Source organism: Streptomyces albidoflavus, assembly GCF_000719955.1.
In the GTDB taxonomy this organism is placed as follows: domain Bacteria; phylum Actinomycetota; class Actinomycetes; order Streptomycetales; family Streptomycetaceae; genus Streptomyces; species Streptomyces albidoflavus.
Genome location: NZ_JOII01000003.1, coordinates 227,079 through 282,071, shown reverse-complemented (window position 1 = coordinate 282,071; position 54,993 = coordinate 227,079). Strand labels below are relative to the sequence as shown.

General features: G+C 73.3%; 53 protein-coding genes (2 of these 53 running past the window's edge). 25 read left to right on the top strand and 28 right to left on the bottom strand.

Annotation, left to right across the window (positions count from 1 at the left end):
• From IF45_RS0104645 to pssA, 13 genes are all read left to right on the top strand, one after another.
• Positions 1-127, top strand: partial view of an iron-siderophore ABC transporter substrate-binding protein gene (locus IF45_RS0104645; protein WP_030305641.1) — the end only. It extends 926 nt beyond the left edge of the window; the window shows 127 of its 1,053 coding nt (coding positions 927-1,053); its start codon lies off the left edge, out of view; it ends in the stop codon at positions 125-127.
• Positions 124-1,164 (top strand): FecCD family ABC transporter permease, encoded by a 1,041-nt coding sequence (locus IF45_RS0104640; RefSeq protein ID WP_003951901.1) that lies wholly within the window; start codon positions 124-126, stop codon positions 1,162-1,164. Before IF45_RS0104645 ends, IF45_RS0104640 begins: the two co-directional genes overlap by 4 nt.
• Complete coding sequence (locus tag IF45_RS0104635; RefSeq protein ID WP_008410576.1) at positions 1,161-2,231, top strand: FecCD family ABC transporter permease; 1,071 nt, start codon at positions 1,161-1,163, stop codon at positions 2,229-2,231. The genes IF45_RS0104640 and IF45_RS0104635 overlap by 4 nt, the downstream gene beginning before the upstream one ends.
• Entirely contained in the window at positions 2,228-3,079 is an 852-nt protein-coding gene (locus IF45_RS0104630) for an ABC transporter ATP-binding protein (protein WP_008410574.1), read from the top strand. The genes IF45_RS0104635 and IF45_RS0104630 overlap by 4 nt, the downstream gene beginning before the upstream one ends.
• A 301-nt stretch (positions 3,080-3,380) precedes the next feature.
• Positions 3,381-5,201: a 3-hydroxyacyl-CoA dehydrogenase family protein gene (locus IF45_RS0104625; protein WP_030305639.1), complete on the top strand. Its 1,821-nt coding sequence runs from the start codon at positions 3,381-3,383 to the stop codon at positions 5,199-5,201.
• Between the two features lie 97 nt (positions 5,202-5,298).
• Positions 5,299-6,144 (top strand): TetR family transcriptional regulator, encoded by an 846-nt coding sequence (locus IF45_RS0104620; RefSeq protein ID WP_061405451.1) that lies wholly within the window; start codon positions 5,299-5,301, stop codon positions 6,142-6,144.
• A 500-nt stretch (positions 6,145-6,644) separates the two neighbouring features.
• Positions 6,645-7,982: a crotonyl-CoA carboxylase/reductase gene (gene ccrA / locus IF45_RS0104615; protein ID WP_003951896.1), complete on the top strand. Its 1,338-nt coding sequence runs from the start codon at positions 6,645-6,647 to the stop codon at positions 7,980-7,982.
• Between the two features lie 10 nt (positions 7,983-7,992).
• Entirely contained in the window at positions 7,993-10,005 is a 2,013-nt protein-coding gene (locus tag IF45_RS0104610) for a protein meaA (RefSeq protein WP_026235110.1), read from the top strand.
• The gene (locus tag IF45_RS0104605; RefSeq protein WP_008410564.1) at positions 10,002-10,964 is read left to right on the top strand and encodes an HpcH/HpaI aldolase/citrate lyase family protein; all 963 of its coding nucleotides are present in this window, start codon (positions 10,002-10,004) and stop codon (positions 10,962-10,964) included. The genes IF45_RS0104610 and IF45_RS0104605 overlap by 4 nt, the downstream gene beginning before the upstream one ends.
• A gap of 3 nt (positions 10,965-10,967) precedes the next feature.
• The gene (locus tag IF45_RS0104600) at positions 10,968-11,480 is read left to right on the top strand and encodes a MaoC family dehydratase (protein ID WP_008410562.1); all 513 of its coding nucleotides are present in this window, start codon (positions 10,968-10,970) and stop codon (positions 11,478-11,480) included.
• A 2-nt stretch (positions 11,481-11,482) separates the two neighbouring features.
• Positions 11,483-12,688 carry an acyl-CoA dehydrogenase family protein gene (locus tag IF45_RS0104595; protein WP_008410560.1) on the top strand — a complete coding sequence of 402 codons (1,206 nt, stop codon included), beginning with the start codon at positions 11,483-11,485 and terminating at the stop codon, positions 12,686-12,688.
• A gap of 168 nt (positions 12,689-12,856) precedes the next feature.
• Complete coding sequence (locus IF45_RS0104590) at positions 12,857-13,504, top strand: phosphatidylserine decarboxylase (protein ID WP_008410558.1); 648 nt, start codon at positions 12,857-12,859, stop codon at positions 13,502-13,504.
• Positions 13,491-14,348, top strand: coding sequence for a CDP-diacylglycerol--serine O-phosphatidyltransferase (gene pssA / locus IF45_RS0104585; RefSeq protein ID WP_075985947.1), 858 nt, complete (start codon positions 13,491-13,493; stop codon positions 14,346-14,348). Before IF45_RS0104590 ends, pssA begins: the two co-directional genes overlap by 14 nt.
• Before the next feature lie 90 nt (positions 14,349-14,438).
• Here pssA and IF45_RS0104580 read toward each other — a convergent pair whose 3' ends face one another.
• Together IF45_RS0104580 and IF45_RS0104575 are read right to left on the bottom strand one after the other, a co-directional pair.
• A complete protein-coding gene (locus IF45_RS0104580; protein ID WP_030305636.1) occupies positions 14,439-15,560 on the bottom strand; it encodes a glycerate kinase in 1,122 nt (373 codons plus the stop codon).
• Positions 15,561-15,729: 169 nt separating this feature from the next.
• Positions 15,730-17,349 (bottom strand): ABC-F family ATP-binding cassette domain-containing protein, encoded by a 1,620-nt coding sequence (locus tag IF45_RS0104575; protein ID WP_030305634.1) that lies wholly within the window; start codon positions 17,347-17,349, stop codon positions 15,730-15,732.
• Between the two features lie 206 nt (positions 17,350-17,555).
• Here IF45_RS0104575 and IF45_RS0104570 point away from each other — a divergent pair, with 206 nt between their 5' ends.
• Both IF45_RS0104570 and IF45_RS0104565 read left to right on the top strand, forming a co-directional pair.
• Positions 17,556-18,473, top strand: coding sequence for a DUF6891 domain-containing protein (locus IF45_RS0104570; RefSeq protein ID WP_003951887.1), 918 nt, complete (start codon positions 17,556-17,558; stop codon positions 18,471-18,473).
• A 251-nt stretch (positions 18,474-18,724) separates the two neighbouring features.
• On the top strand, positions 18,725-19,474 hold the full coding sequence (locus tag IF45_RS0104565) for an SIR2 family NAD-dependent protein deacylase (protein WP_018469024.1): 750 nt from the start codon (positions 18,725-18,727) through the stop codon (positions 19,472-19,474).
• Positions 19,475-19,489: 15 nt separating this feature from the next.
• On the opposite strand, the gene IF45_RS0104560 is transcribed toward IF45_RS0104565, so the two are convergent.
• Together IF45_RS0104560 and IF45_RS0104555 are read right to left on the bottom strand one after the other, a co-directional pair.
• Positions 19,490-20,350, bottom strand: a complete 861-nt coding sequence (locus tag IF45_RS0104560) for an NAD(P)H-binding protein (protein ID WP_030305632.1) — start codon at positions 20,348-20,350, stop codon at positions 19,490-19,492.
• A 34-nt stretch (positions 20,351-20,384) separates the two neighbouring features.
• Positions 20,385-21,080 carry an SDR family NAD(P)-dependent oxidoreductase gene (locus tag IF45_RS0104555; protein ID WP_030305629.1) on the bottom strand — a complete coding sequence of 232 codons (696 nt, stop codon included), beginning with the start codon at positions 21,078-21,080 and terminating at the stop codon, positions 20,385-20,387.
• A 102-nt stretch (positions 21,081-21,182) separates the two neighbouring features.
• On the opposite strand from IF45_RS0104555, the gene IF45_RS0104550 reads away from it, so the two are divergent.
• The 4 genes from IF45_RS0104550 (at position 21,183) to IF45_RS0104535 (ending at position 24,541) form a co-directional block, all read left to right on the top strand.
• Positions 21,183-22,034 (top strand): helix-turn-helix transcriptional regulator, encoded by an 852-nt coding sequence (locus tag IF45_RS0104550; protein WP_030305628.1) that lies wholly within the window; start codon positions 21,183-21,185, stop codon positions 22,032-22,034.
• Positions 22,035-22,186: 152 nt separating this feature from the next.
• Positions 22,187-23,125, top strand: coding sequence for an ABC transporter ATP-binding protein (locus IF45_RS0104545; RefSeq protein ID WP_003951881.1), 939 nt, complete (start codon positions 22,187-22,189; stop codon positions 23,123-23,125).
• Entirely contained in the window at positions 23,122-24,093 is a 972-nt protein-coding gene (locus IF45_RS0104540; protein ID WP_030305626.1) for an ABC-2 membrane transporter-related protein, read from the top strand. Before IF45_RS0104545 ends, IF45_RS0104540 begins: the two co-directional genes overlap by 4 nt.
• Positions 24,094-24,148: 55 nt before the next feature.
• The gene (locus tag IF45_RS0104535; protein ID WP_008406338.1) at positions 24,149-24,541 is read left to right on the top strand and encodes a GntR family transcriptional regulator; all 393 of its coding nucleotides are present in this window, start codon (positions 24,149-24,151) and stop codon (positions 24,539-24,541) included.
• A 7-nt stretch (positions 24,542-24,548) separates the two neighbouring features.
• Here the strand turns inward: IF45_RS0104535 and IF45_RS0104530 are convergent, their stop codons facing one another.
• Together IF45_RS0104530 and IF45_RS0104525 are read right to left on the bottom strand one after the other, a co-directional pair.
• Positions 24,549-25,073: a methylated-DNA--[protein]-cysteine S-methyltransferase gene (locus IF45_RS0104530; protein WP_030305623.1), complete on the bottom strand. Its 525-nt coding sequence runs from the start codon at positions 25,071-25,073 to the stop codon at positions 24,549-24,551.
• A 29-nt stretch (positions 25,074-25,102) separates the two neighbouring features.
• Positions 25,103-26,581 carry an AlkA N-terminal domain-containing protein gene (locus tag IF45_RS0104525; RefSeq protein ID WP_030305621.1) on the bottom strand — a complete coding sequence of 493 codons (1,479 nt, stop codon included), beginning with the start codon at positions 26,579-26,581 and terminating at the stop codon, positions 25,103-25,105.
• Positions 26,582-26,865: 284 nt separating this feature from the next.
• Here IF45_RS0104525 and IF45_RS0104520 point away from each other — a divergent pair, with 284 nt between their 5' ends.
• Positions 26,866-27,684, top strand: a complete 819-nt coding sequence (locus IF45_RS0104520; RefSeq protein WP_008406335.1) for a tryptophan synthase subunit alpha — start codon at positions 26,866-26,868, stop codon at positions 27,682-27,684.
• 28 nt (positions 27,685-27,712) lie between these two features.
• Here the strand turns inward: IF45_RS0104520 and IF45_RS0104515 are convergent, their stop codons facing one another.
• The 4 genes from IF45_RS0104515 to IF45_RS0104500 all read right to left on the bottom strand — a co-directional run bounded on the left by IF45_RS0104515 (position 27,713) and on the right by IF45_RS0104500 (position 32,285).
• Positions 27,713-29,086, bottom strand: coding sequence for a cation:dicarboxylate symporter family transporter (locus tag IF45_RS0104515; protein ID WP_051720666.1), 1,374 nt, complete (start codon positions 29,084-29,086; stop codon positions 27,713-27,715).
• Positions 29,087-29,418: 332 nt separating this feature from the next.
• The gene (locus tag IF45_RS0104510) at positions 29,419-29,979 is read right to left on the bottom strand and encodes an RICIN domain-containing protein (protein ID WP_008406333.1); all 561 of its coding nucleotides are present in this window, start codon (positions 29,977-29,979) and stop codon (positions 29,419-29,421) included.
• 351 nt (positions 29,980-30,330) lie between these two features.
• A complete protein-coding gene (locus tag IF45_RS0104505; RefSeq protein ID WP_003951873.1) occupies positions 30,331-30,840 on the bottom strand; it encodes an O-acetyl-ADP-ribose deacetylase in 510 nt (169 codons plus the stop codon).
• Between the two features lie 23 nt (positions 30,841-30,863).
• Entirely contained in the window at positions 30,864-32,285 is a 1,422-nt protein-coding gene (locus IF45_RS0104500; protein WP_030305616.1) for a phytoene desaturase family protein, read from the bottom strand.
• A gap of 149 nt (positions 32,286-32,434) precedes the next feature.
• Between IF45_RS0104500 and IF45_RS0104495 the strand changes: the two genes are divergently transcribed.
• Positions 32,435-33,280, top strand: coding sequence for a nucleotidyltransferase domain-containing protein (locus IF45_RS0104495; RefSeq protein WP_030305614.1), 846 nt, complete (start codon positions 32,435-32,437; stop codon positions 33,278-33,280).
• Positions 33,281-33,310: 30 nt separating this feature from the next.
• Here IF45_RS0104495 and IF45_RS0104490 read toward each other — a convergent pair whose 3' ends face one another.
• From IF45_RS0104490 to IF45_RS0104470, 5 genes are all read right to left on the bottom strand, one after another.
• Positions 33,311-34,150: an inositol monophosphatase family protein gene (locus IF45_RS0104490; RefSeq protein WP_030305613.1), complete on the bottom strand. Its 840-nt coding sequence runs from the start codon at positions 34,148-34,150 to the stop codon at positions 33,311-33,313.
• Between the two features lie 94 nt (positions 34,151-34,244).
• Complete coding sequence (locus IF45_RS0104485) at positions 34,245-36,047, bottom strand: gamma-glutamyltransferase family protein (RefSeq protein WP_030305611.1); 1,803 nt, start codon at positions 36,045-36,047, stop codon at positions 34,245-34,247.
• 78 nt (positions 36,048-36,125) lie between these two features.
• The gene (lplAB, locus tag IF45_RS0104480; protein WP_030305608.1) at positions 36,126-37,181 is read right to left on the bottom strand and encodes a lipoate-protein ligase LplAB; all 1,056 of its coding nucleotides are present in this window, start codon (positions 37,179-37,181) and stop codon (positions 36,126-36,128) included.
• 64 nt (positions 37,182-37,245) lie between these two features.
• Positions 37,246-37,923, bottom strand: a complete 678-nt coding sequence (locus IF45_RS0104475; protein WP_165397659.1) for a DUF4232 domain-containing protein — start codon at positions 37,921-37,923, stop codon at positions 37,246-37,248.
• An 89-nt stretch (positions 37,924-38,012) separates the two neighbouring features.
• Positions 38,013-39,011, bottom strand: a complete 999-nt coding sequence (locus IF45_RS0104470; protein WP_010640940.1) for a TIGR03842 family LLM class F420-dependent oxidoreductase — start codon at positions 39,009-39,011, stop codon at positions 38,013-38,015.
• Between the two features lie 312 nt (positions 39,012-39,323).
• On the opposite strand from IF45_RS0104470, the gene IF45_RS0104465 reads away from it, so the two are divergent.
• Positions 39,324-39,743 carry a hypothetical protein gene (locus IF45_RS0104465; protein WP_003951864.1) on the top strand — a complete coding sequence of 140 codons (420 nt, stop codon included), beginning with the start codon at positions 39,324-39,326 and terminating at the stop codon, positions 39,741-39,743.
• An 88-nt stretch (positions 39,744-39,831) separates the two neighbouring features.
• Here the strand turns inward: IF45_RS0104465 and hydA are convergent, their stop codons facing one another.
• The 4 genes from hydA to IF45_RS0104445 form a co-directional block, all read right to left on the bottom strand.
• Complete coding sequence (gene hydA, locus IF45_RS0104460; RefSeq protein ID WP_010640943.1) at positions 39,832-41,232, bottom strand: dihydropyrimidinase; 1,401 nt, start codon at positions 41,230-41,232, stop codon at positions 39,832-39,834.
• Between the two features lie 77 nt (positions 41,233-41,309).
• On the bottom strand, positions 41,310-42,152 hold the full coding sequence (locus IF45_RS0104455) for a nitrilase-related carbon-nitrogen hydrolase (protein WP_003951862.1): 843 nt from the start codon (positions 42,150-42,152) through the stop codon (positions 41,310-41,312).
• A gap of 168 nt (positions 42,153-42,320) precedes the next feature.
• Positions 42,321-43,574, bottom strand: a complete 1,254-nt coding sequence (locus IF45_RS0104450) for a hypothetical protein (protein ID WP_037637587.1) — start codon at positions 43,572-43,574, stop codon at positions 42,321-42,323.
• Between the two features lie 130 nt (positions 43,575-43,704).
• Entirely contained in the window at positions 43,705-44,100 is a 396-nt protein-coding gene (locus tag IF45_RS0104445) for a PPOX class F420-dependent oxidoreductase (RefSeq protein WP_003951860.1), read from the bottom strand.
• Between the two features lie 134 nt (positions 44,101-44,234).
• On the opposite strand from IF45_RS0104445, the gene IF45_RS0104440 reads away from it, so the two are divergent.
• Positions 44,235-44,924 (top strand): PepSY domain-containing protein, encoded by a 690-nt coding sequence (locus IF45_RS0104440; protein WP_030305601.1) that lies wholly within the window; start codon positions 44,235-44,237, stop codon positions 44,922-44,924.
• 35 nt (positions 44,925-44,959) lie between these two features.
• On the opposite strand, the gene ggt is transcribed toward IF45_RS0104440, so the two are convergent.
• From ggt to IF45_RS0104420, 4 genes are all read right to left on the bottom strand, one after another.
• On the bottom strand, positions 44,960-46,768 hold the full coding sequence (gene ggt, locus IF45_RS0104435) for a gamma-glutamyltransferase (RefSeq protein WP_030305599.1): 1,809 nt from the start codon (positions 46,766-46,768) through the stop codon (positions 44,960-44,962).
• Positions 46,769-46,865: 97 nt separating this feature from the next.
• Positions 46,866-47,585, bottom strand: a complete 720-nt coding sequence (locus tag IF45_RS0104430; RefSeq protein ID WP_030305597.1) for an SGNH/GDSL hydrolase family protein — start codon at positions 47,583-47,585, stop codon at positions 46,866-46,868.
• Positions 47,582-48,052 carry a cupin domain-containing protein gene (locus IF45_RS0104425; RefSeq protein WP_030305595.1) on the bottom strand — a complete coding sequence of 157 codons (471 nt, stop codon included), beginning with the start codon at positions 48,050-48,052 and terminating at the stop codon, positions 47,582-47,584. Before IF45_RS0104425 ends, IF45_RS0104430 begins: the two co-directional genes overlap by 4 nt.
• 82 nt (positions 48,053-48,134) lie before the next feature.
• A complete protein-coding gene (locus tag IF45_RS0104420) occupies positions 48,135-48,974 on the bottom strand; it encodes a helix-turn-helix domain-containing protein (RefSeq protein WP_030305593.1) in 840 nt (279 codons plus the stop codon).
• 62 nt (positions 48,975-49,036) lie between these two features.
• Between IF45_RS0104420 and IF45_RS0104415 the strand changes: the two genes are divergently transcribed.
• Positions 49,037-49,786: a hypothetical protein gene (locus IF45_RS0104415; RefSeq protein ID WP_008415966.1), complete on the top strand. Its 750-nt coding sequence runs from the start codon at positions 49,037-49,039 to the stop codon at positions 49,784-49,786.
• A gap of 119 nt (positions 49,787-49,905) precedes the next feature.
• Positions 49,906-51,501 (top strand): CocE/NonD family hydrolase, encoded by a 1,596-nt coding sequence (locus IF45_RS0104410; protein WP_030305592.1) that lies wholly within the window; start codon positions 49,906-49,908, stop codon positions 51,499-51,501.
• 51 nt (positions 51,502-51,552) lie between these two features.
• Here IF45_RS0104410 and IF45_RS0104405 read toward each other — a convergent pair whose 3' ends face one another.
• From IF45_RS0104405 to IF45_RS0104385, 5 genes are all read right to left on the bottom strand, one after another.
• The gene (locus IF45_RS0104405) at positions 51,553-52,425 is read right to left on the bottom strand and encodes an amino acid ABC transporter permease (protein WP_015506817.1); all 873 of its coding nucleotides are present in this window, start codon (positions 52,423-52,425) and stop codon (positions 51,553-51,555) included.
• Positions 52,422-53,066, bottom strand: a complete 645-nt coding sequence (locus IF45_RS0104400) for an amino acid ABC transporter permease (RefSeq protein WP_008415972.1) — start codon at positions 53,064-53,066, stop codon at positions 52,422-52,424. Before IF45_RS0104400 ends, IF45_RS0104405 begins: the two co-directional genes overlap by 4 nt.
• Before the next feature lie 14 nt (positions 53,067-53,080).
• The gene (locus IF45_RS0104395; RefSeq protein WP_008415974.1) at positions 53,081-54,019 is read right to left on the bottom strand and encodes a glutamate ABC transporter substrate-binding protein; all 939 of its coding nucleotides are present in this window, start codon (positions 54,017-54,019) and stop codon (positions 53,081-53,083) included.
• Positions 54,020-54,031: 12 nt separating this feature from the next.
• Entirely contained in the window at positions 54,032-54,775 is a 744-nt protein-coding gene (locus tag IF45_RS0104390) for an amino acid ABC transporter ATP-binding protein (RefSeq protein WP_003951850.1), read from the bottom strand.
• A 159-nt stretch (positions 54,776-54,934) separates the two neighbouring features.
• On the bottom strand, positions 54,935-54,993 hold the 3' portion of the coding sequence (locus tag IF45_RS0104385) for a DUF6278 family protein (RefSeq protein WP_003951849.1). The gene runs 379 nt beyond the window's last position; the window shows 59 of its 438 coding nt (coding positions 380-438); its start codon lies beyond the right edge, outside the window; the stop codon is at positions 54,935-54,937.

The window sequence follows — 54,993 nt, the reverse complement described above, 5'->3', positions numbered from 1 at the left end:
GGCCTACCTGCTGCCCGGCAGCTCCTCGCCGCTGGCCACCGCCGCCAACCCGACCCCGCTGTCGATCTCGTACGTGCTCGACGACTACGCCGCCGCGCTCGCCAAGGCCGCGGACAAGGTCAAGTGACGACGCTCGACACCCGGCGCGCGCCGGACGCCGCACCCCGGCGTCCGGCGGGCGTCCGCACCCTCTGGCTCCTCGCCGCCCTGCTGGTCCTGGCCGCCGTCATGGTCGCCTCCCTCGCCTACGGTTCGCGCGACGTGCCCTGGGCGGACGTCCAGGCCGCGATCGGCGGCGCCGACGGCACACTGGGCGAGGCCGCCGCCGCCAAACGCATCCCGCGCACCCTGCTGGCGGTGGTGATCGGGGCGGCGCTCGCGCTCTCGGGCGCGGTGATGCAGGGCGTGACCCGCAACCCGCTGGCCGACCCGGGCATCCTCGGCGTCAACATGGGCGCCTCGCTCGCCGTGGTGACCGGCGTCGCCTTCTTCGGGCTGACCTCCCCGACCTCGTACATCTGGGTGGCCATCGTGGGGGCGGCGGCCTCGGCGCTCTTCGTCTACACGGTCGGCACCCTCGGCCGCGGCGGCGCCACCCCGCTGAAGCTGGCGCTGGCCGGCGCGGCCACCTCGGCGGCGTTCGCCTCGCTGGTCAGCGCGGTGGTCCTGCCGCGCAACGACATCGCGGGCAGCTTCCGGCTCTGGCAGATCGGCGGCGTGGGCGGTGCCTCCTACGAGCGCATCGGCCAGGTGCTGCCCTTCCTGGCCGCCGGGTTCCTGCTCTGCCTGCTCTCCGCGCGGGCCCTGAACTCGCTGGCACTCGGCGACGAACTGGCGGCCGGGCTCGGCGAACGCGTCGCCCTCGTCCGGGCGGTGGCGGCGCTCGGCGCCGTCCTGCTCTGCGGGGCGGCCACCGCCGTCGCCGGGCCGATCGCCTTCGTCGGCCTCGTCGTGCCGCACACCTGCCGGCTGCTGGTCGGCGTCGACCACCGCTGGCTGCTGCCGCTCTCCATGCTGCTGGGCGCAGTCCTGCTGACCGCCGCCGACGTGGTCGGGCGGGTCGTGGCGCGGCCCTCCGAGATCGACGTGGGCATCGTGACGGCGCTGATCGGCGCGCCCTTCTTCATCTACATCGTCCGCCGACAGAAGGTGCGTGCCCTGTGAGCGCCCCCGTCCTCACCCGGCCCGGCGCCGCACCGGCCCCCGCCTCCGTCGCGGCCGCCACCCGGCGCCGCGTCCGGGGCGCCTCCCGCCGCCGCCTCGTCGTCCTGGTGCTGGCCGTCCTCGTGGTCGCCGCCTTCGCCGTGACGCTGGTGGCCGGGCGCACCTACTACCCGCCGGCCGACGTGCTGCGGGTGATCCTCGGCGAGCAGGTGCCGGGCGCCTCCTTCACCGTGGGCGAGCTGCGGCTGCCGCGTGCGGTCCTCGCCCTGGTGGCCGGGTTCAGCTTCGGCCTGGCGGGTGTCACCTTCCAGACCATGCTGCGCAACCCGCTGGCCAGCCCGGACATCATCGGGATCAGCTCCGGGGCGAGCGCGGCCGCCGCCATCGCCATCGTCACCCTCCACCTCGGCGAGGTGCAGGTCTCGGTGGTCGCCATCGCGGCCGGCCTCGGTGTCGCCCTGCTGGTGTACTCGCTGGCGTTCAAGGGCGGGGTCGCGGGCACCCGGCTCATCCTGATCGGCATCGGCATCTCCGCCATGCTCGACAGCGTCACCTCCTACGTGCTGTCCCAGGCCGCCGAGTGGGACCTCCAGGAGGCGATGCGGTGGCTGACCGGCAGCCTCAACGGCGCGACCTGGGACGAGGTCGTCCCGGCGGCGGTCGCGGCGGCCGTCCTCACCCCGCTGCTCCTCGGGCAGGGCCGCAACCTGGCCGCGCTGCGACTGGGCGACGACACCGCCTCGGCGCTCGGCGTCCGCGTCGAGCGGACCCGGATCACCGTGATCGTCGCCGCCGTCGGGCTGATCGCCTTCGCGACGGCGGCGGCCGGGCCGATCGCCTTCGTGGCCTTCCTCTCCGGCCCGATCGCCGCCCGGATCGTCGGCGCGGGCGGCTCGCTGCTCGTCCCGGCCGGTCTCGTCGGGGCCCTGCTGGTCCTCGTCGCCGACTTCTGCGGCCAGTTCGCCTTCGGCGAGCGCTACCCGGTCGGCATCGTCACCGGTGTGCTCGGCGCCCCCTACCTCGTCTACCTGATCGTCCGCACCAACCGGGCGGGAGGCTCCCTGTGACCACCGAACACTCCCTGACCGCCGAGGAACTGACCCTCGGCTACGCCGACCGCACCGTCATCGACTCGCTCGACCTGGCGGTTCCGCCGGGCCGCATCACGGTGATCGTCGGCGCCAACGCCTGCGGCAAGTCGACGCTGCTGAGGTCGATGTCGCGGCTGCTGGCGCCCCGGGCGGGCCGCGTCCTGTTGGACGGGCGCCAGGTGCACCGCTTCCCGGCGAAGGAACTGGCCCGCACCATGGGCCTGTTGCCGCAGTCGCCGCTCGCGCCCGAGGGGATCACCGTCTCGGACCTGGTCGGCCGGGGCCGCCACCCGCACCAGGGCGTCTTCTCGCGCTGGAGCCGGGAGGACGACGCGGCCGTGGCCTCGGCGCTGGAGGCGACGCAGACCGAGGAGCTGGCGGAGCGCGCCGTGGACGAACTCTCCGGCGGCCAGCGGCAGCGGGCCTGGATCGCCATGGCGCTGGCCCAGCAGACCGACCTGCTCCTCCTGGACGAGCCGACCACCTTCCTCGACGTGAGCCACCAGGTCGAGGTCCTGGACCTGCTGACCGACCTGAACGCCGGCCGCGGCACCACGATCGTCATGGTCCTGCACGACCTCAACCTCGCCGCCCGTTACGCCGACCACCTGATCGCGCTGGCCGACGGCCGGCTGCACGCCCAGGGCACCCCGTCCGAGGTGCTGACCGAGGAGACCGTCCGCGCCGTCTTCGGCCTGGACAGCCGCATCATCGAGGACCCGGTCTCGGGCCGCCCCCTGATGCTCCCGATCGGCCGCCACCACGCGGCGGGCGCCGCCGGCGAGGCCGGGAAGGCCGTACCGGCCCGGGCTGCGAGGGGCTGAACCACGCGCCGGTGTGCGGGCCCGTGGACGCGGCCCGCACACCGGACGGCGCGCGAGAGCGAGGAACAAGGGACTGGCGCGCTCATTACCCACTGGTTATGCTCACAGGAGCGCGGGCCGGACACCCGCGCATCCACTCCCCGCGGTGGCCTGGTGACGCAGCCACCGCCCACGGGGACCTGCCGGTCGGTCCGGCAGCAGTACGTACGACGGTGTGGCCCGGGACAGGCCCGCCGCTCTCCCCTCATCCGGGTGCGCCAGGCGCCCCGGCCGTCGTCACCCCTCATCCCAGGAGTCCTCGATGGACCGTCCTTCCCTGTCCCCTTCCGCGTCCTCCCCCGCTCCCGCCTTCGGCACCGTCGCCGTGGTGGGCCTCGGCACCATGGGCACGGGCATCGCCGAGGTGCTGGCCCGCGCCGGGCGCGAGGTCGTCGGCATCGACGTCAGCGAGGCACAGGCGGCCCTCGCCGTGACCGCGCTGGAGAACTCCACCGCCCGCGCCGTCACCAAGGGCCGCCTGAGCGAGAGCGAGCGGACCGACGCGCTCGCCCGGTTCCGCGTCTTCACCGACCTCCAGGCCGCCGCCGACGCCGACCTGGTCGTCGAGGTCGTCCCGGAGTCGTACGAGATCAAGCAGCAGCTCTTCCGCGACCTGGACGAGGTGGTCCGCCCGGACGCGATCCTGGCCACCGGCACCAACGCCCTGTCGGTGACCCGCCTCGCCGCCGAGTCGCGGTTCCCCGAGCGGGTGCTGGGGCTGCACTTCTTCAACCCGGCCCCGGCGATGAAGCTGGTCGAGGTGGTCTCCTCGGTGCTGACCTCGCCCGACGCGGTCGCCCGGGTCACCGAACTCGCCCTCGAACTGGGCAAGGAGCCGGTGGCCGTCGGCGACCGGCCGGGCTTCGTGGCGGACGGCCTGCTCTTCGGCTACCTCAACCAGGCGGCCGCGATGTACGAGGCCAAGTACGCCTCGCGGGAGGACATCGACGCCGCCATGCGGCTGGGCTGCGGCCTGCCGATGGGGCCGCTGGCGCTGCTCGACCTGATCGGCGTGGACACCGCCCGTACCGTGCTGGACGCGATGTACGCCGAGTCCCACGACCGGCTGCACGCCCCCGCGCCGATCCTGCGCCAGCTCAGCGAGGCCGGGCTGACCGGCCGCAAGTCGGGCCGGGGCTTCTACACGTACGAGAGCCCCGGTTCGGCCACCGTCGTGCGGGACGCGCTGACCCCGCTCGCCGGCGAGGCGGGTCCGGCGAAGGGCCGCCCGGTCGGCTCGGTCGGTGTGGCCGGGTCCGGGACGATGGCCTCGGGCATCGCGGAGGTCTTCGCCAAGGCGGGGTACTCCGTGGTGATCGCCGCCCGCGGCGAGGAGAAGGCGGAGAAGGCCAAGGCGCGGATCGGCAAGTCGCTGGCCCGCTCGGTCGACCGCGGCCGGATGACCGCCGAGGCGGCCGCCGCCACCCTGGAGCTGATCACCCCGGCGGGCACCCTGGACGCCTTCGCCGACGTGGACCTCGCCGTGGAGGCGGTCGCCGAGGACCTGGAGGTCAAGCGGCAGCTCTTCACCACGCTCGACAAGGTCTGCAAGCCGGGCGCGGTGCTCGCCACCACCACCTCCTCGCTGCCGGTGGTGGCCTGCGCGACGGCCACCAGCCGTCCCGAGGACGTCGTCGGGATGCATTTCTTCAACCCTGCCCCGGCGATGAAGCTGGTCGAGGTGGTCCGCACCGTGCTGACCGCCGACGACGTGCACGCCACCGTCCGCGAGGTCTGCGCCAAGATCCGCAAGCACCCGGTGGACTGCGGCGACCGGGCCGGCTTCATCGTCAACGCGCTGCTCTTCCCGTACCTGAACAACGCGGTGAAGATGGTCGAGGAGCACTACGCCTCGCTGGACGACATCGACGCGGCGATGAAGCTCGGCGGCGGCTACCCGATGGGGCCCTTCGAACTCCTCGACGTGGTCGGCCTCGACGTCTCGCTCGCCATCGAGCAGGTGCTGCACCGGGAGTTCCGCGACCCGGGGCTGGCCCCCGCCCCGCTCCTCGAACACCTGGTGGCCGCGGGCTGCCTCGGCCGCAAGTCGGGCCGGGGTTTCCGCGAACATGCCCGCCGCTGAGCCGGCAGGTCAGTGGGGCGGGCTGCTCGGGCGGCCCGCCCGGGAGCGGGGCGCACGGAGCGCCCCGCTCCCGGGCGGGGCGCGGGCCGACGCGCCGATGGAGTACGTTCAGTCCATGGCCCAGCCCGCTGACTCCGTACGACGGACCACCCGAACCGCCACTCCCGCCGAGACCCCGGAGAGCTCCGCCGGGAGCCGCGCGGCGGCGCAGCGCCTCAAGATGCGGCGCGAACTGTCGGCGGCGGCGATGGAACTCTTCGCCACCAAGGGGTACGAGGCGACGACGGTCGACGAGATCGCCGCGGCCGCCGGGGTGGCCCGCCGGACCTTCTTCCGCCACTTCCGCTCCAAGGAAGAGGCGATCTTCGCGGACCACGACGACACGCTGACCCGCGTGGAGGCGGTGCTCAACGCGGCACCCGCGCACGAGCATCCGCTGGACACGGTCTGCCGGGGCATCAAGGAAGTCATGAAGATGTACGCGGGCCATCCGGAGATCTCGGTGGCGCGCTACAAGCTGACCCGCGAGGTGCCGACGCTGCGGGAGGCGGAGATCGCCTCGGTGGCCCGGTACGAGCGGCTCTTCACCCGGTATCTGCTGGGCCATTTCGACGAGCACGCCCACATGGACGGCAGCGACGACCCGCTGCTCGCCGAGGTGGCCGCCTCGGCGGTGGTGACCGCCCACAACCACGTGCTGCGGCGCTGGCTGCGGGCGGACGGCCAGGGCGACGTGGAGAGCCAGCTCGACCACGCCTTCGGCATCGTCCGGAACACCTTCGGCAGCGGCATAGGAGCCGGCCGCAAGTCCACCGAGGACGCCGGGCAGGCCCCGGCGGCGACCACCACCCGGCAGGACGAGGTGCTGGTGACGGTGGCGCGTACGGACGCCCCGCTCGACGAGGTGATGCGGACCATCCGCGAGGCGCTGCGGCAGCCGTAGCGGAGCGCGTGGGCCCCAGCCGGGGCCGCGAGGGACGAGCCCGGTGGGCCGTGGCACACGATGCCGCGCCCCACCGGGCTCGTCCGCGTTCCGGGACCCGGCGGGGCTGTCGGCCGCCGGGGTGAACCTCGGCGGCCGAAAGGGGTCATAACCGGCGTTGTGGGACCCCCCTGATCGATCATCGCTCATATGTGACCAACAGATTTCAAACGAGAGAAATTCTTGGCACTCGGTGCCTTGTGTGCTGTCACGCAGTGCCATACGTTGAGGGAGTCCGGGCGGCCGGCGCACACGCATCCCGCGTACGCCGGCTGTCCCCGCGGTTCCCTCACCGTGCGCCCGGACGCCTGCGTCACAGGCACTCGCGCTCACCGGCGCGGCCGCACCACCGCACGACCCGCACCACCGCCGGACCGACGGCACCACAGCAGTCCAACGCCCCTCGCTCAGGGGTCCCTCACCCCTCAGCCCTCACTACGCCCTTCGCCGGAGGCACCACCGTGAAGGAAATCCTCGAAGCGATCCAGTCGCAGGACGCCACCTCGCAGGACTTCGCCGCACTGAAGCTCCCCGAGTCCTACCGGGGCGTCACCGTGCACAAGGACGAGACGGAGATGTTCGCCGGTCTCGAGACCCGCGAGAAGGACCCGCGCAAGTCGCTCCACCTCGACGACGTGCCGCTCCCCGAACTCGGCCCGGGCGAGGCCCTGGTGGCCGTCATGGCCTCCTCGGTCAACTACAACTCCGTGTGGACCTCGATCTTCGAGCCGCTCTCCACCTTCGGCTTCCTGGAGCGGTACGGCCGTGTCTCGGAGCTGACCAAGCGCCACGACCTGCCGTACCACGTCATCGGCTCCGACCTCGCGGGCGTCGTCCTGCGGACCGGCCCCGGCGTCAACGCCTGGAACCCGGGCGACGAGGTCGTCGCGCACTGCCTCTCGGTCGAGCTGGAGTCGAGCGACGGCCACAACGACACGATGCTCGACCCCGAGCAGCGGATCTGGGGCTTCGAGACCAACTTCGGCGGCCTCGCCGAGATCGCCCTGGTCAAGTCGAACCAGCTGATGCCGAAGCCGGACCACCTCAGCTGGGAGGAGGCGGCCGCACCGGGCCTGGTCAACTCCACCGCCTACCGGCAGCTCGTCTCCCGCAACGGCGCCGGCATGAAGCAGGGCGACAACGTGCTGATCTGGGGCGCCAGCGGCGGCCTCGGCTCCTACGCCACCCAGTTCGCGCTGGCCGGCGGCGCCACCCCGATCTGTGTCGTCTCCTCCCCCGAGAAGGCGGAGATCTGCCGGAACATGGGCGCCGAGGCGGTCATCGACCGCAACGCCGAGGGCTACAAGTTCTGGAAGGACGAGCGGACCCAGGACCCGAAGGAGTGGAAGCGCTTCGGCAAGCGCATCCGCGAGTTCACCGGCGGCGAGGACATCGACATCGTCTTCGAGCACCCCGGCCGCGAGACCTTCGGCGCCTCCGTCTTCGTCACCCGCAAGGGCGGCACCATCACCACCTGCGCCTCCACCTCGGGCTACATGCACGAGTACGACAACCGCTACCTGTGGATGTCGCTGAAGCGCATCATCGGCTCCCACTTCGCCAACTACCGCGAGGCGTGGGAGGCCAACCGCCTCATCGCCAAGGGCAAGATCCACCCGACCCTGTCGAAGGTCTACTCCCTGGAGGAGACCGGGCAGGCCGCCTACGACGTGCACCGCAACCTCCACCAGGGCAAGGTCGGCGTGCTCGCGCTGGCCCCCGAGGAGGGTCTCGGTGTGCGGAACCACGAGATGCGTGCCCAGCACCTCGACGCCATCAACCGCTTCCGGAACATCTGAGGTTCCCTCCATGACAGAGCGCCAGAAGGACCGGCCGTGGCTCATGCGGACGTACGCGGGTCACTCGACGGCCGAAGCGTCCAACGCGCTGTACCGGTCCAACCTCGCCAAGGGGCAGACCGGACTCTCGGTCGCGTTCGACCTGCCGACCCAGACCGGCTACGACCCGGACCACATCCTCGCCCGCGGCGAGGTCGGCCGGGTCGGGGTCCCCGTCTCGCACCTCGGTGACATGCGGCGGCTGTTCCAGGACATCCCCCTGGACCAGATGAACACGTCCATGACCATCAACGCCACGGCCATGTGGCTGCTGGCGCTCTACCAGGTGGTGGCCGAGGAGCAGGGAGCCGACATCACGCGGCTCTCCGGCACCACCCAGAACGACATCGTCAAGGAGTACCTCTCGCGCGGGACGCACGTCTTCCCGCCCGGCCCGAGCCTCAGGCTCACCACGGACATGATCACGTACACCGTGGCGAACATCCCCAAGTGGAACCCGATCAACATCTGCAGCTACCACCTGCAGGAGGCGGGAGCCACCCCGGTCCAGGAGATCGCGTACGCCATGTCCACGGCCATCGCCGTGCTGGACGCCGTACGCGACTCCGGGCAGGTCCCCGAGGAGGAGTTCGGGTCGGTCGTCGCCCGGATCTCCTTCTTCGTCAACGCCGGCGTGCGGTTCGTCGAGGAGATGTGCAAGATGCGCGCCTTCGGCCGCATCTGGGACCGCGTCACCCGCGAGCGGTACGGCATCGAGAACCCCAAGCAGCGCCGGTTCCGCTACGGCGTCCAGGTCAACTCCCTCGGCCTGACCGAGGCGCAGCCGGAGAACAACGTCCAGCGGATCGTCCTGGAGATGCTGGCCGTCACCCTCTCCAAGGACGCCCGCGCCCGCGCCGTGCAGCTGCCCGCCTGGAACGAGGCGCTGGGCCTGCCCAGGCCCTGGGACCAGCAGTGGTCGCTCCGTATCCAGCAGGTGCTGGCGCACGAGTCGGACCTGCTGGAGTACGAGGACATCTTCGAGGGCTCGCACGTCATCGAGGCCAAGGTCTCCGCCCTGGTCGACGCGTGCTTCGCCGAGATGGACCGCATCCAGGAGATGGGCGGCGCGATGGCGGCCGTCGAGTCCGGCTACCTCAAGTCGCAGCTGGTCTCCTCGCACGCCGAGCGCCGCGCCCGGATCGAGGCCGGCGAGGAGAAGATCATCGGCGTCAACTGCTACGAGACGACCGAGCCCAACCCCCTCACCGCCGACCTCGGCACGGCGATCATGACCGTCGACCCGGCCAACGAGGCCCGCGTCGTCTCCGCCCTGCACGCCTGGCGGGCCGAGCGCGACGAGGCCCGTGCCCAGCAGGCCCTGGAGGGGCTGAAGCGGGCGGCGGCCGGCACCGCCAACCTCATGCCGGCCACCCTGGAGTGCGCCCGCGCCGGGGTGACCACCGGCGAGTGGTCCTGGGCGCTGCGGGACGTCTTCGGCGAGTTCCGCGCCCCCACCGGGGTGTCCGGGGCGCCGGTGGCGGTCGCCGCCGAGGAGGGCTCACCGCTGGCGGCGGTGCGCGCCAAGGTCGACCGGACCGCCGCCGACCTCGGGGTGGGCAAGCTCCGCCTGCTGGTCGGCAAGCCCGGTCTGGACGGCCACTCCAACGGCGCGGAGCAGATCGCGGTCCGCGCCCGCGACGCCGGGTTCGAGGTGGTCTACCAGGGCATCCGCCTCACGCCCGAACAGATCGTGTCCGCCGCCGTGGCCGAGGACGTGCACTGCGTCGGCCTGTCGATCCTCTCCGGGTCGCACGCCGAACTGGTGCCGGACGTCCTGGTCAGGCTCCGGGAGTCGGGGGCCGCCGACATCCCGGTGATCGTCGGCGGCATCATTCCGCACAGCGACGCCGAGGACCTGAAGGCGGCCGGTGTGGCCGCCGTCTTCACGCCCAAGGACTTCGGCATCACGGAGATCATCGGCCGTATCGTCGACGAGATCCGCCTCGTGAACAAGCTCGACCCTCTGGAGGTCCCCGCATGACGACCGTCAACCGGCTCCGGCCGCGCCGCTCCTGCCTCGCCGTCCCCGGCTCCAACCCGCGCTTCCTGGAGAAGGCCCAGGGGCTCGCCGCCGACCAGGTCTTCCTCGACCTGGAGGACGCCTGCGCGCCGCTGGCCAAGGAGGGCGCCCGGCACACCATCGTCGACGCGCTCAACAACGGCGACTGGACCGGCAAGACCCGCGTCGTGCGCGTCAACGACTGGACCACCCACTGGACCTACCGCGACGTGGTGACGGTCGTGGAGGGCGCCGGCGCCAACCTCGACTGCATCATGCTGCCGAAGGTGCAGGACGCCCAGCAGGTCGTCGCGCTGGACCTGCTCCTCACCCAGATCGAGAAGACGATGGGGTACGAGGTCGGCCGGATCGGCATCGAGGCGCAGATCGAGAACGCCAAGGGCCTGGTCAACGTCGACGAGATCGCCGGCTCCTCGCCGCGCCTGGAGACCATCGTCTTCGGCCCGGCCGACTTCATGGCCTCGATCAACATGAAGACCCTGGTCGTGGGCCAGCAGCCGCCCGGCTACCCGGCCGACGCCTACCACTACATCCTGATGCGCATCCTGATGGCCGCCCGCCACCACGACCTCCAGGCGATCGACGGGCCCTTCCTCCAGATCCGCGACGTGGACGCGTTCCGCGAGGTCGCCGGGCGCTCGGCCGCGCTCGGCTTCGACGGCAAGTGGGTGCTGCACCCCGGCCAGGTCGACGCGGCCAACGAGATCTTCTCGCCCTCGCAGGAGGACTACGACCACGCCGAGCTGATCCTCGACGCCTACGACTGGTGCACCTCCGAGGAGGGCGGCAAGAAGGGCTCGGCGATGCTCGGCGACGAGATGATCGACGAGGCCAGCCGCAAGATGGCGCTGGTGATCGCGGGCAAGGGGCGCGCCGCCGGCATGACCCGTACCTCCAAGTTCGAAGCGCCGGAGGGCTGAGCCGTGCAGTTCGGACGCACCTTCGAGGAGTTCGAGGTCGGCGCGGTCTACAAGCACTGGCCCGGAAAGACGGTCACCGAGTACGACGACCACCTCTTCTGCCTGCTGACCATGAACCACCACCCGCTCCACATGGACACCAACTACGCGGAGTCCACGACCGACTTCGGCAAGAACGTGGTGGTCGGCAACTACATCTACTCGCTGCTGCTCGGCATGTCGGTGCCGGACGTCTCCGGCAAGGCCATCGCCAACCTGGAGATCGAGTCGCTGCGCCACGTGGCACCGACCTTCCACGGGGACACGATCTACGGCGAGACGACGGTGCTGGACAAGACCCCGTCCCGCTCCAAGAACGACCGCGGCATCGTCTACGTGGAGACCAAGGGCTACAAGCAGGACGGCACCCTGGTCTGCGTCTTCCGCCGCAAGGTGATGGTCCCCACCGAGACGTACATCAAGGAGCGCGGCGGCGAGCAGCCCGGCCGCCCGGAGCTGAAGGCACAGGAGAAGTAGTCATGAGCCGACTCGCCCAGACCCACGGCCTCACCGACATCCAGCAGGAGATCCTCTCCACCGTCCGCGACTTCGTGGACAAGGAGATCATCCCGGTCGCCACCGAGCTGGAGCACCGTGACGAGTACCCCACGCAGATCGTGGAGGGACTGAAGGAGCTCGGCCTGTTCGGGCTGATGATCCCCGAGGAGTACGGGGGGCTGGGCGAGTCCCTGCTCACGTACGCGCTGTGCGTGGAGGAGATCGCCCGCGGCTGGATGTCGGTCTCCGGCATCATCAACACGCACTTCATCGTCGCGTACATGCTCAAGCAGCACGGTACGCAGGAGCAGCGCGAGTACTTCCTGCCGCGGATGGCCACCGGCGAGGTGCGGGGCGCCTTCTCGATGTCGGAGCCGGCGCTCGGCTCGGACGTCTCGGCGATCTCCACCAAGGGCGTCAAGGTGGGCGACGAGTACGCGCTCACCGGTCAGAAGATGTGGCTCACCAACGGTGGCTCCTCGACCCTGGTGGCGGTGCTCTGCCGGACCGACGAGGGGCACCCCGAGGGCACCGCGCCGCACAAGTCGATGACGACCTTCCTGGTGGAGAAGGAGCCCGGATTCGGCGAGGTCCGGCCGGGGCTCACCATCCCCGGCAAGATCGAGAAAATGGGTTACAAGGGTGTCGACACCACCGAGATGATTTTGGACGGACTGCGCATTCCGGCCAATCGTGTGCTCGGCGGCACCACCGGCCGCGGGTTTTACCAAATGATGGACGGCGTCGAGGTCGGGCGCGTCAACGTGGCCGCCCGCGGCTGCGGCGTCGCCCAGCGCGCCTTCGAGCTGGGCGTCTCCTACGCGCAGCAGCGGCACACCTTCGGCAAGCCGATCGCGCAGCACCAGGCGATCCAGTTCAAGCTCGCCGAGATGGCCACCAAGGTCGAGGCGGCCCATGCGATGATGGTGAACGCGGCCCGCAAAAAGGACTCCGGGGAACGAAACGACCTGGAGGCGGGTATGGCGAAGTACCTCGCGTCGGAATACTGCAAGGAAGTCGTGGAGGACGCCTTCCGCATCCACGGCGGGTACGGCTTCTCGAAGGAGTACGAGATCGAGCGGCTGTACCGCGAGGCCCCGATGCTGCTGATCGGCGAGGGGACCGCCGAGATCCAGAAAATGATCATTGGCAGGAGGCTCCTGGAGGAGTACCGTTTCCAGGGCTGATTGTCCTCTTTGAGGGATTTTTTCGAGAAGAAGATCACACCTGACCGGCGCTCTTCAGCCGTCGACTACGGTTTCTGGCTTGGCCAGTTGTGGTCGCCACCCGATACCATCCCCGGAAAGCCGCCGTCCCCCGTTGCAGCGCGGCATCATCCGCTACGAAGGTCATCCATGCCCCACAGCCAAAACACTGCACCGCGCGGCTCGGTCCGCATCGCCCGCGGCGCATCGCCGTGGCTCCTGCCGACCGTCGCCACCGCAGCCGTCAGCCTGGTCCGCTCGCGTCGCTCCAAGCGCGCGGCGGCCCTGGCGGTGCCCGCCACCGCTCTGGCGGCGGGCATGCTGTGGTTCTTCCGCGACCCGGAGCGCGAGATCGCTCCGGGCCGGGTCATCTCCCCGGCCGACGGCGTGGTGCAGAGCATCATGCCGTGGAAGGACGGGCGCACCCGTGTCGCCATCTTCATGAGCCCGCTGAACGTCCACGTCAACCGCGCGCCGCTGGCCGGCACGGTGACCTCCGTCGAGCACGTGCCCGGCGGCTTCGTTCCGGCGTTCAACAAGGAGAGCGAGAACAACGAGCGCGTCGTCTGGCACTTCGACACCGAGCTCGGCGACATCGAGATGGTGCAGATCGCCGGCGCGGTCGCACGGCGCATCGTGCCGTACGTCCCGCAGGGCAGCAAGGTGGAGCAGGGTGAGCGCATCGGGCTGATCCGTTTCGGGTCCCGCGTCGACATCTACCTCCCCGAGGGTGTGGAGGTCGACGTGGAGGTCGGCCAACCGACAACTGCGGGGGTGACTCGCATTGACCGTGTCTGACTCAGATACCCAGACGGGCTGGGTGCCCGAGGCCGACGAGGACGAGGACAGCGGCGAGGAGATGCCGCTGTCGATGCGCCTGTCGATAGCGGACACCCTGACCCTGGGCAACGCCACGTGCGGGTTCATGGCGGTGTACTTCACCACCACGGGCATCCTCATCCCGCACCTGACCGGCAGCGACGAGAGCGGCATGGCGCGGCACTCCGCCGCCACCGCCGTGATCCTGATGCTCTGCGCGGCGGTCTTCGACCTCTTCGACGGGCTGGTGGCGCGCAAGCTCCGCTCCTCGCCGATGGGCGCCGAGCTGGACAACCTCTCGGACCTGATCAGCTTCGGCCTGGCACCGGCGTACTTCGTCCTGGTGTACGGCATGGTGGCGGACGACGCCCACCAGCGGGTGGCGGCGCTCGGCGCGGTCGTGGTGCTGCTGGCGGTGGTGCTGAGACTGGCCCGGTTCTCCTGCGTGACCTTGAAGGACGGCATGTTCCAGGGCATGCCGAGCCCCTTCGGGGCGCTCACGGTGGTCTCCATCGTGCTCCTGGAGCTGCCCTTCGTGGCGACGCTGCTGGCGATCCTCGGTACGGCCTGGCTGATGGTGAGCCGCGTCGAGTACCCGAAGCCGCGGGGTCCGCTCGCGGTGGCCATGCTCAGCTGGATCGTGGCCGCGATGGGCCTGCTGGCCGCCTGGGCGTTCGACGCCCCCGGCGGGCAGCTCCTCCTCCAGACGGGCTGCGCGCTCCAGCTGGTGCTGGGCGCGGTCATCCCGCTCTTCGCCACGGCGCGCCGGGTGAACAACTTCCGCGACAACCGCCGCGAGGCACGGGCGGCCCAGCTGCCCTGACGGGCAACGCGGGACAGGACGTACGAGAGGGGCCCCGGACCGGGATGACCGGTCCGGGGCCCCTCTCGCGTGCGCGGTACGCGCCGGTGCTCAGGCCAGCCACTCCTCGCCCAGGGTCCGGGCGATCTTCTCCAGCAGCGGTCCCGCCTCGCTGAAGCAGCGCTCGGGGTCGGGCTCGATCTCCGCGAGGGCGTAGGCACGGCGGATGCCGGCCTTCTCCAGGGCCTCGGCGTCGAGGGCCAGGCGGCCGCAGACGGCCACCGTGTCCACGCCCCGGGCCCGGGCCGCCGCGGCGACCCCGGCGGGGGCCTTGCCGTGCAGGGTCTGGGTGTCGAGCGAGCCCTCGCCGGTGATGACCAGGTCGACGCGGTCCAGGGCGTCGGCGAAGCCGAGGACGTCGAGCATCACCTCGATGCCGGGACGGAAGCGGGCGCCGAGGCCGACCAGGGCGCCGAAGCCGATACCGCCGGCGGCTCCGGCGCCGGGCGCCTCGGCCGCCTCGGCGACGCGGTCGCCCAGCGCCTCGGTGAGGACGCGGGCGTAGTGGGTGAGGGCGGCGTCCAGGGTGCGGACGTCGTCCTCGTCGGCGCCCTTCTGCGGGCCGTAGACGGCCGCGGCGCCGGTGGGGCCGGTCAGCGGGTTGTCGACGTCGCTGGCGAGGACCAGGTCGACCTCGGCCAGGCGCGGGTCGAGGCCGCTCAGGTCGGCGCGGGCCAGCTCCGCGAGGGCGGCGCCGCCGGGCCCGACCGGGGTGCCTTCGGCGGTGAGCAGACGGGCGCCGAGGGCGGTCAGCATGCCGGCGCCGCCGTCGGTGGTGGCGCTGCCGCCGACCCCGAAGACCAGGGTGCGGGCGCCCGCGTCCAGGGCGGCGGCGATCAGCTCGCCGGAGCCGTGCGTGGTGGCGGTCAGCGGCGCGGGGACGCCGCCGGGGAGGTGCTGGAGCCCGGACGCCTCGGCCATCTCCACGACGGCCGTGGTGCCGCGCAGGGCCCAGGCGGCGGTCACCGGCTCGCCGGTGGGGCCGGTCACCTCCCGGGTGTGCCGGGCGAAGCCGGCGGCGACGGCGGCGGCGACCGTGCCGTCCCCGCCGTCGGCGACCGGGAGGGCCTCGACCTCGGTACCGGGGCGGGCGCGGCGCAGCCCCGCGGCCACGTGCCCGGCCACCTCGACGGCGGTCAGCGACCCTTTGAACTTGTCCGCGGCGATCAGCACACGTGCGTGTGTCGTACGGCGAGTGTCAGCCACCCGTTGCATCCCCTTGTTCCTCGGGCCCTGCCCGGGGGCAGGGCGGTCGCGCCGCTGCGACACTAACCTCCCGGCGGGGCCGCTGCCCAGGCCACCTGGGGATTCCTCCGGTGGCGGGCGGTGGCGCGGTCCCGGCTCAGCGGGCCCGTTCCACCCGGCGCTCGTCCCAGACCGGCTCGCTCGTCTCCCGCAGGCGGCCGTCGGAGCCGAAGACCAGGAAGCGGTCGAAGGAGCGGGCGAACCAGCGGTCGTGGGTGACGGCGAGGACCGTGCCGTCGTACGCCTCCAGGCCGTCCTGGAGGGCGTCGGCGCTCTCCAGGTCGAGGTTGTCGGTGGGCTCGTCCAGGAGGAGGGCGGTGGTCCCGGCCAGTTCCAGCAGGAGGATCTGGAAGCGGGCCTGCTGGCCGCCGGAGAGGCGGTCGAAGCGCTGCTCGGCCTGGAGGGTCAGTTCGTAGCGGCGGAGGACCGAGTGGGCGGCGCCCCGGTCGTGGGCGTACTCGGTCCACAGGATGTCGAGCAGGGTCCGCCCGTGCAGCTCGGGGTGGGCGTGGGTCTGCGCGAAGTGGCCGGGGACGACGCGGGCGCCGAGCCGCCACTCGCCGGTGTGGGCGACGTCCTCCCCCGCGAGCAGCCGCAGGAAGTGGGACTTGCCGGAGCCGTTGGAGCCGAGCACGGCGACCCGCTCGCCGTAGAAGACCTCCAGGTCGAACGGTCGCATGAGGCCGGTCAGCTCCAGCTGCTCGCAGGTGAGCGCCCGGACCCCGGTGCGGCCGCCGCGCAGCCGCATCCGGATGTCCTGCTCGCGGGGCGGCTCGGGCGGGGGCCCGGCCTCCTCGAACTTGCGCAGCCGGGTCTGGGCGGCGGCGTACCGGGAGGCCATCTCGTGGGAGACGGCGGCGGCCTGGCGGAGGTTGACCACCAGCTTCTTGAGCTGGGCGTGCTTCTCGTCCCAGCGGCGGCGCAGCTCCTCGAAGCGGGCGAACCGCTGCTTGCGCGCCTCGTGGTACGTGCCGAAGCCGGCGCCGTGCACCCAGACGTCGGCCCCGGCGGGCCCCGGCTCGACGCTGACGATCTTCTCGGCGGAGCGGGCGAGGAGTTCGCGGTCGTGGGAGATGAAGAGCACCGTCTTGCGGGTCTGGCGGATCTGCTCCTCCAGCCAGCGCTTGCCGGGCACGTCGAGGTAGTTGTCCGGCTCGTCGAGGAGGAGGACCTCGTCCTGGCCGCGCAGCAGGTACTCCAGGACGAGGCGCTTCTGCTCGCCGCCGGAGAGGGTGCGGACCTCGCGCCACTGGGCCCGCTCGTAGGGGACGCCGAGGGCGGCGGTGGTGCACATGTCCCAGAGCGTCTCGGCCTCGTACCCCTGGACCTCCGCCCAGTCGGCGAGGGCCTGCGCGTACGCCATCTGCGCCGCCTCGTCGTCCACGGTCATGACGGCGTGCTCGGCGCGGTCGACGGCGGCCGCGGCCTCGCGCAGGCGGGGCGGGGCCACGGAGACCAGCAGGTCGCGGACGGTGCGCTCGTCGCGGACGCTGCCGACGAACTGGGGCATCACGCCGAGGCCGCCGCTGACGGTGACGGTGCCGCCGTGCGGCTTCAGCTCACCGGAGACGATCCGCAGCAGCGTGGTCTTGCCGGCGCCGTTCGGCCCGACCAGGGCGTAGGCGGCGCCCTCGGGCACCCGGAACGACACGTCGCCCAGCAGAGTGCGCCCGTCGGGCAGGTCGTACTCCAGGTGCGCCACTTCGAGATGTCCCATGCGGGCATCCCATCAGCAGCGACGGCCCGGGGGCAAACGAGTTGCGGCGGGCCGGACAGCCCCAGGGGCTGTCGTCGAAGCCCGGCCGTCGACCACGAGCAGCAGGGTCTGATCGAGCTGTCGCAGCGGCAGTCGTGTCGCGGGCCCCGGGGGGGGGCCGCGGGCAGAGGCAGTCTGCCGTCAGAGGGGTGTGTCAGAGTCTGCGCATGCTCGAGATCGTGGTGAATACGGAGAACTGGGAGCGGCACGTGCGTGTGTCCGCCGAGGAGCTGGCTGGACTGGTCCGGCGAATCGGTGGTGCCGGTGACCTGTTCCTGTCGGTCCAGCGGATACCCGACCTGCCTGACGTCTTCGCCCAGGTCTGGCACAAGGCCGGTGGCGACTACACGCTGGAGTACCGCGATGGTGCCGCCGACCGGCACTTCCAGGCGATGGCCGACGAACCCGAGGTCGTGATCGCCGCGATGACCGGTTGGGCCCGCCAGGAGGTCGGGTGGGACGACGGTCTGGCGTGGTCGCTGCTGGACATGGGTCCCGCCCGTGAGGTGCCGCCGCTCGCACTCGCCGAGGGCGAGTGCGCGGAGCTGGAGAAGCGCGTCCGCGAGGTGCTGGCCGGCGGTTACGCCTCCCGCGCCGGACTGGCCGAGCTTGCCGAGGAGTACCTGGTCACCAAGGACCGCAGGCCCGTCTCGCGCGAGCAGGCCCAGGCGCTGGCCGACCGGCTGTGGCTGGAGCGGGTCGCGGAGCAGGCCGAGTGGCAGGGGGAGACCGACCCTGAGCGGCTCACCCGCGCGTTCACCGCCTTGCAGGAGGCCGGTGTCACGGCCCGCGAGAACTTCACCTGTTGCCGTAACTGCGGCCGGTCCGAGATCGGCGGCGAAGGCGGGCCAGACGCCCGCGGCTTCGTCTACTTTCACACCCAGTGCACGGAGTTCGCCGCTGCCGGCCACGGACTGATGCTCCTCTACGGCAGCTTCGACGACTCGTCCGAGCCCCCTGCAGTCATCGGCCACGAGGTCATGGCTGCACTAGAGGCGGTCGGTCTCGCCGCCGACTGGGATGGTGACCCCGGCCGGGCCATCACCGTCACTCCCCTGGACTGGCGCCGACGCCTGGTCGGTTAGAGACCGGCGTCGAGGACCACACCCACATGGGGAGGCCGGCCGCGTCCGCCTTGGCCTGCACAGCCTGCAGCATCTGCTCGAAAGCGTCCGACCGGGGAGGGCCCGTCGAGGAGATCGGCAGCAGAGGCCGCAGCAGATCGCACTCGGCATCGGACAGTTCATGGCGACCTGCCACCCGACCATGATCAGCGGGCAGCCCCGGGCGGAACAATCCCGGGCGCGGGAGGGCGGCCAGGACCTACCCTCCCGGTATGTCCGCCACCGACTCCTCCCCCGGCTCCCGCCCGCTGGTCGCTCTGCTGAGCGGCGCGGGCATCTCGACCGACTCCGGCATCCCCGACTACCGGGGACCGAACGGCCTGTGGCGCCGGGACCCGGAGGCGGAACGGCTGGTCACGTACGACGCGTACATGTCCGACCCTGAGGTGCGCAGGCGGTCCTGGCAGATGCGGCGGACCAGCCCGGCGCTGCGGGCCGAGCCGAACGCCGCGCACCGCGCGGTGGCCGAGCTGGAGCGGTCCGGAACCCCGGTGCGGGTGCTGACGCAGAACGTCGACGGGCTGCACCAGCGCGCCGGGCTGCCCGACCGGAAGGTGCTGGAGCTGCACGGCACGGCCCGCGAGGTGGTGTGCACGGTGTGCGGGGTGCGCGGCTCGATGGCCGAGGAGCTGGAGCGGGTGGCGGCCGGCGAGGCCGATCCGCCGTGCCGCGTCTGCGGGGGCGTGCTGAAGGCGGCGACCGTGATGTTCGGCGAGGCGCTGGACCCCCGGGTGCTGGGCCAGGCGATGGAGATCGCCCGGGCGTGCGACGTCTTCGTGGCGGTCGGCTCCACGCTCCAGGTGCAGCCCGCCGCCTCGCTGGCCGGGCTGGCGGCGGAGCACGGGGCGCGGCTGATCGTGGTCAACGCCGAGCCCACCCCGTACGACGCGCTCGCCGACGAGGTGGTCAGGGAGCCGATCGGCACGGCGCTGCCGGAGCTGCTGCGGGGGCTGCGGGGCTGACGGCCCCGCAGCCGGTCACTCCTCGAGCGCGCGGGTGACGGCGGCCGCCAGGGTCTCGGTGGGGCGGCCGAGCAGGGCGCGGAGGTCGCCGGTGGGGTGTTCCAGGGCGCCCTGGGCGATGCAGCGGTCGGAGTCGACGATCAGCTCGACGGCGGGGGCGGGCAGGCCGGCCCGGGTGAGGAGCCGGCGGTACGCCTCGGGCGGCAGGTCCTGGTAAGCCACCGGGGTGCCCGTCTGCGCGGCCGCCTCGGCGGCCACCTCGGCCAGGGTCCGGGCGGTGTCGCCGGTCAGGTCGTACACCCTGCCGGCCTGGCCGCCGAGGGTGAGGACGCGGGCGGCGGCCTCGGCCAGCTCGGCGCGGCTCGCGAAGGCGATGCGGCCGGTGCCCGCGCTGCCGGCCAGGACGCCCCGGGCGACCGCGTCGCGCAGGGTGCCGGTGTGGTTCTCGGTGTACCAGCCGTTGCGGAGCAGGGCGACGGGCAGCCCGGAGGCGGTGAGGGCGGCCTCGGTGGCGCGGTGGACGCGGGCCAGGCCCATCGGGTTGGCCGGGGCTCCGGTGACCGAGGTGTAGGCGAGCAGGTCCACCCCGGCCTCGCCGGCCGCGTCGATCACCGCGCGGTGCTGGGCGACGCGCACCTCGTCGGGCCCGGTCGAGGAGACCAGCAGGACCTTGGCGGCCCCGGCGAGGGCGGTGCGCAGGGTCCCGGGCCGGTCGTAGTCGGCGGTGCGGAGTGCGACGCCGCGGGCGGCGAGGCCCACCGCCCGGGCCGGGGTGCGGACGGCGGCGGCGATCCCGGCGGCCGGTACGCCGAGGTCCAGGAGGTGTTCGACGACCTGGCGGCCGTAGGGGCCGGTGGCACCGGTGACGACGATCATGCTCAGGCTCTTTTCCTGGGAGGGAGGGGGCGGGTCACCAGGGGCTGACGCCGGCGGCGTCGGAGAAGGTGCCGGTGGGGCCCTCGGTGCTCAGCAGGGCGGCGCGGACGATGGCCTCGGCGCCCTCCTCGACGGTCTGGGAGCCGCGGTGGCCGTTGAGGTCGGTGGCGGTGGGCCCGGGGTCGACGACGTTGACGCGCAGTCCGGGGTAGGCCTGGGCGTAGTGGACGGTGAGCATCGACACCGCCGACTTGGAGGCCGCGTACGCCATGACGCCCGGGAGCCGGAACTCGGGGCGCTCCGGGTCGTGAACGCGGCCGAAGGAGCCGAGTCCGCTGCCGACGTTGACCACGACGCCCGAGGCGCTGCGCTCCAGGAGCGGCAGGAAGGCGTGCAGGACGCGGACGACGCCGACCACGTTGGTGTCGAGCACGGTGGTGACGTCGGCGGCGGTGAAGGCGCCGGCGGGCCTGGGGCGGCCGCTGATTCCCGCGTTGTTGACCAGGACGTCGAGTCCGCCCTGCTCCTCGACGCGGGCCGCGGCCGCGGCGACCGACGCCTCGTCGGTGACGTCCAGGACCAGCGGGCGGGCGCCCAGCTCGCGGGCGGCGCGCCCGGCCTTCTCCGGGGTGCGGGCGGCCGCGTACACGGTGTGCCCGGCGGCGGTCAGGCGGCGTGCGGTCTCGAAGCCGAGGCCCTTGTTGGCCCCGGTGATCAGGGTGATGGTCATGGCGGCGAGTCTGCGCCGGTCCGTGGGCGGGGGCCAGAGAGGTCTTTTCCCGGTACCGGCAGTACCAGGCAGTTTCCCCGAGCGGGCTGCGACCATGGAGGAATGGATGCCTCCGGTGAGCTGGCCGCCCTGCTGCGGGCCTGGCGCGAGCGGCTGGCGCCGGCCGAGGCGGGCCTGACCGCGCACACCGCCCGGCGCACCGCCGGGCTGCGCCGCGAGGAGGTGGCGGTGCTGGCCGGCGTCTCGGTGGACTACGTCGTACGGCTGGAGCAGGGGCGGGCGGCGGCGCCGTCCGCCCAGGTGTGCGCGGCGCTCGCTCGGGCGCTCCGGCTCTCCGACACCGAGCAGGAGCACCTGTTCCGCCTGGCCGGGCACGCGATGGAGGGCGGCCGGATCAGCCGTCTGGTCCCGGCGAGCGTGCGGCGGCTGGTGGAGCGCACCGGGGAGCGGCCCGTGGCCGTCTTCGACGCCATGTGGGACCTGCTGCTGTGGAACCCGCTGTGGGCCGCGCTGATGGGCGACTTCTCGGCCCTGCGGGAGGCCGACCGCAATCTGCTGTGGCTCCACTTCACCAGCGACTCGGACTGCCACATCCACGGCCCCGGCTCCCCGGAGGCGCTCGACGCCTCGTTCGTCGCCGACCTGCGCCGCAGCGCGGGGCGTTACCCCGACGACCCGAGGCTGCACCGGCTCGTGGAGCGGCTGAGCGCGCGCAGCGAGCCGTTCCGCGCGCTGTGGCGGCGGCCCGAGGTCGCCGAGCACGGCCCGACCGTCAAGCGGATCACCCACTCCGAGGTGGGGCTGCTCGAACTCGACTGCGACATCCTCCGCACCCACCGGGGCGACCTGCGCATCGTCACGTACTCGGCGGAGCCCGGCAGTCCGTCCGACAGCAAACTTGCCCTGCTCGCCGCGATCGGCACCCAGCGCCTGCGGGCCGGGTCGGCGGACTGACCCTCCGCGCCCCTCCCCTTCCTGCCCTTCCTGCTCGCCGACCCGCCCTGCCTCTCCTTGACACACCCTCACCCCAAGTCCATCATTCCATTAATTGAATGACTGATTGATCGACAGTCGGCGAACCACCATCGAGGGCGGGGAACAGAGAGATGAGCACAGCGACCGGCACCCCGGGTGCCGGGGAGTGGGCGGTCCGGGCGGACGGGATCGGCAAGCGCTACCGGCGCGGCTGGGCCCTGCGGGAGTGCTCCTTCCGGCTTCCGGCGGGGCGGATCTGCGGACTGGTCGGGCCCAACGGCGCCGGCAAGAGCACGCTGCTCGGGCTGATGTCCCGCCAGCTCCAGCCGACCGAGGGCGAACTGCGGCTCTTCGGCACCCCGGTGGACGACCCGGCGGTCATGCCGAGGTTCGCCTTCCTGGGGCAGGACAAGCCGCTCTTCAAGCGGTTCACGGTGGCGGAGACGCTGCGGATGGGCGGCGAGCTGAACCCGGGGTGGGACATGGCGGCGGCCGAGCGCATCGTCCGCTCCGGCGGCGTGCCGCTGGACGCCCGGGTGGGCACGCTCTCCGGCGGCCAGCGCACCCGGGTCGGCTTCGCCCTCGCCTTCGGCAAGCGCCCCGACCTGCTGCTGCTCGACGAGCCGATGGCGGACCTCGACCCGCTCGCGCGGGACGAGATGGGCACCCTGCTGATGGCGGAGGCGGTGGAGCGCGGCACGACGGTGCTGATGTCCTCGCACCAGCTCACCGAGGTCGAGGACATGTGCGACTTCCTGCTGGTCCTCTCCGGCGGGCGGGTGCGGCTGGCCGGGAGCGCCGACGAACTGCTCCCCGCGCACACGCTGGTGACCGGTCTCGCGCCGGACGGGACGCCGCCGCCGGAGCTGGCCGCGCACACCGTGGTGGAGGTGCGGACCGAGGGCCGCCAGTTCCAGGCGCTGATCCGCGCCTCGGGTCCGCTCCCCGACGCCTGGTCGGTGGACCGGCCCAGCCTGGAGGAAGTGCTGCTGGCCCACCTCCGCTCCCCCGACGCGCCCGCCCTGTACGTGCCGGACGCCCGCACCGCCGAAGGGATCACCACGCCGTGACCGCCACCGTCCCCGCCGCCCCCGCGGCGACCGTCTCCCGGACCGGGCTGCTGCGCGGCCTGCCCTGGCTCGTCGCCCGCCAGCACCGGGCGACCGCACTCGGCGTGCTCGCGGCGGTCGCCGTCGGCTGCGCCCTCCTCGTGCAGCAGCGTTTCGCGCTGGTGGGTCTCCTGGACCGGGCCGGGTGGCCCGCGAAAGAGGTGCCGCAGCCCGTGGTCGGCGGCAGCGTCCACGGGTACCTGCTGCTCGGGCTCAGCGCCCTGCCGGTGGCACTGGCGGTCTTCGTCGGCGCGCCCCTGATCTCCGGGGACCAGGAACAGGGCACCGCCCAGCTGGTCACCACCCAGTCGGTCACCCGGCGGCAGTGGCTGCTGGCCAAGCTGACCTGGTGCTACTCGCTGGCGCTGCTGGCGGCCGTCCCGCTCGGGCTGCTCCACACCTGGTACTGGGAACCGCACCGGTCGCTGATGCCCCACGAGTGGAGCGAGGGAGCCGTCTTCGACAACACCGGCCCGATGCTGCCGGCGTTCGCCCTCTTCCTCACCGCCGTCGGCGTCACCGTCGGGCTGCTGACGCGCCGGGTGTTCGTGGCGATGACCGCCACCTTCGTCCTGGCTCTCGTCGTCGAGATGGCCTGGGACCGCGTCCGCACACATCTGGCCCCCTCCCGGATGTTCACCTACCCGCTCGACACGGAGCTGCCGGCCCGCCTCTCCGAGGCGCACGAACTGGACCGCTGGGTGGGCAGCGCCGACGGACGGCTCTACGGCTGGGGCTCCTGCGCCGAGCAGACGGAGGCCGCCTCCGAGGCGTGCCTGCGGGAGAAGGGGATCGTCAACGACGTGATCGAGTACCTCGGTTACGACCAGATGCCCGCCATGCAGTGGACCGGCGCGGGAATCCTGCTCGCCGGGACCGTGCTGCTGACCGCCTTCGTCGTGGTGAGAGTCGGCAGGCGGCCGCTGTGAGCGGGGCACGGCGGGACTCCGTAGAGTTGCGGCAGCCGAGCGGGAGGTGAGGGCGATGGTCGTGTTCCGGATCGACCGGCGCAGCGGGGTCGCCACCTATCTCCAGATCGTCCACCAGGTCGAGCAGGCCCTGCGGATGGGCGCCCTGCGCGAGGGGGACCAGCTGCCGACGGCGGCCCAGGTGGCCTCGTCCACCAAGGTCAACCCGAACACCACCCTGAAGGCGTACCGCGCCCTGGAGAGCGCGGGCCTGGCGGAGGTGCGGCAGGGCGCCGGCACCTTCGTCACCCGCTCGCTGGCCCCGGCCGGCGGCGGTCCGGGCTCGCCGCTGCGCCAGGGGCTGGACGCCTGGCTGGCCGAGGCGCGCGCCGCCGGGCTGAGCGGGCCCGAGATCCGGGCCCTCTTCGAGCAGGCGTACGCGGCGGCCCACCCCGAGGCGCGGGGCTGAGCCGGGCTCAGAACAGGGCGGCGGTGGTGTACCCCTCCCCTCGCTCGTGGGCGAGGAGGGCGCGCTTGCGGTCGATGCCGCCGCCGTACCCCGTCAGGGAGCCGCTCGCGCCGACGACACGGTGGCAGGGGACGATGATGCCGACCGGGTTGCGGCCGTTGGCGAGGCCGACGGCGCGGGAGGCACCGGGGCTGCCCAGGTCCTCGGCGAGCTGCCCGTAAGTGCGGGTCTCGCCGTACGGGATCGCGCGCAGCCGCTTCCACACGGAGCGCTGGAACGGGGTGCCGTCCAGACGGAGTTCGAGGTCGAAGGTGGTGCGGGTGGAGCCGAAGTAGGCGGCGAGCTGGCCGGCGGCCTCGCCGAACGGGCGGTCGTCGCGGGGGCCGAATGTCTCCTGGGCGGGCCGGTGCCGCTGGCCCTCCATGTAGAGGCCGCTGAGGACACCGCCGGTGGCGACCAGGGTGAGCGGGCCGCAGGGGCTGTCGAGGACGGTGTGGCAGCGGGCGGTGGGCGGGGCTGCGGTGCTGGTCATGGCGGTGCTCCGGTGGGGGCTGGTGGCGGTCAGGCGGGCAGGAGGTTGACGGGGTGGTCGTCGGTGGCCCACAGGTACTGCACGGCGTACGCCCGCCAGGGGCGCCAGTCGGCGGCGCGGGCGGTGAGGCCGCCGGGGGCACCGGGCAGGCCGAGGCGTTCGGCGGCGCGGCGCACCCCGAGGTCGGTGGCGGGGAAGGCATCGGGGTCGCCGAGGGCCCGCATCGCGATGATCTCGACGGTCCACGGGCCGAAGCCCGGCAGGGCCAGCAGCCGGGCGCGCGCCTCGTCCCAGTCCTCCTCCGGCCCCAGGCCGATCGAGCCGTCGGCGAGGGCGGCGACCAGCGTGGTCAGGGTGGTGCGGCGGCTGCGCGGCATGGCGAGCTGCTCCGGGTCGAGCCCGGCGAGCTGGCCGGGGCGCGGGAAGAGGTGGGTGAGGCCGCCGGCCGGGTCCTCGACGGGCGTGCCGTACGCGGCGGCGAGGCGGGCCGCGTGGGTGCGGGCGGCGGCGGTGGAGACCTGCTGGCCGAGGACGGCCCGGACGGCGAACTCGGCGGCGTCGACGGTACGCGGCACGCGCCGGCCCGGCGCCTTGGCGACGAGCGGCGCGAGGACGGGGTCGGCGGCGAGCCGCTCGTCCACGGCGACCGGGTCGGCGTCGAGGTCGAGCAGGCGGCGGCAGCGGCTGATGGCGAGGGTGAGGTCGCGCAGGTCGGTGAGGGCCAGCCGGCAGCCGATGTGGTCGGGGGCCGGGGTGAGGGTGGCGATGCCCGGGCCGTGCGGCAGGTCGAGGGTGCGCCGGTAGGCGCCGTCGCGCCACTCCTCGACGCCGGGGACGGCGGTGGCGGCGAGGTGCCCGAAGACGTTGTCCGGGGTGAAGGGGGTGCGCAGCGGCAGCCGCAGCGAGACGGCTCCGGGCGCGGGGTCGCCGGCCGTGCCGGGCCGGGCACGGCTGCGGGCCCGGAGTTCGGTCGGGGAGAGCGCGTACACCTCGCGGACGGTGTCGTTGAAGGTGCGGACCGAGGAGAAGCCCGCGGCGAAGGCGATGTCGGCCATCGGCAGGGTGGTGGTCTCGATGAGCAGGCGGGCGGTCTGGGCCCGCTGGGCGCGGGCCAGCGCGAGCGGTCCGGCGCCGAGTTCCGCGAGGAGCTGGCGCTCGATCTGGCGGGTGCTGTAGCCGAGCCGGGCGGCGAGGCCGGGGACGCCCTCGCGGTCGACGGTGCCGTCGGCGATGAGCCGCATGGCGCGGGCGACGGCGTCGGCGCGCTGGTTCCACTCCGGTGAGCCGGGGCTGGTGTCCGGGCGGCAGCGCTTGCAGGCCCGGAAGCCGGCCTGCTGGCAGGCGGCGGCACTGGGGTGGAACACCATGTTGGCCGGCTTGGGCGGCACGGCCGGGCAGCTGGGACGGCAGTAGATCCCGGTGGTCAGCACGGCGGTGAAGAACCAGCCGTCGAACCGGGCGTCCTTCGACTGCACGGCCCGTACGCAGCGCTCGGTGTCGGTGTACATGACTCCAGCATCGCCGCTGTCCGGCGTCGACGCTGGCGAGAATCCGACATCAGGGTGTGGGCGGCGGCGGGCGGGCCCGGCCCGGACCCGCGGCAGGGAATTCCGCTGTCCCCCGACGGCCCCGCAAGGGTGCCGCACCCCAGGTGAAGCGGTGTTCCGGGGCCTTGCGGGCGGCCCGGCGGAGGGTCCGGCTCCGCCACCCGGACGAGCCGCCCCGCATCGGCAGCCAGGCACGATCGTTGAAGCGCTGCCCGCATCGTTTCGTTTTCGCCGAAAGACCACGCATGTCTCACTCTTCCGCCACCGACCTCCCCAGCGCCCCGCCCTCGGAGTCCCGCCGGACCACGCTCGGTGTCTTCCTTCCCTCCGGCCTGCCCGGAGTCCACCAGTACATCGAGGCGCTGGCCCCCGCGCTCCCCGGGCAGGAGGGTTTCTTCGAGATCGGCATCCCGCACGCGGAAGCGGTCTACGACGGCCCCCTCATCCGGGCCGTCTACCGCCAGGCCCTCCAGGAGGGCGCCACCATGGCGGACCTCCTGCGGACCGTGGAGCACGCGGCCGCCCGCGCCGGCGTGGTGGTGATGAGCTACTGGGAGCCGGTGCGGCGGTACGGGCCGGAGCGGACGGCGCTGGCGCTGGCCGAGGCGGGCGCGTCCGGGGCCATGATCGTGGACCTGCCGGACGCGGACGCCGCCGCCTGGCACGAGACCGCCGCACGGGCCGGGATCACCGCCCCGCGCTTCGCCGCCCCCGGCCTGCCCGACACCGACCTGGACGACCTCGCCCGCCTCGCCTCCGGCTGGCTCTACGCCCCCGCCAGCACCGCCCCCACCGGCTACCGGGGCCCCCTCGACCTGGACGGCCTGGAGGCGTCCGTACGGCGGCTGCGCTCGGTGACCCCGCTCCCGGTGGTGGCGGGCGTCGGCATCTCCACCCCCGCCCTGGCGGCGGCGGTCTCCCCCATGGTCGACGGGATCGTCGTCGGGAGCCCCGTACTGCGGGCGCTGGCCGCCGATCCGGGCGAGGCTCCGGCGCTGGTCGAGGAGTTCGCGCGGGCGGTGTGCGTGGAGGAGCAGCCGGTGCTGCCGGTGCTGCCGGTGTGAGCGGGCGGGAGCGGGGCCGGGTCGGGCGTCAGCCGACGGGGTCCGTCGGCTCCGGCGTGGCCCTGGGCGCGGCGGGTCCGGCCCGCTCCGGTACGCGCTCCGCCCGCTCCCCGGCCCGCTCCGGGTCCGGCCCGTCCTGCTCGGGCACGAACGGCAGCTCGCCCGCGAGGACCTGGCGGGCCCGGGACCGGTCGAGGGCGCCCTCCCAGCGGGAGACGACGAAGACGGCCACACAGTTGCCGAGCAGGTTGGTGGCGACCCGCATCGCGTCCATGATGCGGTCGACGCCGAGCAGCAGGGCGACGGCTCCGGCCGGGATCACCCCGAGAGCGGCGGCGGTGGCGGAGAGCGCGAGGAACGCCGAACCGGGGACACCTGCCATGCCCTTGCTGGTCAGCATGAGGATGAGGACCACGGTGACCTGCTGGCCGAGGGTGAGGTCGACGCCGACGGCCTGGGCGACGAAGAGCGTGCCGATGGAGAGGTAGATGGAGGCGCCGTCGAGGTTGAAGGAGTAGCCGGTGGGCAGCACGAGCCCCACCGCGTCGTCGCGGCAGCCGGCGTGCCGGAGCTTCTGCATCATGCGCGGCATGACCGCCTCGCTCGACGCCGTGCCGAGCGCCAGCAGCATCTCCTCACGCGTGTAGCGGACGAACTTCCACAGGCTCAGCCCGGTGAGCGCCTTGAGGGCGAGGCCGAGCAGGACGAGGAAGAGGAGGGCGACCGCGTAACAGACGGCGATGAGCTTGCCGTACGTGGAGAGCGCGCCGATGCCGTACTCCCCCACCAGGTGGGCGGTGGCGCCGAAGACGGCCAGCGGGGCGAGGCGCATGATGAAGCCGACGATCGTGAAGACGACCTCCTGCGCCTGGGCGATGGCGGGCAGGATCGCGGGCACCTTGGTGTGGCCGAGGTGGAGCAGGGCCGCACCGGTCAGACAGGCGAGGACGAGCACCTGGAGCAGGGCGTTCTCGGCGAAGGCCCCGACCGCGCTGTCGGGCAGCGAGTGCAGCAGGAACTCGCTGGTGGAGGGGAGTTCACCGCCGCCCGTCCGCTCGTCGACGGCCGAGGCGTCCAGGGACGCGGGGTCGACGTTCATGCCTTGCCCGGGTCCGGTCAGGTTTCCGGCGAGCAGGCCGACGACGAGGGCGACGGTGGTGGCCACCTCGAACCAGATGAGGGCCTTGAGCCCCATGCGGCCGAAGGACTTGAGGTCCCCGGCCTTGGTGATGCCGGCGACCACCACGCAGAACACCAGCGGCCCGATCATCGCCTTGATCAGCCGGACGAAGCCGTCGCCGAGCGGCTGACTGGCGGTGCCCACCTCGGGCCAGAGCCTTCCGACGAGGACACCGGCGATCAGGGCGACGGCGACCTGGGCGAACAGTGAGGTTCGCAGCATGCGTGCGGCGCGTCGCGGCAGGGACGGTACGGACGACGACACAGGCACTCCCTCCCTTGTGACTTCTGAGATGCGGAAGCGGATTTCCGCATTCGGCACTATGGCGGAGTGGTCGGCCTCGTAGAAGACCCCTGCGTCACATCGGCGTAAATCTTGGACCTTGCTCCAAAGAACCTCCCTGAGCTGCCGGTTGACGGCGCGTCCGGCCGCACGGCGCGGAAGTGCGGTGCGGTGCGGGCAGCACGACGTCCCCGGCCACCCGGCCGGGGACGTCGGTGGACTGGCGGCTCGCGCCTGGGCTCAGCCCCTTCGCGAGGGAGGCGCGTTCTCGGTCACCAGCTGGTGTTGTCGTCCGCCAGGTGCCAGAGGCGGTCGGCGCTCGGGTACGAGGTGTCCAGGTACAGGGAGTTCCAGCTGCCGTCGTTGTAGCGGTTGAGGGTCATGGCGAGACCGGTGTCGACCTTGGGCTGCCAGATCCACCAGCGGGAGTTGTTGTCCCCCTCCGGGCGCAGGACCCAGCGCTGCAGGTCGGAGCCGTCGCAGCTCCGTACGACGATCGTGGTGCCGCGGGCGGGCTTGGCGTCGGCCGGCTGGAGGCACTTGTCGGCGGCCTGGTTCTTGAAGGTCAGCGTGTAGCGGCCGTTCTCCCACCGGCCGCCGACCTCGTCCCACACCTCGGTCTTGTGCTTCCACCCCGGGTCGCGGAGGGAGACCGCGGTGGCGCCCTCCGCCGTCGAGTCGCCGTAGAGCGCGAGGCGGCTCCCGTCGGTCCGGTTGATCAGGTCCTGGCCGGTGCGGTCGGCGGCCGAGGCGCTTCCCGCGCCGAAGGTGGCGAGCAGGGCCACCGCGGCTGCCGTCGCGGTGAGGGCACGGTGCGGGCTGAACGTGGACATCGGTCTCCTTGGATGGCGGTTCTTCGGCAATCACGTCGCGGCGCCGGCCGGTGGCGGCCCGGGGAGCCCCCCGGTCGCCCCGGCGTGGGCCGTCCGCCCAGCGTGCAGGCCGTGAACCGGGGTCCCGTACGAGGTGCGGGAGCGCGCGAACGGCCGCTCGGGCGCCCCCGGCACCCGCCGCCGGCACCACGAGACCGGTCCCGCTTGAAGGGAATCGTTACGGCAGCCGGAGCCCGGTGCCCGGCCCGGCGGAAGGAGACGCGCGGGCGGGTTCGCACAGGCGGGTGACCCGCCCGCTGCCCCGGTGTCACCCCTCGGGGCGAACCGGGCCGGGCGCGGCGGCACCGGCGGTCAGCCGATGCGCGCGGCGAACACCTCGTACGCCCGGTCGTCGAAGAGGACGAACCGCACCTCCTCCACGGAGGTCGGGGTGGCCCGTACCGTCTCGGTGGCGATGCGGGCCGCGTCCTCCAGCGGCCACCGGTACACGCCGGTGGAGATGGCGGGGAACGCGACCGTGCGCGCTCCCAGTTCACCGGCTACGCGCAGGGCTTCGCGGTGGCAGGAGGCCAGGAGCCGCGAGCGGTCCTCGGAGACGCTCCAGACCGGGCCCACCGTGTGGATGACCCACCGGGCGGGCAGCCGTCCCGCCGTGGTGGCGACGGCCTCGCCGGTCGGCAAACCCTTGCCGTAGTGGGAGGCGCGCAGGTCACGGCAGGCGGCGAGGATCTCGGGGCCGCCCTGCCGGTGGATGGCGCCGTCGACCCCGCCGCCACCGAGGAGCGAGGAGTTGGCGGCGTTGACCACCGCGTCCACGTCCTGCTCGGTGATGCTGCCCTTGACCAGCGTCAGCTCCGTCATGGGGCGAGCCTAAGCGCGGGAGTTCAGCGGCGCCGCAGGTGGCGCCAGACGGCCTTGGCGGCGTTGTGGCCGGACATGCCGTGGACGCCGGGGCCCGGTGGGGTGGCCGAGGAGCAGAGGAAGACGGCCGGGTGCGGGGTGGTGTGCGGGGAGAGGGTGAGTCTGGGGCGCAGGAGGAGCTGGAGGCCGGAGGCGGCGCCGCAGGCGATGTCCCCGCCCACGTAGTTGGCGTTGCGGGCGGCCAGTTCGGGCGGGCCGGCGGTGGCGCGGGCGAGGACGCGGTCGCGGAAGCCCGGGGCGTACTCCTCCAGGCGGCGTTCGATCGCGTCGGTGAGGTCGCCTCTCCAGCCGTTGGGGACGTGGCCGTAGACCCAGAAGACCTGCTTGCCCTCGGGGGCGCGGGTGGCGTCGGCGACGCTCGGCTGGACGGTGATGAGGAACGGCGGGGACGGCGGCCGGTCCTCGCGGGAGACGGCGCGCAGGGCCGCGCCGATCTCGCCGGCGCTCGCGCCGAGGTGGACGGTGGTGGCGCGGCGGGCGTCCGGAGAGGTCCAGGGGACGGGGCCGTCGAGCGCGTAGTCGAGCTTGAAGACGCCGGCGCCGTAGCGGTAGCCGTCGTAGTACCCGCCGAGACCGGCGATGCGGGCCAGCGCGGTGGGTGAGGTGTCGAAGACGTAGGCGCGGGCCGGCGGGAGGTCGTCCAGGCGCTTGACCTCGTACCCGGTGTGGAGGGTGCCGCCGTGGTCGGTGAGGAGCCCGGCGAGGGCGTCGGAGATCGCCTGCGAGCCGCCCTGGGCGACCGGCCAGCCCCGGGCGTGCGCGGCGAGGGCGAAGACCAGGGCGACGGCCCCGGTGGCGACGCCGCCGAGCGGGGCCATGATGTGGCCGACCAGCCCGGCGAGCAGGGTGCGGGCGCGCTCGTCCCGGAAGCGGCGGAGCAGCAGCGAGGCCGGGGGCAGGCCCGCCAGGCCGAAGCGGGCGAGGGTGAGCGGGTCGCGGGGCAGGGCGGTGGAGGGCAGCGCCATGAAGTCCCGGAAGAGGGCCTCCCAGCGCGGCAGCAGGGGGCCGATCAGCCTGCGGTACGTACCGGCGTCGCGCGGGCCGAAGGAGGCGGCGCTCTCGCCGACGGAGCGGGCCAGCACGGCGGCCGGGCCGCCGTCCAGGAAGGGGTGGGCCATGGGCAGTTCGCCGTGGAGCCAGCGCAGTCCGTACCGCTCCAGGGGCAGGGCGGCGAAGGCCGGGGAGGTGGCGCCGAGGGGGTGGGCGGCGGAGCACGGGTCGTGGCGGAAGCCCGGGAGGGTCAGCTCCTCGGTGCGCGCTCCCCCGCCGATGCCGTCCCTGGCCTCGAAGACGGCGACGTCCATGCCGCGCCGGGCCAGCTCGACGGCGGCGGTCAGTCCGTTGGGCCCGGAGCCCACGACGACGGCATCGAGCAGCGTGGGCATGCGCGGACTCCTAGGTCGGCCGGGCCGGGACGCCCAGGATATGCGGGTGCGCCCCGCGCGGGGCCGCCGGTACGGTGCCGTGGGGCCGGAACCCGGTCTCAGCTGCGGCGTCGGCCTCCGGGCCGGGGCCGCCCGGCCGGAAGGGCGCGATGACGGGGACGGCGGAGGGCGGCGCGGACGCGCCCGTGGTGTGGGAGCCGGTCACGCGGATGGCACGGGAGCTGGCCGCCGTGCCCGGTGTCCGGGCCGTGGTCCTCGGCGGGAGCCGGGCACGCGGCACCCACCGCCCGGACTCCGACTGGGACCTCGGCGTCTACTACCGGGGCACGCCCGACCTCGGCCGCCTGGCCGCCCTGGCCTGCGCGGCGCAGGGCTCGCCGGTGGAGGTGGCCGGGCCCGGCGGCTGGGGCCCCTGGGTCAACGGCGGGGCCTGGTTGCGGGTGGACGGCGTACCGGTCGACTGGATCCTGCGCGACCTGGACCGGGTCGAGCGGGTGTGGCAGGACTGCCGCGAGGGCCGGTACGAGGTGGGGGTGCAGGCCGGGCACCCGCTGGGCTTCTGGTCGCCGGTCTACGCCGGTGAGGTGGCGTACGGGCGGATTCTCGCCGACCCGGCGGGCGAGCTGGCCGCGCTGCGGCACCAGGTGTGCGAGGAGCCGGGCTATCCGGAGCCGCTGCGCCGGGCGCTGGCTGAGGCGGCCTGGGAGGCGGAGTTCTCGGTGGCGTCGGCCGCGAAGTCGGCGCCGGGCGGGGACAGCCTGCACGTGTCACTCTGCCTGGCACGGGCGTTCGGCGTGCTGACGCAGTCGCTCCACGCCCATCACCGGCGGTGGCTGCTGAACGAGAAGGGCGCCCTGGCGGCCACGGCGGCGCTGCCGGGGACGCCGGAGCGGTTCGCGGAGCGGGTCACCGCCTGTCTGACCGCGCTGGACGCCGGGGCGGTCGAGGCGGCGGCCGGGCTGGTCCGCGAGGTGCGCGCCGTGGTGGACGCCTGACGCGCCGGGGCCGTGGCGCCCGCGCCCCGCTCAGCCGCCCAGCAGCTTCACCACCCGCTCGGCCGTGGCCAGGTCGCGGGCGGCCGTGAAGGGCAGGGCGTTGCCTCCCCGGTAGCGGAAGGGGACGCGGTCGCGGGTGAGGTGGGCGCCGCCCGCCTCGGTGACCAGCAGGAGCCCGGCAGCGTGGTCCCAGGCGGCCTCCCAGGAGAAGGCGGTCGCGTCGCCGGTGCCGCGCGCCACCGCCAGGTACTCCAGCCCGGCCGAGCCGCAGGGGCGCGGCGCGACACCCGGCGCCCGCAGGCCGAGCAGGGCCTCCTTCTGCGCGGGCGTGGTGAAGTCCGGGTGGGAGGTGGCGATATCCAGGAGTGCCCCGTCGGCGGGGGCACCGGCGGCCAGCCGGGTGCCGTTCAGCGTCGCGCCGTCCCCGAGGACGGCGATCGCCAGCTCGCCGAGGGCGGGTGCGTAGGTCCAGGAGGCGAGGGTCTCGCCGCCGCGCACCAGGGCGACCAGGGTGCAGAAGCCCGGGTCGCCGTGGACGAACTGGCGGGTGCCGTCGACCGGGTCGACGATCCAGACGGGTGCGTCGCCCTCCAGGGCGCCGTACACCGCCGGGTCGGCGTGGACGGCCTCCTCGCCGACGACGGCGGAGCCGGGGAGGAGGGCGGTGAGGGCGTCGGTGAGCCGCAGTTCGGCGAGCCGGTCGGCGGAGGTGACGAGGTCGTGCGGGCCGGACTTCTGGACCACGTCGTCCTCGGCGAGCTGCCGGAAGCGCGGCACGATCTCGGCGGCCGCCGCCTCCCGGACGGCCTCGGTGACGTCGTCGAGGTGGCGGTCGAGGAATCCCCTCAGTTCGGAGAAGTGTTCGATCATGTCTCCCATCAGACCATGCCGCACCGACAGCGCCGCACGGCCGGGCCAACGCCGGGCGGCGCCTCGGTGAACTCCCAGGGCTCCGGCGCCCGGCTCAGCGCCCGACGGCGTACCCCTGCATGCCGCGCGGGTTGGCGGCGGCCGAGAGGACGCCGGTGCGCGGGTCGCGGGCGACGGCGCACAGGCGCCCCTCCGACCAGGGGCCGCCGACGGTGACGCGGTGGCCGCGCCGGCGCAGCTCCTCGACCACCTCAGTGTCCGTCCGGGACTCCACGGTGACGGCGCCGGGGTCCATCTCGCGCGGGTAGAAGGAGCCGGGGAAGGAGTCGGTGTGCCAGTTGGGGACGTCGATGGCGCCCTGGAGGTCGAGTCCGCCGCGCACCGGCTCACGCAGGGCGACGGCCAGGAAGAAGTGGGTCTGCCACTGGTCCTGCTGGTCGCCGCCGGGCGTGCCGAAGGCCATCACGGGCACACCGTCGCGCAGGGCGATGGACGGTGTCAGCGTGGTGCGCGGGCGCACGCCGGGGGTGAGCGTGTTGGGCAGGCCCTCGTCGAGCCAGGTCATCTGGAGCCGGGTGCCGAGCGGGAAGCCCAGTTCGGGCACGACCGGGTTGGACTGGAGCCAGCCGCCGCTGGGCGTGGCCGAGACCATGTTGCCCCAGCGGTCGACGATGTCGAGGTGGCAGGTGTCGCCCCGGGTCGCACCGTCGCGCGCCACGGTCGGCTCGCCCGCTCCGGCGGCGCCGGGCGCGGTGGCGTGGGTGGACCGCCCGGCGGCGACCGCGCGGGCGTGGGCAGCCAGCGCGGGCGTGCGCCCCTCGGGGCTGCCGGGCCGCAGCTCCAGCGAGGCCCGGTCGCCGATCAGCGCGCGCCGCTCCTCGTTGTACTCCTCGGAGAGCAGCGCGCCCACCGGCACCTCGGCGGCGTCGCCGTACCAGGCCTCGCGGTCGGCCATGGCGAGCTTGCAGCCCTCCACCAGCAGGTGGACGTAGTCGGCCGAGCCGTAGGCGGGCAGTTCCTCGGGGAGCAGGGCGAGTTGCTGGAGCATGCTGGGCCCCTGGCTCCACGGGCCGGCCTTGCAGACCGTCCACCCGCGCCAGTCGTGGGTCACGGGCGCCTCGTACGAGGCGGACCAGCCGGCCAGGTCCTCGGCGGTGAGGGTGCCGGTGTGCCGGGTGCCGGTGGTGTCCATGGTGGGCCGGGCGGCCTGGCGGACCAGGGCCTCGGCGATGAAGCCGGTGCGCCAGACGGCGCGGGCCGCCTCAATCTGCGCGACGCGGTCGGCACCGCCGGCCTCTTCGGCCTCGGCTATGAGGCGGCGCCAGGTCGCGGCGAGGGAGGGGTTGCGGAACAGCTCGCCGGGTGCGGGGGCCTCGCCGCCGGGCAGGTAGACCTCGGCGGAGCTGGTCCACTCGGTGGTGAACAGGTCGCGGACCGTCTCGACGGTGGCGGTGACCCGCTCGACGGGGGCGTGCCCGTCCTCCGCGTAGCCGATGGCGTACGTGAGGACCTCGGCGAGGGTGCGGGTGCCGTGGTCGCGCAGGAGGAGCATCCAGGCGTCGAAGGCGCCGGGGACGGCGGCGGCGAGGGGCCCGGTGCCGGGGACCAGGTCAAGGCCGAGCGAGCGGTAGTGGGCGGCGCTCGCGCCGGCGGGGGCGACGCCCTGGCCGCAGAGGACCTGGACCTCGCCGTCGTGGGGCGCGAGGAGCAGGGGGACCTCGCCGGCCGGGCCGTTCAGGTGCGGTTCCACCACGTGCAGGACGAATCCGGCGGCGACGGCCGCGTCGTAGGCGTTGCCGCCGTCCTCCAGCACGGCCATCGCGGACTGCGAGGCGAGCCAGTGGGTGGAGGAGACCATGCCGAAGGTGCCTTGGAGGGTGGGACGCGTGGTGAACATGCAGCCTCTCGCCTTGCTGTCGGTGCCGATTCCCCCGCAGGCTATCGGCCCGGCCCGAACGGCTGTTCCCGCGCCCCGTCAGGGAATCCGGGCGAGCCACTCCTCGGTGGCGAACTTGGTGCGGACCAGTTCCTCGGCGAGGGCCGTCTCCCGGTCGGTGACGGTGCCTTCGCTCAGGCCGTAGCGGTCGCGGAAGGAGCCGATCATCCGGTCGATGACGTCGGCGCGGGACAGGCCCGTCTGGCGTCGCAGCGGGTCGACACGCTTCTTGGCGGAGGTGGTGCCCTTGTCGGACATCTTCTCCTTGCCGATCCGCAGCACGTCGAGCATCTTCTCGGCGTCGATGTCGTAGGACATGGTCACGTGGTGCAGCACGGCCCCGTCACCGGCGACCACCCGCTTCTGGGCGGCGCCCGCGATCTTCCCGGCCTCGGTGGCGATGTCGTTGAGCGGCTGGTACCAGGCCTTGATGCCCATGTCGGCGAGGGCGCCGAGGACCCAGTCGTCCAGGTAGGCGTAGGAGTCGGCGAAGGAGAGGCCGGAGACGAGGGAGGCGGGGACGGAGAGGGAGTAGGTGATGGTGTTGCCGGGCTCCACGAACATCGCGCCGCCGCCGCTGATCCGGCGGACCACGTCGATGCCGTGGCGGGCGGCGCCCTCGGGGTCGACCTCGTTGCGCAGGGACTGGAACGAGCCGATGATCACGGCCGGTCCGCCCCACTCCCAGACCCGCAGCGTCGGCGGGCGGCGCCCTTCGGCGACCTCGGTGGTGAGCACCTCGTCCAGGGCCATCAGCAGGGCGGGCGACTGCGGCTCGGTGTGGATGAGCTGCCAGTCGTAGTCGGTCCAGTCGGTGGCGTGGGCGAGCGCGCGGCGGACGGCGACGGCGACGCCCTCGGCGGTGATGCCGTACATGACGGTGCCCTCGGGCAGGGCGGCCTCGACACGGGCGGCGAGGCCGGTGGCGTCGGTGTCGGACGGGACGCCCTCCAGCGCGGCGTCGATGGCGCCGAGCGCCTCGTCGGGCTCCAGGAAGAAGTCCCCGGCCACCTGGACGTTGCGCAGCACACCGTGGTCGTCGTCGAGGTCGACCACGACCAGCTTGCCCCCGGGGACCTTGTACTCACCGTGCATCGCGTTCCGCCTCCAGCGCTCGTGACCTGCGCCCACGGTAACTCTGTCCCGGTTCGCCCGGCCTTCAGGAGCGCTCCGGCGGCGCCTCGCTGATGTCGTACTGCCAGGCGGTGGTCCCCAGCACCCCCTCCCCCACGTCGAGCCCGCCGTCGGCCACCTCCACCGTCTGCGGCTCGGTCTCCTTGTCGGGAGCGACCCGCAGGTACGCGCCGAGGCCGCTCCCCGTGTGGGGGTCGACGGCCCAGTAGCGCCAGGCGAGCGTGGAGCGGGCGGACATGCCGGGCTCCAGGACCAGGAGGCCGGGGCCGGGGTCCTCGGGGCCCATGGAGATGCGGCGGGTGCCCTCGACCACCTCGGTCTCCATCGGCTCCCGTTCCGTGTCGAGCACCTGGAGCACGGGATAGCCCTTCAGCTTCAGCGTCTTCGTCCCGCAGTTGAAGACGATCACGTTCCCCACCCGCAGGCCCATCGCGGCGTCGGTGGCGGCCGCCAGGGCCCGGAAGCCGGAGGCGGGACAGCCCTCGGCGGCACCCGGGTCACCGGCCGGCGGGGCCTCGGGAGCGGTCGGCGCCGCCTCCGCCTCCGGTACGGACGGGGTCGGCGACGGGTCGGGCGTGGGCGGCCGGGAGGTGCGCGCCGGGTCGGCCTCGCGCTCCAGTTCGGCGGCGAGGCCGCAGCCGCTGAGGGCCAGGGCCGGCACGAGGACGAGGAGCGGAAGGCGCGCCCGGCGCGGAAGTCTCATGCCGGGGATCATGCCGTACGGCCGGCGGGGGTCCGGCGCCGCGTCCTGCCCCCCCACCGGCCCGCCGTCGGCGGCGAGTTGGCCGCCGGTCAGCTCAGGGCGGGGATGACGGCCGAGCCGTAGGCGTCGATGACCTCCTCGCGGGCGTCGTGCATGGCGTAGACGGCGAACTGGTCGACGCCGAGGTCCCGCAGGGCGCGGAGCCGCTCGATGTGTGCCTCGGCCGGGCCGAGCAGGCAGAACCGGTCGACGATCTCGTCGGGGACGAAGGCGGTGTCGGGGTTGCCGGAGCGGCCGTGGTGGGCGTAGTCGTACCCCTGCCGCTGTTCGACGTAGGCGGTGAGCGCCTCCGGGACCATGTCCGAGTGGGCGCCGTAGCGGGCGACGAGGTCGGCGACGTGGTTGCCGACCATGCCGCCGAACCAGCGGCACTGCTCCCGGGCGTGGGCGAGGTCGTCGCCGACGTAGGCGGGCGCGGCGACGCAGATCTTGACGGCGTCGGGGTCGCGTCCGGCCTCGGCGGCGGCGGTGCGGACGGCCTTGATCATCCACTCGGTGAGGTAGGGATCGGCCAGTTGCAGGATGAAGCCGTCGCCGCGCTGTCCGGTGAGGGCGAGCGCCTTCGGGCCGTAGGCGGCGATCCAGACGGGCAGCCTGCCGTCCTTGACCCACGGCAGCCGGATGGGTTCGCCGCCGACGGATGCCTCGCGCCCCTCGGCCAGGTCGCGGATGGCGTCGACGGCCTCGCCGAGCCGGGCGAGGGTGTTGGGCGGGCGCCCGGCGACCCGCATCGCGGAGTCGCCGCGGCCGATGCCGCAGACGGTGCGGTTGCCGTACATGTCGTTGAGGGTGGCGAAGGTGGAGGCGGTCACCTCCCAGGTGCGGGTGGAGGGGTTGGTGACCATCGGGCCGACGGTCAGCCGGCTGGTGTGCTCCAGGATGCGGCTGTGGATGACGAACGGCTCCTGCCAGAGCACGGCCGAGTCGAAGGTCCAGCCGTAGCGGAAGCCGTTCCGTTCGGCGCGGCGCATCAGCCCGACCACGGTCGACGCGGGGGGATCGGTCTGTAGAACGAGTCCGAAGTCCATGTCCAGCTCTCTCCTCGGTGACGGTACGGGCGGTGGGAGTTGGTGGTCCGGGGCGCGGGCGGGGCCCGGCCCGTGGCGGGGCGTTTCACAGTAGGGCGCGGGGTGCGCCGTGCAGGGAGCACGCGACGCGCGTCGTGCGGGCCGGTGCGGCCGGGGCGGCTGCACGCACCATCGACCTCACGCCGCACGCGCATTGCTGATCCATCCGTATGAAGGGCCCGTTTCACTCCGCGCAAATGTGAAGAAAAACGGCAGACTCCTTCTGAAGCCCGCCACGTTCGTAGCGGGTCTGGCAGTTCCGAAAGGTTTCTCATGCGCAACCTCCTCAAGGCCGCCGCCGTCGGCGCCGTCGTCGCCCCCCTCGTCCTCGCCGGTGCCTCCGTGGCGGCCGCCTCTGACGGCCCGTCGTACGCCAAGCACACCGCGGTGGCGGGCCCCAAGGGCGCGGCCTCGTCCTTCGTCCTCTCCGGCTTCCACGGGAAGCACGGCAAGCACGACCACGGCAAGCGTTCCGTGGAGGCCCACGGCAAGGACAAGCACGGCAAGCACGGCAAGGGCGGCCCGAGCTACAAGAACGTCACCAAGTTCGCCGGCCCGAAGGGCGCCTGGGTCAACAAGACGGCCAGCGGCGTCAAGGGCAAGGGCAAGCACGGCAAGGCGTACTACTTCAACGACTTCAAGTTCGCCGGCCCCAAGGGCGCCGGCACCAGCACCACCGCCTCGCACTCCTGATCACCTCCGGACCGTCAGGTCCGGGCCCCGCGGCGGCCCCTGGGACACGGTCCCCGGGGCCGCACCGCTGTGTGCCCCCCCGCCCGGCTCAGTCGAGGTACTGGCTGGTGGCCCGGGGCACGTACATCCCCTGGCCGGCCCGGCCGGTGTACCGGCCGCCGTCGATCACCGGCACCCCGCGGGAGAGCACGGTGCGCACCCGGCCGGTGATCTTCTTGCCCTCGTACGGCGAGTAGTCGACGTTCATGTGGTGGGTCTCGGCCGAGAGGGTCTGCTCGGCACGCGGGTCGTAGAGGACGATGTCCGCGTCGGCGCCGGGGGCGATGGTCCCCTTCTTCGGGTACAGGCCGAACATCCGGGCCGGGGCGGCGCAGGCGATCTCGATCCAGCGGCGGCGGCTGATGTGGCCGTCGACCACGGCCTGGTGGAGCAGGTCCATGCGGTTCTCGACGCCCGGCATGCCGTTCGGGATCTTCGAGAAGTCGTTACGGCCCAGTTCCTTCTGCCCCTTGAAGCAGAACGGGCAGTGGTCGGTGGAGACGACCTGGAGGTCGTCGGTGCGCAGCCCCCGCCAGAGCGCGGCCTGGTGCTCCCTGGGCCGCAGCGGGGTGGAGCAGACGTACTTGGCGCCCTCGAAGTCCGGCTCGGCGAGGTTGTCGGTGGAGAGGAAGAGGTACTGCGGACAGGTCTCGCCGAAGACCGGGAGCCCCTGGTCGCGGGCGCGCGCCAGTTCGGCGACGGCCTCCTCGGCGGAGACGTGCACGACGTACACCGGCGCGCCCGCCACCTGGGCCAGTTTGATGACGCGGTGGGTGGCCTCGGCCTCCAGCAGGGCGTTGCGGACCTCCCCGTGATGGCGCGGGTCGCGCTCGCCGCGGGCCAGGGCCTGTTCGACCAGGACGTCGATGGCGAGGCCGTTCTCGGCGTGGGTCATGACCAGGCCGCCGTTGGAGGCGGCCTGCTGCATGGCGCGCAGGATCTGGCCGTCGTCGGAGAGGAAGACGCCCGGGTAGGCGGTGAACAGCTTGAACGAGGTGACGCCTTCGCCGACGAGCGCGTCCATCTCCTTGAGGGAGGCCGCGGTCACGTCCGACATGATCATGTGGAAGGCGTAGTCGACGGCGCACTGCCCGTCCGCCTTGGCGTGCCAGGCGTCGAGCCCCTCGCGCAGGGAGCCGCCCTTGGACTGGATGGCGAAGTCGACGATGGTGGTGGTGCCGCCCCAGGCGGCGGCCCGGGTGCCCGTCTCGAAGGTGTCGGACGCCTGGGTGCCGCCGAACGGCATCTCCATGTGGGTGTGGGCGTCGACGCCGCCGGGGATCACGTACGTCCCGGTGGCGTCGATCTCGTGCTCGGCGCTCCAGCCGGCCGCCGCGTCGGTGCCGTGGGCGGCGAGGGCCGCCACCCGGCCGTTCTCGACGAGGACGTCGGCGTGCAGTTCGTCGGCGGCGGTGATGACGAGGCCGCCGCGGATGACCGTACGGTTCATGGGGTTCCCTCCGGTACCGGTGCAGGGGGCGGGCGCCCGGGCGCGGCGGCCCGCGCCCGGGGGTCCGGTGGAGCCGGTCAGGGCGCGGTGAGGCCCTCGTAGGCGTCGGGCCGGCGGTCCCGGTAGAAGGCCCACTGGTTGCGGACCTCCTCGATCAGGCCGAAGTCGAGGTCGCGGACGAGGAGTTCCTCGGTCTTGTCGTCGGCGGGGTCGCCGACGAACTGGCCGCGCGGGTCGACGAAGTAGCTGGTGCCGTAGAAGTCGTTGTCGCCGTACTCCTCCTGGCCGACGCGGTTGATGGCGGCGACGAAGTACTCGTTGGCGACGGCGGCGGCGGGCTGCTCCAGCTGCCAGAGGTAGGCGGAGAGGCCGCGGGAAGTGGCGGAGGGGTTGTAGACGAGCTGGGCGCCGTTGAGGCCGAGCTGGCGCCAGCCCTCGGGGAAGTGCCGGTCGTAGCAGATGTAGACGCCGATCCGGCCGACGGCGGTGTCGAAGACCGGCCAGCCGAGGTTGCCGGGCTTGAAGTAGTACTTCTCCCAGAAGCCCTTGACCTGCGGGATGTGGTGCTTGCGGTACTTGCCGAGGTAGCTGCCGTCGGCGTCGATGACGGCGGCGGTGTTGTAGTAGAAGCCCTCCTGCTCGACCTCGAAGACCGGCACCACGACGACCATGCCGGTCTCTCGGGCCAGGGCGCGCATCCGGGAGACGGTCGGCCCGTCGGGCACGGCCTCGGCCCAGCGGTAGTGCTCGGCCTCCTGGACCTGGCAGAAGTAGGGGGCGTTGAAGACTTCCTGGAACCCGATCACCTTGGCTCCGGCGCGGGCCGCCTCGCGGGCGTACTCCTCATGCTTGGCGATCATGGATTCGGTGTCGCCCGTCCAGGTCGCCTGGACGAGTGCTGCGCGTACGACAGGGGCCATGGGGTGCTCCTTCGACCGGTCGTCAGCAAGGGCTTTCTACGCCCGTAGAAGGGACGTAGGAGGACGAACGTAAGCCCCTCGCAGGCGCGGGGCAAGACCATCTCCGCCCACGTCCTGAGTCGGCCGCGTTCGGCACCCGTGCGGGCGCACCCGCCTCCGGGGCGCCGATCAGGCGAGGACCCCGGCGACCCGGAAGGCGTGCACCAGGTCCCAGTGCCGCTCCTCGGAGACGCCCCGGGCCGCGTCGAGCAGCAGCGGGACCAGCCGGTCCGGGTCGCTGCGCGCGACGCCCGCCGCGTCCTCGGGCGAGCGGACCGCGAGGTAGGCCCCGGCGAGGGCGCGGGCCTGGCGTTCGCGGCCGTCGCCGGTGAGCAGGTGCAGGGCGTCGGCGATCTCGGGGGCGGGCCGCGCCACCCCCTGCCGCAGCAGCTGCCGGGCGTCCGCGCCGCGCCCGGCGGCGGCCAGCGCGTCGGCGGCGGCGACCAGCGCGGCCGGGGGCGATGTGGCCACCTCCCAGAGCAGCGTCGCCCAGTCGGCCTCCAGTCCGGCCCGGTGGAGTTCGGCGGCGAGCAGCGGCAGCCGGGGCGCGGGCCAGCCGGCCAGCTCGGCGAGGAGGACGTGCGCCTCGCCGCCCCGGCCCTGGGCCCGCAGGGCGTGCAGCCGGGCGACCGCGCCGCCGGCCGCGCGGGCCTCCTCGGGGCCGGGACGCGGCTGCGCCGGTTCCCCCGCCGGTTCGGCCACCCCGGCGAAGCGGGCACCCCGGACGGCGGCCGCGGGGGCCGGGGCGACCGGGGCGGGGCCCGGCGGCTCGGCGGCCTCCTCGGCGATCCCCGCGAAGCGGGCGCCGCCCCGGGGGCGTTTCCTCAGCTTGGCCTGCGAGGTGGGGCGCTCGGGGGCGGCGGGGGGCGGGGCCGGGGTGGCCGGGGCCGCGAGGGCGTCGGCGCGGGCGCGGAGTTCGGCGCAGCGTGCGGTGGCGCGCCGGTGGTCGTCCTCGGCCCAGGCGAGGTCGACGTCGAGGGCGGCGGCCGCCTCCTCGGTGGTGGCGGTGGCGCGGTGGGCGGTGAGTTCCCGGAGGCGTTCGGCGGTGTAGCGCCGCTCGCGGAGCATCACGTCGAGCCGGCGGGCGAGGGCGGCGGCCGCGCCCGGCCCGCCGTCGTGCGCGGCGGTGGCGGCGGCGTGCAGCGCGCGGGCGGTGGCCGCCTCGGTACGGGCCGCCGCCGCGCCCTGGTCCGCGGCGAGGTCCTGGAGCAGGGCGTCGACCACGTCCCAGGGCGGCAGTTCGCTCCCCGCGAGGCAGGCCCCCATGCCGTCGGGGTCGCGTTCCAGGAAGACGGCCAGCCACCCGGACCGCCGGTCGAGGCGGGCCGTGAGCCCGGTCAGGAACCGCGCGAAGTCGACCGCCGCGCTCGGGAGTTGTGCCACTGCCATCGCTGCCCGCCCCCAACAGACCGAAGGCCCGGCGCCGGAGCACCGGGCGGGGTTCCTCAGGTCCGGTAGGAAACACCAGGCGTGTTTCGGCGGGGCTACGCGCGCTTTTCGTGGGGCCGCCGGGTCAGAAGGTGATGGCGACTCCGGTGTGCGGGCGCTTGCCGAGCCGGCCGATCATCCCGCCGATGTCCAGGACGTAGAACTGGAGGCGGTACTTGCGGCCGAAGCGCTTGCGGAGGCGCTTGAGCCCGTCGGCGTCCTCCACGAGGCGGGCCGTGCCCTCGGCGCGCGGCGCGTCCTCGGCGACCTTGCCGCGCACGTCGCAGACGGTGACGCGCACGCGCGGGTCGCGACGCAGGCGCTTGATCTTCCAGGAGTCGCTGCGGGTCCAGACGTACAGGGTGTCGTCCTCGCGCACCGCCCAGACGGGGGTGGCGACACCGGTGCCGTCCTTGCGGAAGGTGGTGAGGCTGACGTAGGGGGCTTTGCCCAGCTCGTCGAGGGTCGTGTCGGGGGTCATGGGGAGAGGGTAGGGCGCGCGGGAGTGCGGGGGCGCGCCCCGGGTGGCCTGTGCGCCGGGTCGCGGTCCGTTTGCGGGCCCGGGTTCGGGTCAGTGAGCTAGGAGTACGACGTTCCGCTTGTGAGAGGCCCCCGATGAACCGCAGCACTCCCCGCTTTCCGCGCCGCCGCCCCTCCCGGGCCCCGGCCGCCGCTCTGCTGGCCCTGGTGGCGCTGGGCGCGGCGGGGTGCTCCGACGGGAACGAGCCGGAGACGGGGACGACGCCCGGCACCTCGCAGAGCGGGACCCCGACGCCGTCGCCGACCGTGTCGGAGGAGGAGACCGCCACTCCGATGGACGACGACGCGCGGGAGAACCAGGCGCTGCTCGCCGCCACCACCGTCTCGCTGGTCCAGGCGGTGAAGGCGGCCGGCAAGGACGAGCCGGACGCCCGCCCGGTCGCGGTGGAGCTGGGCCGGAGCGAGCAGGACGCTCCGCACTGGACGGTCACGCTGGCCGAGGAGGACGGCTCGGCCGTCGCCCGGCAGGTCGACGCGGCCTCCGGCGCCGTCTCCGACAGCCCCGCCGACGACCGGCCGGACGACGAACGGGACGACCGCGAGGAGCGGAAGACGGTGCTGGAGGAGGCGGAGACCGACGCGTCGGAAGCGGCGAAGGCGGCCACCGACCGGCGCCCGGGGACGGCGGTCAAGGCGGAGCTGGAGGAGTCGGACGGGACGGCGGTGTGGCAGGTGGAGGTGGTCGACCAGGAGTCGTTCCGTACGACGGCGGTCGACGTGGACGCCGGTGACGGGCGGGTCCTGCGCGAGGACACCGCCGACTGACGGCCGGCCGCGGGCAGCGGCCGGCCGCCGGACGGTCAGGGCCGGCCCGGCCGGACCACCATCGCGGACCCGCCGCCACGCCGCTCGGTCTCGGCGGCGGCCAGCCAGCGGCCGTCGGGGAGCCGCTGTACGGCGGTGGCGGCGCCGATCTCGGGGTTCTGCCGGAAGGTGTGGCCGAGCTTCTCCAGCCGTGCCCGCAGCGGGGAGTCCCACAGGCCGGGCTCGATCTCGGTGGCGGCCGCGTTGCGCTGGCTGGCGCGGGGCGCGGCGATGGCGTCGACCAGGGGCAGGCCCCGGTCGACGACGCCGGTGAGGGTCTGGAGCACGGTGGTGATGATGGTCGCCCCGCCGGGTGAGCCGAGCGCGAGCACCGGCCGCCCGCCGTCCAGGACGATGGTGGGCGCGATGGAGGAGCGCGGGCGCTTGCCGGGGCCCGGCAGGTTGGGGTCGGGGACGCCGGGGGTGGTGGGGGTGAGGGAGAAGTCGGTCAGCTCGTTGTTGAGCAGGAAGCCCCGGCCGGGCACGGTGATGCCGCTGCCGCCGGTCTGCTCGATCGTCAAGGTGTAGGCGACGACGTTGCCCCAGCGGTCGGCGGTGGTCAGGTGGGTGGTGTTCTCGCCCTCGTAGGTGGTGGGGGCGGGGGTGCCGCCGGAGGGGCAGCCGGCCGGGTCGCGGGGGTCGCCGGGGGCCAGCGGGCTGGTGAGGGCGGCGTCGTCGCGGATCAGGCAGGCGCGGGAGGCGGCGAAGCGGGGACTGAGCAGTCCGGCGGTGGGCACGTCGGAGAAGGCGGGGTCGCCGACCCAGCGGTTGCGGTCGGCGAAGGCGATCCGGCTCGCCTCGATGAACCGGTGCAGGTAGCGCTCCGGCGAGGCCGCCTTCAGGTCGGTGGACTCCAGGATGTTGAGCGCCTCGCCGACGGTGGTGCCGCCGGAGGAGGACGGGGCGATGGAGGCGATGTCCAGGCCTCGGTAGCGGGTGCGGGTCGGCTTGTGCCGCTCGGTGCGGTAGCGGGCCAGGTCGGCCTCGGTGAGGCGGCCGGGGCGGACGACGCGGTCGGCGTCCGGGTCGGCCGGCGGCTTGTTGACGGTGCGCACGATGTCACGGGCGAGCGGCCCCCGGTAGAGGGCGTCGACGCCCTTGCGGCCCAGCTCCGCGTAGGTGCGGGCCAGGTCGGGGTTGCGGAAGGTCGATCCCGTCTCGGGGAGCTTCCCGCCGGGCAGGAAGAGCTTCGCGCTGGCGGGGAAGTCGGCGAACCGGGCCTGGTTGTCGGCGGTCTGGGCGCGGAAGGTCTCGTCCACGGTGAAGCCGTCGCGGGCGAGGCGCTCGGCCGGTTTCAGCAGCTCGCCCAGGGGTTTGCTGCCCCAGCGGTCGAGCAGGGTGCGCCAGGTGGCGGGGGTGCCCGGGGTGCCGACGCCGAGGCCGCTGGTGACGGCCTCGGCGAAGGGGATGGGCTTGCCGTCCTCCAGGAAGAGGTCGGGTCCCGCGGTTCGGGGCGCGGTCTCCCGCCCGTCGACGGTCTGGACGGTGCCGGTGCGGGCGTCGTAGAGGACGGCGTACCCGCCGCCGCCGAGGCCCGCGGAGTACGGCTCGGTGACGCCCAGCGCGGCGGCGGTGGCGACGGCCGCGTCCACGGCGTTGCCGCCCCGGCGCAGCACCTCGATCCCGGCGGCGGAGGCGTCCTCGTCGACGCTGGAGACGGCGCCGCCGTGGCCCACCGCGACGGGGGACTTGCCGGGCGCCGCCCGCTCGGGCGCCCTCTCACCGGGTGGCGCGGCGGCGCCCACCGAGAGCATCGCCACGGCGAGGGCGCAGAGCGAGAGCCTGCGCGTGGGGGACGGACGCATTCCTTACCTCCAGTCAGCAGCCGTCCGCGCAGCGTAACTTCACCCGTCCCGCCCGGCCAGGACGCCTCGGCCGGGCGGGACGGCTCGCCGGGGACGGCTACCCGCCCCGGGTCAGCAGACCGGTGTCGATGACCTCGGCGACCTGGGCGGCGCCACGACTGTTCTGGTGGATGTGGTCGGTCGTGAACAGGAGACCGCGCCGCCGCGAGATCGTGTCGAGGCCGCGGCGCAGCACGGCGCGCTGGAGGAGTACGCCGACACCGGCTGCCGGCGTCGCCTCCCGGTAGGCAACCTGCGGCGCGTCGGCCCGGCGCAGTTCCTCCGTCTGGCGTTCGTGGAGCGGAAGGCAGGCCACCTTCTCGGCGGCGGCAACCTCGGCGATCAGGCGGCTGTACGCCAGCGATGCCCGCGCCGCCGGTCCGTCGAGCTGCTGGCCGAGCACGGGGAGCGACAGCAGACCGATCCTCGCGTCGGTCTCGGCCCGCAGCCGGGCGACGACGGCTCCCAGGCACTGCTGGAACCAGCCCGCCGACGGGCGCTCGGGGAGCCGTTTGCGCTGCATGACCTGCTCGACCGGGTAGCCGGCGAGGCTCGCCCGGGCGTCGTTGGTCCCGATCAGCACGGTGATCACCTCGGGCGGGTCCGCGACGACGGCGTCCAGACGCCGCAGGAGATTGTGGGCGAAGTCGCCGTTGACGCCGAAGCGGGCGAGCCGCACGTCCCCGGGAGGGCGGCGGCGTTCGAGAAGATCCAGGTAGTCGACGCTGAGCTGCGCGCGGGTGAGGATGTCGCCGAGGCACGCGACACGTGTCGTCACGCCCCCTCCTCCGGGCTGGTGGTGCCGAGGTCCCCGGCCGGGCGCGTGCCGCTCCGGGGACGGTGATCCGTGCCGAGGGTCGCCGTGACCGACAGGAGAGACGCCGGCCCCTCCATGTCGACCGCGTGCCACACCCCGGCCGGGTTGACGGTGGCCTCGCCCGGCCCGAGCACCACCCGGTCGGAGACCCCGTCCACCTCGCGCGTGACCGTCACGGAGCCGGTGAGGCAGACGACCAGTTCGTCCCCGGCGGGGTGGCTCTCCCAGTGGTCGCCGGGCCCCTCGCCGTCGAAGATCATCACCATCCGGCCCTCGGCGCCGTCCGCCGCGACGGCGGCCGTGTACGCCTGGAGCACCTCCGGGTCCCAGGCGAAGCCCTCGACGGGGCGCGCCCTCGACCCCCGTCCGAGGTGCACGGGGGTGGTCCGCAGGTCCAGGGCTTCGGCTTGGTGCTCGACGAGTCTCATGCCGACGATCGTCCGGCAGCGCGTGGAAGCGGTCTTGAAGAAAAGGGAACAGCAGCCGGCGCGAGGGGCGGACGGCCGGCGGCTAACCGGCTCCGAGGAGGACTTCGCCGCGCCGCCAGGCCGTCGGTGACCGGCCGGTGAACTCGCGCCACTCCCGCACGAGATGGGCCTGGTCGGCGTAGCCGGAGACGACTGCCACCTCGCCCCACGGCAACGGGTCCCCGACCACCGCCAGTTCGTGCGCGTGCGCGAACCGCAGGACCCGGGCGAAGGTCTTCGGGGACAGCCCCAGCTCACCGCGGAACCGCTCGGTGAGATACCGGCGGCTCCAGCCGAGTTCCCCGGCGAGGGCACCGACCTGGACGCCGCCCCGCGCGGCGACGAGCAGGCGCCACGCCTGGGCCACCTCCGGGCGCACCCCGTGCCCGTGGTCGCCCTGGGAGCCACGGACGACGGCCCGGAGGAGCAGTTCGTCCAGCACGGCGAACCGCGCCGCCCAGGTGCTCGCCGCCCGGAGCCGGTCGGACAGCTCGACGGCAAGCGCGCCGAGCAGTTCGTCGAGAGGGACCAGCCGGCGGGCGAGTTCGGCGGCCGGCATGCCGTAGAGGGCCCGGGCCCCGAGCGGCGTGAGCGCCACCAGAACCCCTCGATGGCGCCCGTCGTGGTGAATCGCGACGGACCGGCACATCAGCCCTCCGGCGACGCTGCCGAACCGCGTGACCGGCGACCCGTCGTCCACGCCCGCCGCCACCCCCAACGGGTCGTCCGACAGGCTGATCACCACGGTGAGCGCGCGCCCCGGCGGGCCGCAGTGCACCCCCGCCGGAAGTCCGCGCAGGTCGAACCCGACGTACGACTCGACGTACTGCCTCAGGGCGGGCGCCGGACGGGCACCGGCCCCGGTGACCGATCGGTCCTCCATCGTCGTGAGTGTACGAGCCGCCGGTGCTGCAACACCCGTTCGAGGCACTACCATGCGCGCCCATGACAGCAGAACAGCTCTCCCTCCTCCTCGGTGTTCTCGGCGCGGTGGTGTGCGTGGTGGCCGGCTGGCTGGCCCGTGCCCAGTGGTCGAAGCGGCGGCTCCGCCGTCGGCAGGCGTTCCTCGGCCTGCCGGACCACTCGGAGTCCCTTCTGGTGGTCGGCCGGGACGGGGGCGGGCCGGAGCCGGTGGTCTCGCGGCCCGACATGTTCGCCCTGCTGGAACTGGCGGCGCTGGTGAAGCAGTGCAGGGCGCACACCCAGATCGTCACCCACGACACGGCGCAGCAGGGGTTCGGCGAGCGCACCGAGTTCTGCGTCGGCCATCCCTCGTCGAATCGCCGGATGGCCGCCCACCTCACCTCCCTCCTGCCGGGCGTGCGGATCAACACCGAGCCCGAGCCCGGGCCCGACCGGGGGGCGTTCCTCATCGGCGGGGAGCGGTACCGGATGGAGCAGGGCGTGGGCGAGCACGTGCTGCTGGCGCGGCTGACGGGCGGCCAGGGCGGGCGTCCGGTCTTCCTGTTCTGCGGGCAGCGCCCGATCACGCCGCAGGCGGCGACCCGCTACCTGGCCCGGCACCACGAGAAGCTGGCGCGCAAGTACGGCACGGGCACCTTCGTCCTGCTGCTGAAGGTGGTCAACTCGGCGGCGTACGGCTCGGACGTGGTGGAGCTGGTGGCGGACGTGACGAAGGCGGCGCAGGAGCCGGCCCCGGTCCCCGCCGCACGCAGTTCGCACCGGGCCAAGTAGGCGCGGGGGCCGGGCGGCCCACAATCGTTACTGGCGCGTAACCTACCCGCCGGTTACCGCCGGTAAGTCATTCCGCTTACCGTCGGGTCACTTGCCCTGCCCGCAGCGAGGAGTGACCCATGAGACGCCCCCGTCCCGCCCTCACCACCACCGCGGCCTGCGCGCTGACCGCCGCGCTCGCCGTCGGTACGCTCTCCGCCCCCGCCCACGCGGCCCCCGACGGCCCGGCGAAGGCCCAGGCCGGCGCCTCGGCCTCGGGCATCCGCTTCGTCGACATCACCAGCACCGACGGCACCGTCCTCAAGGCCAACGTGGTGACGCCCGCCGGCTCCGCCGCCGGCGACCGCCATCCGGTGATCGTGCTGCCCACCAGCTGGGCGGTCCCCCAGATCGAGTACCTGGCCCAGGCCACCCAGCTCGCCGACTCCGGCTACGTGGTGGTCAGTTACAACTCCCGCGGCTTCTGGCAGTCCGGCGGCGAGATCGAGGTGGCCGGTCCGCCGGACATCGCCGACGCCTCCGCCGTCATCGACTGGGCCCTCGCCAACACCCCCGCCGACCCGGAGCGGGTGGGCATGGCCGGGGTCTCCTACGGCGCCGGGATCAGCCTGCTCGCCGCCGCCCACGACCCGCGGATCAAGACGGTCGCGGCGCTCAGCGGCTGGGCCGACCTCATCGACTCCATCTACAGCGGCCGCACCCAGCACCTCCAGGCCGCCCTGCTGCTCGGCGGCTCCGGCCTGATCACCGGCCGCCCGAGCGCCGAACTGCAGCAGATCCTGGGCGACTTCATCGGCTCCAACCTCGACAAGGAGCAGCAGATGATCGACTGGGGGAAGAAGCGCTCCCCCGCCACCCACCTCGACGCGCTGAACGCCAACGGCACCGCCGTGATGCTCGGCAACGCCTGGGGCGACAGCCTCTTCCCGCCCAACCAGTACGCCGACTTCTACGAGAAGCTGACCGGCCCCAAGCGGCTGGAGTTCCGCCCGGGCGACCACGCGACCTCGGAGGCGACCGGGCTGCTCGGCCTGCCCAACGACACCTGGACCTCCGCCCGCCGCTGGTTCGACCACCACCTCAAGGGCGAGGAGAACGGCGTCGACCGCGAGCAGCCGGTCCGTATCAAGTCCCGCTCCACCGGCGCCTACGAGAGCTACCCGGACTGGAAGTCGGTCGGCGCCGACAGCCGCAAGATCGACCTGGCCGGCACCCACACCATCCGCGCCAACGTCGACTCCGGCGCCAACGGCGGCATCATCTTCCTCACCAACGCCCTCGACCAGCTGATCCGCACACCCCCGATGGCGTCGATGCCGCTGCTCCCCCGCCGGTACGCGGCCGTCTGGCAGTCCGAGCGGTACAGCGGCGGGGCGGCCGTGCGCGGCACCCCCGAGGTGCACACCACGGTGACGCCGACGAAGAGCAGCGGCACCTTCGTGGCCTACCTGTACGACGTGGGCCCGCTGGGCGTCGGCAAGCTGGTCACGCACGCCCCGTACACCTTCCACGACCGCGAGCCGGGCCGGCCGTTCGCCGTGGACCTGGAGCTGTACTCCACGGCCTACGACGTACCGGCCGGTCACCGGCTCGCTGTCGTCGTGGACACCGTCGACCCGCTGTACATCGAGCACAACCCGTCCGGCGCGCAGCTGACCTTCTCCTCGCCTGCGGACGACCCGGGTCACGTGTCGGTCCCGGTCCGCGAGAAGTGATCTCCGGCTGCTGCCGGGCAGGCCAGGGGCGCTGTGCCCCGGGTCGGCCCGCTACCGTTCGCCCGGCAGCAGCCCTCCCGGTTCGGCCCGGGTGACGGCGGCCGCCTTCGCCTTCGGATCGCGGCGCTGTCTGCGGGACACCCACTGGGCGAACCACGAGAGCAGCATGCACATCCCGATGTAGATCGGCGAGATCACCATCACCACGGGGATGAAGGGCAAATCGTAGTCGAGGTTGGAGGCGATGAGCTTTCCGGCGTGGAGGAACTCCTCGTAGGTGATGAGGTAGCCGAGCGAGGTGTCCTTCAGTGCCACCACCAACTGGCTGATGATGGCGGGCAGCATGGCGCGCAGCGCCTGCGGGGCGAGGACCTGCACCATGACCTGGGTCTTGCGCATGCCCAGCGCGTAGGCGGCCTCCCGCTGGCCCTTGTCGACGGAGTTGACGCCGGAGCGGAAGACCTCGGCGAGGACCGAGCCGTTGTACAGGGTCAGGCCGGTGACCAGGGCGGGCAGCGCCTGCACCTGGAGCGCGACGAAGACGAAGAAGATCATCACCAGCACCGGCATGGCCCGGAAGAACTCCACGATCACCGTCGCCACCCAGCGCACCGGGCGGTGGTCGGAGAGCCGCCCGACGGCGAGCACCCCGCCGAGGACGAGGGAGAGCACCGAGGCGTACGCGAACGCCTTGAGGGTGTTGCCCAGTCCCCGCAGCAGCAGTTCCTGGATGCCGGTGTAGGCGAAGGGGCGCCACTTGGCGGTGGTGAACTGGTCGGTGTCGAAGAGCAGGTACAGGATCCAGCCGAGGATCGCGGCGATCGCCAGGGTGGCGAGGACACCGAAGATCCGGTGGCGCTTGCGGGCCTTGGGCCCGGGGACGTCGTAGAGAGCCGAGGGCTCCTGTTCGGACGTGGCGGTCATCGGGCGACTCCCCAGCGCTTCTCCATGAGGTGGAACAGGGCGCTGATGGTGAGGGTGATGATGAGGTAGCCGAGCGCGATCCAGACGAAGGTCCAGATGATGTTGTAGCCCAGCTCGCTGAGGGTGCGGTAGGTGCCGAGGAGTTCGGTGACGCTGAACGCCCCGGCGATGGCGGAGTTCTTGGCCAGCGCGATCAGCGTCGAGCCGACCGGCGCGATCACCGACCGGAACGCCTGCGGCAGCACCACGGCGGAGAGGGTCTGGCCGAAGGTCATCCCGAGGCTGCGGGCCGCCTCGCCCTGGCCGCGCGGCACGGTGTTGATGCCCGAGCGCAGCGCCTCGCAGATGAAGGCCGAGGTGTAGCACCCCAGCGCCAGCACCGCGAAGAGCTGGAAGGGAAGGACGAGGCCGAAGCGCGGCAGGCCGAGCAGGACGGCGAAGAACAGCAGGGTCAGCGGGGTGTTGCGCAGCACGGTGACCCAGGCCGTGCCGAAGAAGCGCAGCGAGGCGACGGGCGCCACCCGGAAGGAGGCCATCAGGAAGCCGAGGGCGAGGGCCAGCAGCGAAGCGTAGACGGTGAGTTCGACGGTGCCGAGGAACCCTTTGCCGTAGGTGGAGAAGTTGTCGGTCAGGACGTTCACGGGCGCTCCCCTCCTCAGCCGGCCGCGTAGCGGTCGATGGCGGGCGGCTTCGGCGCGGGGACTCCGGAGAGGCCGAGCGTCGCGTCGTACGCCGCCTTCCAGTAGCCCTTGCGCTCCCCCTCCTCCAGGGCGTCGTCGATGGCGAGGCGCAGCGCGTTGTCCGAGCGCAGCACCCCGATGCCGTACGGCTCCTCGGAGAAGGGCTTGCCGACGACCTTCAGTTCCTCGGGGACCTTGGCGGCGTAGCCCAGCAGGATGGCGTCGTCGGTGGTGACGGCGTCGACCTGGTAGGTCAGCAGGTTGTCCACGCAGATCGAGTAGGTGTCGTAGGAGACGAGCACGGCCTTCGGGTACTCCTCCTGCATCCGCTGGTACGGCGTGGAGCCGGCGGCGGAGCAGACGCGCTTGCCGTCGAGGTCCTCGGGGCCCTTGATGTCCTCCTCGTCGGTGCGGACCAGCAGGCCCTGCCCGGCGACGTAGTAGGGACCGGCGAACCCGACGAGCCGCTTGCGGTTGTCGTTGATGGTGTAGGTGCCCACGTAGTAGTCGATCTGGCCGTTCTGGAGGGCGGTCTCGCGGTTGGCGGAGGCGATGGTGGTGAAGCGGACGCGGTTCTCGGCGAAGCCGAGGTGGGCGCCGACCATCTTGGCGATCTCGATGTCGAAGCCGGTGTAACCGCCGCCGGCCGGGTCCTTCTCGCCCAGGTACGGCTGGTCCTCCTTGGCGCCGACGACCAGGGCGCCGCGGGCCTTGGCCTTACGCCAGGTCGGTGACTCGGGGAGGCTGAAGCCGGTGTCGACGCGGTAGTCGGGGAGCTGGTCGGCGCGGGGGCCCTTGACCGGCGGGCTGCCCTCCTTGCCGCAGGCGGCGACCAGCGCGAGGAGGACCAGCAGCGCGAGGACCGGCAGGCGGACGGCGCGGCCGGGCCGGCGGTGGGGATCGGTGTGCGTCATGGCGTCGCCCCCTCAGTGCTTGAGGATCTTGGAGAGGAAGTCCTTGGCCCGGTCGCTCTCCGGGTTGCTGAAGAAGTCCTCGGGGGTGCGGTCCTCGACGATCCGCCCGCCGTCCATGAAGACGACGCGGTTGGCGGCGGAACGGGCGAAACCCATCTCGTGGGTGACGACCACCATGGTCATCCCCTCCCGGGCGAGCTGCTGCATCACCTCCAGCACCTCGGTGATCATCTCCGGGTCGAGCGCGGAGGTCGGCTCGTCGAAGAGGAGTGCCTTGGGGTCCATCGCCAGCGCGCGGGCGATGGCCACCCGCTGCTGCTGCCCGCCGGAGAGCTGGGCGGGGAGCTTGTCGGCGTGCTCGGCGAGGCCGACGCGCTCCAGGAGTTCACGCGAGCGCCGGTCGGCCTCGGGCCGTTTGCGGGAGCGGACCTTCATCTGGGCCAGCGAGACGTTCTGGAGCACCGTCTTGTGGGCGAAGAGGTTGAACGCCTGGAAGACCATGCCCACCTCGGCGCGGAGCCCGGCGAGCGCCTTGCCCTCCTCCGGCAGCGGCTGCCCGTCCAGCCGGATGGTGCCGGACTGGATGGTCTCCAGCCGGTTGACGGTGCGGCAGAGGGTGGACTTTCCCGACCCCGAGGGGCCGATGACGACGACGACCTCTCCGCGGCCGACGGTGAGGTTGATGTCCTTCAGGACGTGCAGGTCGCCGTAGTACTTGTTCACGTCGTGCAACTCGATCAACGGATCGACAGCCATGCCCAGCTCTACCCACTTCCAGCGGTGTCGGTCCGCGCAAACTATCCAGCGCCTCTCAGGGCCGGACAAACGACACGCACAGGGCGGGATTAACCGTATTTGCCCATCCTCGCACCGCCGGCCGGCGGTACCGGCGGGCGCGGCCGGGGCGGCGGGAGGTCAGCCCTCGGAGATCTCGGCGTACATCTGGGACAGCTCGGGCGCGCCGTGCACGGCCC

Bases quoted from the DNA above. Each gene is read 5' to 3' on its own strand.
- IF45_RS0104625 (WP_030305639.1), top strand. From the start codon at position 3,381: ATGGACCGTCCTTCCCTGTCCCCTTCCGCGTCCTCCCCCGCTCCCGCC.
- IF45_RS0104620 (WP_061405451.1), top strand. From the start codon at position 5,299: ATGGAGTACGTTCAGTCCATGGCCCAGCCCGCTGACTCCGTACGACGG.
- IF45_RS0104610 (WP_026235110.1), top strand. From the start codon at position 7,993: ATGACAGAGCGCCAGAAGGACCGGCCGTGGCTCATGCGGACGTACGCG.
- IF45_RS0104605 (WP_008410564.1), top strand. From the start codon at position 10,002: ATGACGACCGTCAACCGGCTCCGGCCGCGCCGCTCCTGCCTCGCCGTC.
- IF45_RS0104595 (WP_008410560.1), top strand. From the start codon at position 11,483: ATGAGCCGACTCGCCCAGACCCACGGCCTCACCGACATCCAGCAGGAG.
- IF45_RS0104590 (WP_008410558.1), top strand. From the start codon at position 12,857: ATGCCCCACAGCCAAAACACTGCACCGCGCGGCTCGGTCCGCATCGCC.
- IF45_RS0104575 (WP_030305634.1), bottom strand. From the start codon at position 17,349: ATGGGACATCTCGAAGTGGCGCACCTGGAGTACGACCTGCCCGACGGG.
- IF45_RS0104570 (WP_003951887.1), top strand. From the start codon at position 17,556: ATGCTCGAGATCGTGGTGAATACGGAGAACTGGGAGCGGCACGTGCGT.
- IF45_RS0104565 (WP_018469024.1), top strand. From the start codon at position 18,725: ATGTCCGCCACCGACTCCTCCCCCGGCTCCCGCCCGCTGGTCGCTCTG.
- IF45_RS0104560 (WP_030305632.1), bottom strand. From the start codon at position 20,350: ATGATCGTCGTCACCGGTGCCACCGGCCCCTACGGCCGCCAGGTCGTC.
- IF45_RS0104555 (WP_030305629.1), bottom strand. From the start codon at position 21,080: ATGACCATCACCCTGATCACCGGGGCCAACAAGGGCCTCGGCTTCGAG.
- IF45_RS0104550 (WP_030305628.1), top strand. From the start codon at position 21,183: ATGGATGCCTCCGGTGAGCTGGCCGCCCTGCTGCGGGCCTGGCGCGAG.
- IF45_RS0104545 (WP_003951881.1), top strand. From the start codon at position 22,187: ATGAGCACAGCGACCGGCACCCCGGGTGCCGGGGAGTGGGCGGTCCGG.
- IF45_RS0104535 (WP_008406338.1), top strand. From the start codon at position 24,149: ATGGTCGTGTTCCGGATCGACCGGCGCAGCGGGGTCGCCACCTATCTC.
- IF45_RS0104530 (WP_030305623.1), bottom strand. From the start codon at position 25,073: ATGACCAGCACCGCAGCCCCGCCCACCGCCCGCTGCCACACCGTCCTC.
- IF45_RS0104525 (WP_030305621.1), bottom strand. From the start codon at position 26,581: ATGTACACCGACACCGAGCGCTGCGTACGGGCCGTGCAGTCGAAGGAC.
- IF45_RS0104520 (WP_008406335.1), top strand. From the start codon at position 26,866: ATGTCTCACTCTTCCGCCACCGACCTCCCCAGCGCCCCGCCCTCGGAG.
- IF45_RS0104515 (WP_051720666.1), bottom strand. From the start codon at position 29,086: ATGCTGCGAACCTCACTGTTCGCCCAGGTCGCCGTCGCCCTGATCGCC.
- IF45_RS0104510 (WP_008406333.1), bottom strand. From the start codon at position 29,979: ATGTCCACGTTCAGCCCGCACCGTGCCCTCACCGCGACGGCAGCCGCG.
- IF45_RS0104505 (WP_003951873.1), bottom strand. From the start codon at position 30,840: ATGACGGAGCTGACGCTGGTCAAGGGCAGCATCACCGAGCAGGACGTG.
- IF45_RS0104500 (WP_030305616.1), bottom strand. From the start codon at position 32,285: ATGCCCACGCTGCTCGATGCCGTCGTCGTGGGCTCCGGGCCCAACGGA.
- IF45_RS0104495 (WP_030305614.1), top strand. From the start codon at position 32,435: ATGACGGGGACGGCGGAGGGCGGCGCGGACGCGCCCGTGGTGTGGGAG.
- IF45_RS0104490 (WP_030305613.1), bottom strand. From the start codon at position 34,150: ATGATCGAACACTTCTCCGAACTGAGGGGATTCCTCGACCGCCACCTC.
- IF45_RS0104485 (WP_030305611.1), bottom strand. From the start codon at position 36,047: ATGTTCACCACGCGTCCCACCCTCCAAGGCACCTTCGGCATGGTCTCC.
- lplAB (WP_030305608.1), bottom strand. From the start codon at position 37,181: ATGCACGGTGAGTACAAGGTCCCCGGGGGCAAGCTGGTCGTGGTCGAC.
- IF45_RS0104475 (WP_165397659.1), bottom strand. From the start codon at position 37,923: ATGAGACTTCCGCGCCGGGCGCGCCTTCCGCTCCTCGTCCTCGTGCCG.
- IF45_RS0104470 (WP_010640940.1), bottom strand. From the start codon at position 39,011: ATGGACTTCGGACTCGTTCTACAGACCGATCCCCCCGCGTCGACCGTG.
- IF45_RS0104465 (WP_003951864.1), top strand. From the start codon at position 39,324: ATGCGCAACCTCCTCAAGGCCGCCGCCGTCGGCGCCGTCGTCGCCCCC.
- hydA (WP_010640943.1), bottom strand. From the start codon at position 41,232: ATGAACCGTACGGTCATCCGCGGCGGCCTCGTCATCACCGCCGCCGAC.
- IF45_RS0104455 (WP_003951862.1), bottom strand. From the start codon at position 42,152: ATGGCCCCTGTCGTACGCGCAGCACTCGTCCAGGCGACCTGGACGGGC.
- IF45_RS0104445 (WP_003951860.1), bottom strand. From the start codon at position 44,100: ATGACCCCCGACACGACCCTCGACGAGCTGGGCAAAGCCCCCTACGTC.
- IF45_RS0104440 (WP_030305601.1), top strand. From the start codon at position 44,235: ATGAACCGCAGCACTCCCCGCTTTCCGCGCCGCCGCCCCTCCCGGGCC.
- ggt (WP_030305599.1), bottom strand. From the start codon at position 46,768: ATGCGTCCGTCCCCCACGCGCAGGCTCTCGCTCTGCGCCCTCGCCGTG.
- IF45_RS0104425 (WP_030305595.1), bottom strand. From the start codon at position 48,052: ATGAGACTCGTCGAGCACCAAGCCGAAGCCCTGGACCTGCGGACCACC.
- IF45_RS0104420 (WP_030305593.1), bottom strand. From the start codon at position 48,974: ATGGAGGACCGATCGGTCACCGGGGCCGGTGCCCGTCCGGCGCCCGCC.
- IF45_RS0104415 (WP_008415966.1), top strand. From the start codon at position 49,037: ATGACAGCAGAACAGCTCTCCCTCCTCCTCGGTGTTCTCGGCGCGGTG.
- IF45_RS0104410 (WP_030305592.1), top strand. From the start codon at position 49,906: ATGAGACGCCCCCGTCCCGCCCTCACCACCACCGCGGCCTGCGCGCTG.
- IF45_RS0104405 (WP_015506817.1), bottom strand. From the start codon at position 52,425: ATGACCGCCACGTCCGAACAGGAGCCCTCGGCTCTCTACGACGTCCCC.
- IF45_RS0104395 (WP_008415974.1), bottom strand. From the start codon at position 54,019: ATGACGCACACCGATCCCCACCGCCGGCCCGGCCGCGCCGTCCGCCTG.
- IF45_RS0104390 (WP_003951850.1), bottom strand. From the start codon at position 54,775: ATGGCTGTCGATCCGTTGATCGAGTTGCACGACGTGAACAAGTACTAC.